Here is a 54,060-nt window from a genome sequence, read left to right on the forward strand (position 1 = left end):
TGGCCACCAGGAACCCATTACCAAAGAATGCGCCGGCACCGTAGTGGTCACGGTTAATCAGGCGCTGCATTTCATCAATGCCGCCCAGGCGGGCGGTGAAGTCAATCTGCCAGGTTTCTGCCGGCGTGGTGATTGCCGTCTCTTTGGCTGCGCCGTCATACTCCATCACAAAGGAACGGGTGATCGCGTTCCCCTGCTGGCCTGCGCGGTTGGCCACTTTGCGCTGCATCGGCGCATGAACAATCATCGCCACCGTGTTGGTGGCCTTATTCACCAGGCCGATCCAGTTAAAATCGAAGTCGCCCACCTCAGTGCCCAGGGTGACCGAATACACCACGGCGTTATTGTTCACGACGCCGGTTTTGTTGACGGCCTGGCGGTGCACAATCTGGCCCGCTGCCGGCATCCCTTCTTTGCGGTCGATTGGCTTGCTGGCATCAAGGCCCGGCACGTTAGCTAAAACAAATTCATCCAACACCACGCGGGAGCCGTTCACGGCTTCTTTTGCTTTCCATTGCTCAAAGGCAAAGGTGATCGCGGTTTGTGACATGTTGACTACCCCTTAAGTGATGCGCTCGCCACAGTGGCGGAATGTTGGTTATTGGTGCTGGCCACCGCGCTGGCGGCGCTGTAACACACATACTCACATCCCGCCCAGCCAGCTCGTAATTGCAGGACGGAATTGTTAATGACTTCAAATCGATAGCGGCGACAGGTGCGGCCATATTGCCGGATGATCTGCATCAGCAGGTCGGGATTACTGGCAACCTGGCCATCCGTCACACGAACGCTTATCACGTCCCAATCAATGCCCGGTTGGCGCTCTAGGATTTCCACATAGCCCACGCCCAGACGTTCAAAAATGGCGATAAAGCCGGCCACCGATCCCGCATCGCGGGCATTGATAAAGGCGTACTGCACCCGCTTGCGGAATAGCTCCAGCGGCTCCCCGTTAAAACGGGTAATATCGCGCTGGTACGCCAGCACCTGGAGCAGCGGCACCGCACAGGTGACCGCATCAAGCTGTTTCAACGGCCAGGTCAGCCAGCCATACACCCACAACCAGAAATTGCGGCAGGCGCGCAGCAGCTTGGCCGGCTCCCCACGATTCATCCAGGACGGCAACCGCATCCCCGCCAGGCGTTCTTTAAAATCAGGCATCGGCTACCCCCAGTTTTAAGGTTTTCAATCGCGGCACATTCAGCTCGCTAACAATATCGCCCAGGGAAAACGCGATAGATTCCAGCTCAGGGAAAGCCCGGTGTAACTCCCTGGCCAGGTTGGAAAACGAGAAACGCGCATACGGCCAGGTTTTCTTTACGTCGTACTCCGCGTTTTGCCGGAACGCGCAACGGATCAGGGTTTCGCTGCTCTGCTTAAGCGTGGCCAGCGCGTCCGCCGTAAAGTTGGCCGTGTTTTCCAGATAGAGCGTGACGGTCAAATCGTGTTGGGTTTCCGGCATGGCAAAACACTGCATATCATCGCCGTGGCCGTGGTTCCCTTTATTGGTGATGTAATCATTGACCGCGCTAATAAACGGCTGCGAGGCTATGCCTGAATCCAACAACAGATAGGCGTTTGCCGTTCCCGGCCCGCGCGGCGCATCATGCTGAAAGAAAATGCGGTCAATACTCAGCCCGGCCACGCTGGCGATCATGCTGCGGTAAACCGCATCCGTGTGATAATTTCCCGCCAGGTTGTATTGGTTGCGCGCCCTGTCCCGTAAATCGTCGTCAGATTCCTGGTCAGCACCGGGCACCGATAACCACCCTTCCTGGTTTTCCACCCGCACAATACCTGGCACCGCCTGCGGTAAAATCCGGTAATACCCTGGGGCCAGGTTATGTGCACCACCTGGCGCGGTCGCCTTCACCGGTACCAGTCCGCCCGCAATGCCGGCGGCTAACGTCGTTTCCTTCACCACGGCCACGCTGTACACATGGCCGTTAAGCCGTTCTGTTTGCACCACCGTGCCAGCGGGGATCGTGACCATCACGCCGGCGTTTTCCTTGTCGAACCGAAAAACCCCCTCCGCCGCCGTCGCCGGCTTGCGCTTCACGTTGACGCCCCAGGCGAACATTTCCAGCCAGGTGCCGCCGGCAGTGGCCAAATACATGTTGGCCATCACCACCGACACCAATACATCCTTTAACCACATCACCGGGGCGGTAATAATCGCCTGGATAAGTCGCCAGAACGGTGACATTTTGGAGGTGTTGGTTATTAACCCTTCGGCGGTCACCAATGCGTTAAATTTTGAATTAACTTCGTCCTGGGTAATGGGCATTCCGCTTTCTGTTAAGGCTTTTTCATAATCAACTTGCGGTTTCGTCGTCATAATTAACGCTGGCCTCCACCTTGCCGAAATCATACGTTTCTGCCGTCACCCACAATCGCTTTAACGTTTCCTCGCTAATAACGACGGTGCCTGGAACAATTCGCTCATCATCTTCTAACAACAATACGATTTGCATAATCACATCGGCGCGTAGTGTCGGGCTTCTTTCCGCCACTAATTGCGTGACTAAGCCACTTTCTAAAATAGCGTGGACGCAATCTTGGCCAATGCTTACCCGGTTATTACATAACACCGGCTCCCGGCCTGTATTAAGCGAGAAATCGCCATTTTCTATTAGCAGGTCAATATAAAGGGGTTGATTCATTAACTTAATTCCTGCCATTCCATTAGCTGTTCAGGCGTCATGCCCTGCTTAACATTAATATGGACGTTCTCAATATTTTTACGGTTATCCGTAACGGTTCGACTGTTGTTATTAATTTCTTTATTAATCCCACCGGGGCCAATCCCTTTTAGCTTGCCGCCGCTCAGTAACATACTCGGCGCGGGCGGAGGCGGTGCGCTTTTCTCGGCTTGCACCTGGGCCAGCACCTGCACCTGTTGCGGCGGTGGCTGCGGCACCTTGACCGCCGGCACAGCGGGCGCGGGTGTTGCTGCCGTTCCCTGCATTGCCCTGGGCACCACGATAGGATCGCTCACATCCTGGAGCAGGGTTTTCCGTGCGCTTCCTGCCGGCATCAGCGCCGGCGCAGGTTGTGGCACAGCCACCGGGGCCACTGCCGCAGCCTGGGCCGCTGCCGGTAATGCGTTGCTACCCTCCAGCGTGGCCAGGCCGGTGGGCAACGCGCCCGCATCAATCGCCGGCACCGTCACCGGCGGCATGTTTACCATTCCCTGGGGTTCGGTCACCGTCGGCACCACATCCACATGCATGGGGTCAATACTGACGCCCGGCAGCATGTTGATTTTGTCGATGATCCAGTTGTAGGTATCGGCAAACGCAGACCGGAACACGCCCCACAGCTTGGTAAACACACCCGCTACCACACTGCCAATCTTCATAAACGACGCGATAGGCGATGACGGATCAAACGCGGCCACCACGTCCAGCCAGCCTTGTTTTACGATGCCGAATGCGTCAAACAAATGGCCCACGGTAGTAATCACCAGTTCAATCGGCGACAGCAGTAAACCTATTGCGCCGGCAACAATCTGGCCGCACGCCTGGCCGGCACTGGTGACGCCTTGCAACTCTGCCGCCGTGCTCTGGACAGGGGTTAGCAGACGGACGAACCAGTTAAACACCGCTTGAATCGCGCCCCATACTCCAGCCGCTGCCCGTTTCACCAGGTCAAACGCACCGGCAAAGGGGGACAACGCGCCGGCGGCCTCTTTAAAACCCGCAATAAAACCGGACACAAACGCCTTAATCGGCCCCCAAAATGCCCACACTGCCGCTACCACGGCACCGATAGCAGCCACCAACAGCGCGATCGGCCAGCTCATCAGCAGGAACGACACCGCACCGGTACGGGCGGCAATCGAGGCGGCCAACAGGCCAGCGCGCAGCATCACCAGACCACGGTTAAACACCGCCGTAGCCGCACCACCGGCCAGCATGGCCAGGCGGTTCAGGCCCAACAGCTTGGCCACCGGCCCCAATATGCTGCGTAACCCCATCATCAAGAACATGTGAACGCCGATCGCCAGGTTCGCTATTGCCCCCGCTGCCGCCAGGCTTAAGAACGCCAGCACCGCCAGGCCAATGGCCCGCGCCAGGTTGGGGAATAACTTTAACCAGCGCACCAGGGTTTGCCCCGCGTCCGCCATTTTGTTAATCAGCGGATAGAGCACCGGCAACAGCGTTAACCCCATCGCCGCCCGGATGGAATACCAGATAGCGGTAAGGCGTTCCCAAGGGTTAGTCATGCGCTCCGCCATTTCCGTGGCGCGCTTCATCCCGTCACTGCTTCCCAGCTCGTTAATGTGGCGTTTCAGCAAATCAACGTTGCCGTAAAGCTGCTTAATCAGTACCGACGAATCACCAAAGGCATCGTCCAGGGCCGCTTGCGCTTTGAGATTGCCCTCAATGCTTGCGCCGTAACGCGTTTGTAATTTTTCCAGCATTTCCGGCAAACTGACCATGCCGCCCGTGGCATTAACAAAGCTCATCCCCAGCTTTTTGGCCCCGTCCTGGGCCGTCTGATAAAACGACTCGTAAACGCTGCTGGCTTCCGATCCCAATGTGCGTTCCAGTTGCCCCATTACGGCAAACTGCTCATCAATACCCACACCGTAGTTAGCCCCCACGCCCCTGGCCCCTTCCATCAGGTCAGACATGGCTTGCATGTTGGTGCCAAAGGCCTTGACCATGTAGGCCGTTTTACTGGCGACCTGCTCGGCAAACTCAACACGCCCGATTTTCTCGGCATAGGTGCTGAATTTGTTGTACATGCTGCCCATGTACTCCGCTGCCTCGGTGCCGCTGGCCTTGGTGGCCGCCGCCAGGGTATTGGTGGCCACCACAAACGCCGGCAACTCCTGGTTGGTCAGCAATCCCACCTGGCTGCGGATCGCTTCGGTGGAGTTGATAAAGTCCACCGACGATTTGCCGTATTTCGCGCTGAAAGCCAGCGCATCCCCGGCCACCTTCTGCAAGGTGGTTTCATCAATGCCCTTGGTAGCCGCCGCGTTCAGGGCGTCGGTTATCTCAATCGCCGGGCCTAATGCGCCCTTAATTGACAAGCCAACCCCCACCAACCCTGCCCCGCCCACGGCAATCTTGCCAAAGGCCGCTTGCGATTTTTCCGCAAAGCCGGTAACCGATGCCTGGGCCTGTTTCAGGGGCCGCGTCAGTTTGTCGATCAGGCTCAGGGTAAAATCTAGCTGTTTCATTATTCGCCTTTAAATGCCAAAGAAATGCCGTTTGCGGTGGCCACTCGCGTATATTCCCAATGCCGGTTATCCAGCCAAATGGCGCGGGCTAAATTCTCGGTGCTATCATTTTCAGCAGGCAGGTAATAACGCCGCAGCGTTAATGCCTGTTCAATAAAGTTGTTATCGATAGCCCGCAGCCGGTTGGTTAGTTTTTTACTTCAATTTCCAGTTTCGGCGCATATTTCGCATTTACTGCTTCCGCGATTTGCAATGCTGCGCCTGGCAGTTTAAGCAGTTCGTCCAGTGCGGCTTTACTTTCCGCAACCACAACGCGGCGCAAATAGGTGACGTGCGGCGCAACTTTATTATCCATCGCCATATCATTAATCAGGCTGTTATAGGCTGTAGTGTTTGGCTCAAAGGCCAAGTCTTTGCCCTGGATAGTCAAGATAACTTTGGTTTCTTCTTTGCTCATTTTTTTAATTCCTTACGCTGGTTAATTTCATCAACTAATTGGTTATGCCGTGCGGCGCACAGCGGATAAATATCTAAATACGTTAATAACGGCTCGCTAAGGTCTTTTCCGGTTACCCCGTTTACCCTGGGTAATTGCTCCGGGCATTTAACGAGTAAACTTTCCTGAAATGGCACGTTCGGCTTTATCGGTGGCGTCGTTATACAGCCGGATAAATTCGTCAGACACGCACACGTTAGTAAATACCGGCTTAACCACTTCGGTGCGGATCTCTTTCGGTTGAGCATCACGCAACGCCTCTATTTTGTTTTCCAACTGCCTGGCGGAATGACTGGCTACCGCTTCCGACTCCTGGCGGAAGACTTCCCCGGCCCGCTGGGCGGCCTGGTCAATGGCCAGCGCCAGACTATCCCGGTGCCACTCGCTTGCCTGCCAACCGCCGGCAAAGCTGGCCACCAGGGCCAGCAGGCCCAACCATGCCCCCCTGGCCATCAGCGTACCCCGTTATGTTCCAGGCTAAAGTGGTTACCGTCCGGGCGACTTTTAAAGCGTCCCCCCCAGGAACCGCCCAGGCTTTCCCAATACTCACCCAGCGGCAAATACGCCTCGGTGTTGGTTTGGTACACGCCGTTAATGAACAGGTTAAAATCCACCGCAAGGCGCTGCGTGTGCAGGCTGTTGGCGATACCTGCGCCGGTTTTGGCGTTGCGGGCGGCCTGCTCTGGCGTGCGGTAAGCTTCGCCGAACGTCAGCCGGTAACCGTGATCGCCGGCCCAAGTGATCAGTTGGCCAATCCAGGCGGTAAATAACTGCTGTTTTTCACTTAACGTCATCTTTCATCTTCCCCGCTAATAAGCTGCTGCCCTTGCGCTTAAGCCACAACTCAACAACCTGGTGGCCAATAATGCCCAGGGCGGCCCCCAGTCCCACCACGCCAATGGTGGGCAAACCTGGCACCCAAATCAGTGCCGCCCCCGCCACCATCGCCGTGCCCGTTCCCAGGATCACCCGACCGATAAACAAGCGCGGAGTGATCGGCTCATCACTGCTTAACACCTTGCCAACAGCAATCAGCGCGCCCAATAACAACAGGCTCCAGAACGTTTTTTCATGCTCTTGCATCTGGCACCCTTACCCGATCAGGTTCTGCGTTAATTCAGATTCCAGGTAAGGAATGCCGCCCAGGCGTACAAAGTCGGCGTCTGTCACCACAAACTTAATCTTGTGCGTCATGATGCTGCCGCCCTTTGGGTCAACATCCAGAATGTCACTCAGAATCAACTTGCAGCCGAATGCCTCGACTTTCAGCTCTTCCCCGCCGGCCTTGGCGTACCACATCAGATCAATCGGCGGGATACCGCGCCAACTGCCGGCGGCCCGCGCCTTGGCGGTAACCTGGGCCAGGGATTTGGTGCTTAACTCCATTTCCCCCTCAGCCGCCACGTCACCCGCTACCCAACCATCGGGCACCCCCTGGGTTTGTGCTGCGGCGGTGTTGTCGGTAATGCTCAGGCTCACTTTTTCCGCATGGACTAAATCACCGTCCATATTGAAATCAACCGACTGGCCAGAAATCCTTTTGGTCATGCTGCGCCCTCCAGCGAGTTATCCAACATCAGGCTAACCGTGATGCCTTTCGGGCATTCATAGGTACGGATCACCAGGTAAATCTCCACTTTGGTGGATGTGCGCCAGGTAATTTGCACATCCCCATCCAGCGGCGCTTTGACTTCACCGGGGAACGTCACGCCATTAATCTGCGTACTGCGTGCCATTTCCCGCAGCGTCCTGGCAAAATACTGCTGATGCGCTGCAATACTGGTTGGGGTGCTGTTCAATGACCGATCGGCAATCTTAGGGATTGCCAACAGCCGCACACGTCGGGCCGCCTTATCCACCACGCGCAGGCTTTCCACCGCTTGGAAGTCGCCGCCCTCTACATCCAGGGTGCGCCCGTCAGACCAGTAAAGGCCGTCATAATCGGGATACCACATCGGCACACTAAAACGGTTTGCCTCCAACGCCTGGAGCGTCGCCAACTCCAGCACTTCCCCGGAACCGTCCACCGGCGTGGCCGTGCTGCCCATCTCGACTAATGCCCCGGTGGCCACACGGGCCGGGCTATCGGCAATCGTCACGGCGCGATTACACAGGCGGCCCGCCAACACACCCGGCTCATTGCCCCACAAACGCGGCACCAATTGAATAGCCGGCTCAGCCACGCCTTTTTGCAGGTCGTTGATGCGGCCCACATACTCGGGCCAGCCCTCGCCCTTTTGCAGCGCTTCTACAGATAGAATGAACCACTGCCAGCGGCCAAACTTGGCGATAATCTCCGCCCGCAGGCTCTGCGCCTGTTTCACCACATCGAGCGTAGCCGGCACCAGGTTAACAATGCCCTCAAAGCTCGCCACACGCTGCGCGGACAACACCGCCGCCGGCCAGTTCTTGGCGGCATCGGCTTCCGCCAGCACATGCACATAAGCAAACCAGTTTTGCCCCGCGTTCAACATGGCGGCTTTGAGGTTGCTTTTAAGTACCGAATCCCCCGCCCCCAACAGCACATCCAGATCGGTTTGCGTATTCACCGGCAACGTTTTGCCAATGTTGGTTTTGCCGGCACCGACAAACAGCAATACGCGCTCAATGTCTTTGGTTTCGCCCTGGTGCCGGTTGACCTGGTTAACCTGAATAATTGGCCAACTCATAGTTTCCCCTTCATATCCTGCGCTTTCACATTCCAACCAAACCCAATGGCCTGGAGTTGACGCGCCAACGCGTTGTTAAAATCCGCGTCACTCATGCCCAGGAACGGGCGGGACGGTAAATCCACCGTCCAGGCCGTTTTGGCCGCCTTGCCACTCAACTTGCGGATCAGCAAGCCGGCCTGCGCGAATGACATATTTCCTACAATTTCCTTGAGCGGTGGCTTACGCCAGCGCTTGCCGCGCTTCACCTGGTAACCCAACGCGCGCAGCTTTTTAGCCTGCCGCAGCGTGGCTTGCCGCTCAGTGGTGTTTTTCTTGCCGGCCACCTGCTCCCGCTTAACGGAAACTTTCATGCCTGCCGATTGCGCAAACCCCACCACGCCTGCCGGTACGTCTTTGTTGCCGTTGAGGTATCCGCCGCCCTGGAGGTAAAGCCTCACTGCCTCCTGCTCTGGCATTTCACGGATGTGCAGCAGATTGGGCATATTGCGCAGCATCTTGCCCCGTCGCCGGGTTTTACGCCCTTCCCAGGGGGTGCCATCCGGCTGTTGCTGATTACGCACATTGCGTTTAGCTGCGGCGATCACCCCGTACTTGGCCATGCGCCATAGCAGGCGCTGGCGCTTGGCCTTGGGTAACTCCAACTTGGCCAGCTCTTTGCGCATTTCCCGCAACTGTGTGCGGCTCAGTTCGCCATTGATGATCACGGCGTTTTACCGATTGGCGCGCCGGTGCTACCCACGCCATAAACATGCCCTTCCAGTGCCCACCAGATTTCGGGGTCTGCCAACTGCCAGCGCTTCCCATCAAAGGGGATTAGCCCCTGTTCGTCCTGGATCAGCGTCAGCGGCTCCGCCATCTTGATAACCACCTCAACCAACGCGGTTTTATCGTCCGTGACCACAATCGCCAGCTCCGGCATAGACTGTTCAAACCCCTGCTCAATCAACCCCTCGTCGGCATTCTCAATCAACCAGGCCAGCAACAGCGCACACAGGTAACGCGGGTCAAATTGGCGATAAGGGAAACGCCCCCAGGACAACACCGCTTCATACTGCATCACCGCCATTTGGTACTGGTTCAGTCCCATATCACGCTGCGCATTGATAAAGCTCACCTCTTCCATGTCGCTGTTAAATTCCAGGTTGGCCACGCGCGGCGGCAAATTGGCCTGGATAAACGCGGTTAGCGTCTCTAACTTGCTCATACCAGCCGCGCCGATGAACGCCGCGCCCCCTTCATATTGCGCAGCACCGTGGCGGCTTCCGCCAGCAGCCGGCTGCGTGTTTCCGGGTTTTCCTGGCCGGCACTGGGTGCCCGGCTAAACTGCGTCGAATACTCCCCCAATAAATCCGCCTTTGCCCTGGCGAATACCGCTTTTTCGTACTGCGCGATCAGCGCGGTTTTGTCGCCAATCTTCACCCCTGGCACGGCGCTGGCCTGGGTATAACCTTTCGCCTGTAGCTGGCCTGCCAGCTTGGCCAGGTCGAGATTAATTTCCGCTACGCTGGCCACCAGGGCCGCGCCCAGGGTGTCCGCATCAATATCGGGTGGAATGCTGCGCCGTTCCTGGAAGTCCGCCAGATTCAAATCCGGCCAAAATCCGTTATTGGTTAACGTCGCATCCTGGTAATCCGTGGCTTTGCCGTTAAACATCGTTGTTACTCCGAAAAAAAGCGGGCAGACCGGTTTCCATAGCACATCGCACCGTAGTGCCTTGCCTCCACCGCGCCCGCTTTGGCTTGCGGTAGTCTTTTATTCTTTTTCCAGCGCCCGCAGCCTGGCCGCAATTTTCAGCCGCTGCGTTTTGACGCCAGCCCCTTTGGGGTTAAATGCCTGCGCCTGGGCTAACAATTCATCTGCCTGGTTCAGCGTCGCCACGTCATTCACGGCGCTGGCCAGCGGCTGGCCGTTGTCATCAAGCAACAGCATCAATCCGGCAAACTTGAACCACTTGGCGCTGATTTCCTCATGCAGCCGCCAGTTGTCCCGCACGTTGGCAAAGGTGCGGGAAAAATACGGCTCCAGGCTGTTGCCCCTGCTGGCCTCTTCCTCTGACCAGGCCAGCACCGTATCCGCCACAAACGCGGCAAAGCTGCGCTTTAGCCTGTCCGGTGTCTGCTGGCGCTGGGCGATCGCCAAATCAGCCCAATCGAGTGCCTTGTCAAAATCCCCCACGTCAAACAGCCAGATAACACACCAGGCAAAAATGGGATTGGCGTAAACCTCCCCCTCCGCCAGGTACGTTTCCACCGTTGGCAACCAACGCGGCAACAACTCATCGCGTTTCATGGCGATGCGGTCAGCGGTTCGCGGCAACTCCCGTAGCCGGCGAATATCCCGCTCCATTGCCTGTACCTGGAGGTGCAAGCTGTCCCAGCCAGCCAACGCCTGGCGGTCTTCGAGTTTGCGCTCGGCCTGAATACGGGCCGTGTGGCGTTGTGCGGGGGAAAGTGACATAGCGCCTTACTCCCCTTTCGGTGCTTCCACCTTGCCGATAGTCACGGCGGACTCATCAAAGGCGGCGTACATTTCCGGGTATTCCACGGCGTAACCTTCATTGCGCAGATACTTGTTCTCGTACTGCTTGCGGTCTTCCGAAAACTCCGCTGCACGTTGACGGGTTTTGCGCTGGGTGTAGATGTGAAGGTTGCTTAATGGTGTCACCACCATTCGCTTGCCTGGCATAAATGGCGGGACAATCGCCGGACGACCAGCAATGGACGTGCCCAGCATCTGCGCCGCGATTTTTTCCGTTGGGCGATCGGCAGCCTGGTATAAGCGGTGTTGTTCTGCCGCCACCAGGTCAGCGCCCACCAACACGGTCAAACGTGGGTCATTGCGGAACTGCGCCGGAATTTTGCTGTTAATCAGGTCAGATGCCATCGCATCCAGTGACACATAGTCACCGCCTGCCCCCAGGGTCACCCCATCGGTGATGATCTGGTTGTCGTCAAAGTCGCGCACAAACTCCTGCCAGCCAATATTGACGTCCTCGCCGTTCGGGTTTTTCTCTGGATCAGAGGTTTTCGCAATAGACTTACCGTTAAAACCGATGCGCAGCATATCCAGGGCAAAGGATTGGTTTGTGAAAGTCTGCATACGCTGGAAAAACTCGTTCTCATCGCCAGAGTTCGCCCAGACAGACAACATGGCCCAGGTCAGTGCCGCGCCGGAATCAGTTTCCGAGAGTTTGTATTCCAGGCCATCTACACCGGTTTTGCGGATAAAACGCCCGCCTTCTTTACGCCCGGTAAAGATGCCCGGATTACCCACGTTCACCACCTGGCCAGATAACTGGTCAACATCTTCTACGGTGATCATGGACAGGAAATCCACAGACTCCAGCAGTGCAGTGCGTAACGCCGTCTCTTTTGGATCGGTCAATGAAAAATAACGCTCGGTGGTATCCTGCCCATATTCAGCAGCCAACCCCGTGCTATATGCGCGGAGTAGTTCACGCGCACGTTGATTTAAAAACATAGTTACCCCTCACCCACAGAGTGATTTAATTTTTATTACCCTGACGAATTACAGGAATTTAAACGGCTGGCGACCTTTACCCGGATTGCGACTCGGCAATTGGGTTACTTTTTTATCCAGCTTGCTGAAGTTTTTCACGATGCCGCTGATATTATCGCGCAGGGTTTTAAATTCCTGGGTGTCCACCACTTCTTTTACGGTTTCCACATCTTCCTGCACATCTTCAACGGCAGTGGCCGTTTCTTCTGCTTTACCTTCCAACGCGGCAAGGCGCGATTCAAAGGCCGCAAGGGCTTCCGCCAGTGCCTGTAATTTATCGCCATCCGCTGGGGTTTCCGCCTGCTGTTGCTCTTCCTCAATGGAAAACATGCTGCGCCAACCTTTCTTTTTATTACCTGACATTATTTTTCCCTCGTTAATTTCTTTGACTTCATCAAAAGCCAGCGGCTTTAATGCGCCATAACGTTTATTTTTACTGCGCCGATTAAAGCGCATCCGTTCGGTGTAAACGCTAGCCGGTTCATCAGTAACGCCCAGCCCTTCCAGGTAACTTTTACCTGTACCGCGAAAATCGCCATCGGGCGTAAATTCAGCGGAGCAAAAGAGTAACTGCCCGTCCACATTGGCCTGCATCAATGAGAGGTTTGGGCAAAGCTTGGCATACAGCCGCATCACCCCATCATCCCCCTCCTGACACATCAACTCTAAAACCCGCCCCCGGTTACCGTAAGTACGGGAATGCTCCGGCCATAACAGCGCCGTGTATAAATGAGGGTCGTAAAGTTCGGCGGCGTCCGTGATCCATTCTCTTTTAATATCACGCCCGTCTACTGTCTTACCTTCTGCGCAAACACAAATCCAATTCGTCATTAACTGCGAATCTGACATAAAGCCTATTTTCTCTTTCGTGTTTGTTTCGACAGGTGCAGTATCGCCAATTAATTCACACCCCGCACGGCCTTAATATCTTATATATTCGGATAAGCACCATTAACCGAATAAAGCCGTTTTATATCCGACGTGAACCAAAAATAAACCCTGCATAATTGGCACATGGCTAAATATTCAGACGAACTTATTGGCGTTGCGCGTTCACTCTATTTAAGACATTGGACGCCCAAAGAGATCGCCACCGAACTTAATCTGCCCAACAGGCGGATTGTTTACTATTGGGCGGATAAATGGAGCTGGGCGGATATGCTCAGCCACGAAAGTATTGAGGAGACAATTAATCGCCGCATTCAGGTATTAACCCACCGCGACGGCAAAACAGACCTGGAACAAAAAGAACTCGATAACCTGATCGCGCACCATTGCAAACTGCGTATTCAGCAAGCCAAACATGCGGAGAAACTTGCGGCTGTATCTTCCCAGGTAAATGGGGAATATTCCGCTGCCGGCGACGGTGACCAGGACGGGGGCAAGAAAAAGCGCAAATACCGTAAAAATGATATTTCCGCGCTGACACAGGAAGATTTTGACGCTTTCGCCAATGAGCACCTTTTCGGCTACCAAAAACACCTGCGCCTAAACCTGGCCCAGCAAATCCGCAACATCCTGAAAAGTCGGCAGATTGGTGCAACCTGGTATTTCGCGTTTGAGGCACTGGAAAACGCCGTAATGACCGGCGATCCGCAAATCTTCCTGTCAGCATCACGCCCACAGGCTGAGGTGTTCCGTTCGTACATCGTCAACATCGCGGAGCAGTATTTTGGCGTAACACTGACCGGCAACCCTATCCGTTTGAGTAACGGCGCGGAGCTGCGCTTTCTTTCCACCAACTCCAACACGGCGCAATCCTACAGCGGCCACCTGTACGTTGATGAATATTTCTGGATACAGAATTTTGCGCGGCTTAATGAGGTGGCCAGCGCAATGGCCACACATGACCGGTGGCGCACAACGTATTTTTCCACGCCCAGCAGCAAGACACACCAGGCTTACCCGTTCTGGACGGGGGAAGAATGGAAACGCGGCGATGCCAAGCGCAAAAAGGTGGAGTTTCCGTCATTCAAAGAACTGCGCGACGGCGGGCGGCTTTGTCCCGATGAGCAATGGCGATACATCATCACGATGGAAGATGCGATCGCCGGCGGGTTCAACCTGGCCAGCATCGACAAACTGCGCAACAAGTACAACCGCGACACATTCAGCATGCTCTATATGTGCGTGTTTGTGGACAGTGGAGACAGTGTTTTCCGCTTCAACGAGCTGGAACGCTGCGGCGTTGAGGTGTCGCTCTGGCAAGACCATGACCCCACCGCCTCACGCCCATTCGGTAATCGTGAAGTGTGGGCCGGCTTCGACCCGGCGCGCAGCGGCGACACCTCCACCTTTGTGATTATCGCGCCGCCGCTCTATGACGGTGAACGCTTCCGCGTCCTGGCCACGTTCTACTGGCAGGGGATGAACTGGAAACACCAGGCCAACCAGATTAAGGCACTGTTTGAACGCTACAACATGACGCACATCGGGATCGACATTACCGGCATTGGCAGCGGCGTGTATGAAATGGTGCAGGGTTTTGCCATGCGCCAGGCCGTGGCCATCCACTACGGCCTGGAGAGCAAAACGCGCCTGGTGCTGAAAATGGTGGATGTGGTGGAAAGCCAGCGCATCGAATGGGACAACGAACAAAAAGAAATCCCGGCCAGCTTCCTGGCCATCCGGCGCACCAGTACCGCCAAAGGTAACAGCATGACCTTTGTTGCGGATCGCACCCAGGAAACAGGCCACGCAGACGTATTTTTTGCCATCGCCCACGCCGTGGATAACGAGCCGCTCAATTTTGAGAACCAACGCAAATCAACATGGAAAACGAGAAAGGCCGCATGAAAAAGAATAAACAACGCCAGCGCCGTGCAGCGGCAAACCACCAACGTGCCACCGCCACAGGCCCGGCGCGCAAAATGAGCATTGCCACCCTGGGCAAGCCGGAACCGGTACTCACCACCGGAACCGACTACCGGGAAATCTGGTATGACAACGACTTTGACCACTACACGCTGCCGATTGACCGCCTGGCCCTGGCGCAGTTGGTCAACCTCAACGGCCAGCACGGTGGCGTACTGTACGCCCGGCACAATATGGTGGCGGCGGATTACCAGGGCGGCGGTTTAACGCACCAGGAACTGAAAGGCGGGATTTTTGATTACTTTACCTTTGGTGATCTGGCCATTGCGAAAGTGCGCAACGGTTGGGGCGACGTCTGCGCCCTGGCCCCACTGCCCTCACTCTATACCCGCCGCCGCAAGGATAATTCCCTGGTTGTTCTACAGAACGGTGAACCCCTGGTGTTTGCACCGGAGGATGTGATTTTTTTGAAGCAGTACGACCCACAACAACAGGTTTATGGCCTGCCGGACTACATCGGCGGTATTCACTCCGCGTTGCTCAACAGTGAAGCCACCATCTTTCGTCGCCGCTACTACCACAACGGGGCACACACGGGCGGCATCATCTACACCAATGACCCCAATTTGAGCACTGAGGTGGAAGATGAAATTGTACAAAGCCTGGAACAAAGCAAGGGGATCGGCAATTTCAGCACGCTGTTTGTGAATATCCCGAAAGGTGACCCGGACGGGATTAAATTCATCCCGATCGGCGACATCAGCGCAAAGGATGAGTTTGCCAACGTGAAAAACATCAGCGCCCAGGACGTTCTGGCGGCGCATCGTTTCCCGGCTGGTCTGGCCGGCATTATTCCAGGCAACACGGCGGGCCTGGGCGACCCGGAGAAAGCCCGCGAAACCTACCGAAAAGACGAGGTGATCCCCGTTCAACGCATGATTGCTGATGCCGTCAACAGCGATGCCGATGTGCCAGCGCACCTACACCTTAAATTCAACGACGCAACCTCACAATCGGGTGCGTTATGAGCAGAAAAACGTTAAAATTCCAGAAGTTTGCCACTTTTGGAGCCAGAAACATGCGCGTGATGAAAGTTTTATGCACGGAATGCGGCGCTAACGCGATTATCAGAAAAACGGCCCGTAAACACCGGCAGATTTCAGATCTCTATTGCGCCTGTAGTGATGTGGAGTGTGGCCATACTTTTGTAATGAATGTGACCTTTTCGCATACGCTTAGCCCAAGCGCTAAAACCGGGGATAAGCTGCTAAAAACCGTTGTTGAAAGCATGAACCCCCAACAACGGCAAATGATGCTCGATTTATTGCAGGGTGCCGCCTCCGCCGCCTGAATTAACGCCTCCGTCCTGGGGGCGTTTTTGTAACTGCCGGTCAACGTCTGCGGCTAAAGTGGTAGTCATCTCAGAAATCCATGATAAAGCCAACTCCCGATCGTCACTGCTACAACGTCCGTTAGCGACTAAGCGCGCAACTAGCTCAATACGCTGTATAGCCAGTGATTCAAAGAAAAAATCCGTCACGGCTCCTCCTTTCTTATTCTATGTTTAGCAATTTGATACTGTATATCCGTACAGTATACATAATCTTTAGCAAAATGAATAATTTTGTAACTATCCATTCCAGCCTGGCCACAGCTCACACGCCGGATTGCTGCCCATTTCCTCCAGGCGTCCATTGCGCACTTTTAACACCCGATCGCCGTATATCCGCAAGGCGCTGCCCCTGGCCAATATATCCATTTCAAACTGATCGCCGGCAAAACCACGCCGCTGTAACTCCCTCGATAATCGTCGCCAATCCTCTGGCGTACAGTTATTGACAGAACTCCTAGGCGACGCGTTCGCGTCGCTAACCCCAGCCGCCTTATCGGCGGCCAACTTCGGCACAATCTTCCACTGCGTCAAACGCGTTAAAATAGGTGTATCCATGCCCACTGACGGGGAAAACACCCCCTTAACCCTGATCACCTCCTCCCCAAATGGGTTTACGTCTTCGCTGACCTCGTACCAGGTACGGGCAACCAACTCATCCCGGCGGACGAATGGCCCGCCCTGGGCGTTGATATATCCTGCCCAATCGCCCACATCAGCAGCATCATGCACCGCTGCAAATTCCACGCTTAACCCCATCGCCGTATCATGATCGGCCATGCGGCGCAGTTCGCGATATACGGTCACTGGCGCACCGCCAACAAATTGAAACTGACGGATGCGCCAGCGTGCTGACCACGCAGCAGCGGCAGCAGCCGCTTCTTTCATCGGCTTGCCGCTTTCGTCGTCTAGCTCATCGTCCAGGGCGTACCCGTCAATATTTTTGGAAATATATTTAGCCACATAGCCAGTGGCGGAGCCTTTTTCTGGGTCGATGGCTTCCGCGTGGAATCTGGCCTTACGGGCTTTTGCTGTGCCCAGCTCGGCGCTATCTTCATCAAAGGCGTAATCCCGCAGGATTTCCCGCACCTGGTCGGCCTGGTCTGGACGCATGAAAAACAGCATGTGCCAATGGGGGGTGCCATCGTGGTGCGGCTCAGCCACGCGGTTGCCAAAAATGCGCAGGTCTTCGCGGTGCAGCTTGGCACGCACTTTTTCCCACACGCGGCGTAAATATCGCTGGGTGTCTGCCGGGCTGCTGCCGTTCCACTTACGGTTGCGGTGGCCGTGGATCGTGGTGGCGTGAAATTTGGAAGGGGCCGTTAACGTGTAAAACTCCGCCATATAGCCCAGGCCATTGCAAATATTTTCAAAGCCACGGATACGCACCATCATTTCAGTTCGGCGAATAGCCGGGTTGGCCACGCTGCCCCAATACTTGTCAATCAGGCTGATGCGGTTACCGTCTTCATCTTCCAGTTCCATCGACTTAAGAAACTCACGCGTGCGGCGCTTTTGTTCCTTCCACTCGAGAATGGCCATTCTGCTGGCGTAGGTGCTGGCGCGCTTGCTGACGTTGTTCAGCGCAATCTGTAGGTGTTCGCGCCATTCGCCAGCATGGCGGCGCAGGCGGCCCAGCCACCACTTATCGGACATCATGCGAGACACGGCAGAAACCGCCTTATCTTCACTGAAAAAGCGGTTAATCAATTTTTCCCAATCGGGTGCATTCTGGCGAAATGCCTGGGTGATCGTGCCGGCGCGAACAAACAGCGCGTGCGCTACCTTCAGATCGCCACAATCCGCCATTTCCTGGCTAATTGTGCCCAGCTCAAGGCAGATAAAGCTGGCAATATCCTGCGCCAATAATTCAACATCTGAGCGTGCCATATCCGGCAAGCTATTGAACCGCCACATCAGTTGGGCGGTGTCGGCGGTCATTTCAGGGATGTGATAGCGGGCCGAAACCAGGTTAACGCGCGGCAAAATGCGCTCGATAAAGGTTTTAGCCAAAAATGCATTAGCGCGCTGAATGCCCTGTTCTTTCTCAAGCTGATTGGCACGGCGCGTCACATCCAGGCGAACAATCGCCGGCTGCTTTTGCAGCAATACCTGGGCACGCGCTAACGCCGCGTTTTCCCTATCCCTTTGGTGAATTTCGTCATAAGTCGGAAATGGGCTGGCGATCGCCGGGCGTGGGGCGTTCCATGAGAACGCCCATTCGGTAGCAGATGCGACCGGATTCAGCATGAGAACAGCTCCCGCTCAAAGCTCAGCATCACATACCCCGAAAGCCATTCCCCCAGGTTAGTAATGTGAGTAATGCGCACCCAGATGTGATTACCAAGGAACCCTTCCAAGTGGTCAAACTCTGGATGTTGCCCAAACTCATGTAAGCAAAGGAGATCGCCGACAGAGTAACCTCTATCATTGAGACGAAACTCGGCCTTTTTCTGACCATTTACCACTGCCGCGAAATACTCAGGACGAATTTTTAAATCATGTTTTCTCATCGCATCACCTAATCGTAATTTTGATTTTCAGGGCGCTGCGCCGCTGCTTTGTCCGCCGCACGCCCCATCCACACCCAGACGGCACAAAAGCCGCCAATCAGCAGCACCCAAGACATGCTAACCCCTCGTTTTTCCATTTTTCGGCGTCCTGGCGTAGCAGCTCCACGATCTCAACGGCGGATAATTCCTGGTTGGCCATCACGGTGGCCATACGGTCTAAATGACCGGAAAACTTCACGGCGGCATCCTTCTGGGCTTCACGGCGCGCCTGGTCGAACACATCTTTAAGGGAAACGCGGTCGGCGCGGTTGCTAATGTCTTGGCCGATAGTTGGCATGGTGTTTTCTCCGATTTAGGCAAAAAGAATCCCCCGGCTACCAGGTGGAAGCCGTGGGGGTTTTGGTCAATTTGGGGTTAGTGAATGCGGTTAGATTGCGGTTTTGCAGCGACGGTAATGTTAGGTGTCGGCAGGCCGTGCAACTCAAACGTTGCCTGCCACCACTGGAGGATTAACGCGGTAATGCTGCCCTGCCCCAACATGCCAGCCACAAAGAAAATCGCGCGGATGGAAGCCAACGTTTCAGTCTGCTCTTTGCTGCTTTCAGCTTCGCGGTAAGCGCGGCACCAAAATGCAGTATTGGCCGCAAACCACTGGTGTGGGTTGGTCAAATGCATTGAGTCATTAAAAACAAATGGCTCCAATGCAATCTGGCCATTGGCCTCATGACACTTTCCCAGGAAAAAGCGGGCATAATTTGGCGCTACGCCCCAGGTGACAAAATCAGCCAATAACCCATGCTTCTCAACTGTGATGGTTTTCATCTTTACCGTTCCTCGGCCTGGCTTTGCAGGCTTGTTTGTTGCTCTATAATTCTGAGAATGTGCGGCGCTGCCACCATCTCCACTTGCTTATCAATAGGGTGACGCGGCTTTGTATTTCGGCGCGTTCCCTTTCGTTGAAAATCCGACTCACGCAAAGAACCAAACCCGCCAAACACGTTTCGGGCCTTCTGAATGCCGGCACGAATTTGCATGATTGCCTGCGGGGTTAAACGGTCGAACAGCTCACGCCAAAGGCAATCACACAAGCTCGCTTTCAACTCTTCCTTTCCTTCCAGCGCCGCAGCGTGGATCACGACGCCGCGCCACTCTGGTGATAATCCATTCCAGAAATCGGCGGCCTCTGAATGCTCGGGGCAGACCTGGGCACGGATTCTGGCTAACCAGTAGTTGTTATCCGCCATCGTTACCCCCTAATCCCCATCAAACGGAACCACCAGGGGCGGCGCTTGGCCTGTTTACCTGGTGCAACGGAACCCCCTGAAAACACCACTCTGCTGGCGCTTGGTTGCCAGCGCTGGCCGTTCGGTAGCTCAATCCAACCGTGACCAAAGTCAGCCAACTGCGGGGCCGGTGATTGTCGTTTCAGGTATTGCGCAAAAGCTTTCATGTAGTTACCTCAGCTCATGCCGAACGCAGGCGCGCAGGTGTTGAACACGTCAACAGCAGCGGCCAGCACTGGCGTAGATTGGAAACGCGCTTCTACCGATACAACGATCAGCGACAAATCACGGATTGCCTGGTTGGCGCGGTCGAGAATGGCGTTTTTACGGGATTGCGTCATAGGCGCAGTGGATGCGGTTTCACCGGCGATAGCGCCGATCGCCGCAGTGGCGTTTAACGTGTGAGTCGGCAAGCTGCTGGGCTTTACCTCGTTTGTTGGCACTGCCGGCAAGCAATTAAGTTGTGCTAGCAGACCATCAAGGATTGCTGCGTCGTCAGTGATCGCGGTGAGCGTAACCAGTTGTGAAAGCGTTAGCTCGTGTGGCTGCTCTGGGTTCAACTTATTGCGCAGCACCTGCGGCGAGACATTCAGCACCGGAGCCAGTTCTGCCAGATTGTGCATCTGGGCAAAACGGCGGCAAGCGCTATCAAGGTGCTTATGTATGGAGCTTTCAAAATCAAACATGTTCACATCCCCAAAAAGTTCGCAATATGGAACTAATGAACGCCAACAACGTTTATTAAGAAGTTTGAATGTCCAAGATTTTCGCGGGCTTGCTGAGCCTTATACTTTGCATACTTAATGCGAATGCGTCCGCCAGCTTTCTTTTTACCTGGAGCGATTTTCTTGGGGAGAATCTCCAGCTTGCTTTGTTCTTTCCACTTGTAGACGGTGTGGATCGACATCCCTTCAAGCCTGGCGAACTCTTCCGGGTATACCCAATCGCGAGGAATGTTGATTGAAATGGTTGCACTCATGAGGCAAAATCTCCGGTTTATCTCGTGTTTGTTAGTATCTATTCGTATCTGTTTGCATTTCTTCGCAGGAAATCGCATCCACTCGTATTTGAGAGCATTTACTTTATATGCACTCAAATGCGAAATGTCAACAGATTTATTCTCAGGTGAGAGCATATGAAAATGGCAACTGATGGCGCAGCCGCTATAGATAGACTGATGGAAGCTTACGGATTTAGGTTTAAAAATGACCTTTGCCGTCACTTCGAAATCTCTTCCAGCACCCTTGCAACCTGGCTTAAACGAGATACGTTTCCGGCAGAACTGATTATCCAATGCGCCCTGGAAACCAACGTATCACTACAGTGGTTGACAACGGGAGAAGGTCGCATTTACGAGCATTCAAAAAGTGATATTGCGACATTGAATAGTTACCTTCTCAAAGATGGTTCTTTGAAAAACTCTGGTAGCCTGATGTTTGATAAGGTTTTTCTACCTAACAATCTGAAAGAGCCGTATGTAATCCGCACAGAAAATGAGGCGTTTTTTGTAGATAAAGGTTTTACGGATCTGGTTGATGGCCGCTGGCTAGTTGAGGTTGAGGGGAAGCACCACATTAGAGAACTGGCGTTTATACCGGTCAAGAGAGTTAAGGTTATCGGCGGTGGGGTACCTTTTGACTGCGGCATTGATGAAATAAAGATCATTGCGCGGGTGGTCGGTGTCTTTAGGAAGGAGTGATTAGTGACGATAAGGAAGTTAGCTAGCGGTAAATGGTTGTGTGAGTGTTACCCCAATGGCCGAACTGGCAAAAGGGTAAGAAAGCAATTTGCCACCAAAGGCGAGGCAGTCGCATTTGAAAACTTCACGATGGAAGAAGTGGACAACAAACCTTGGCTTGGGGAAAAAGTGGACCGTCGCCACCTTTCTGAACTAATAAGCCTTTGGCACTCGCTCTATGGTCAAACTTTAGCTGATCCGCGCCGCATGTCTGCCAAGCTTAAAATTATATGTGATGGGCTTGGCGATCCTGTTGCAGGCGAATTTAGCGCTGCTGATTTCACGTCATATCGAGAAAGGCGGTTAAATGGCCTGGTGAAGCTATCAGACGGCACTTTGCTGCCAAAGGTAAAACCCAGGACGGTTAATCTAGAACAAAGCAATCTTTCAGCAGTATTTGGAACCTTGAAAAAAATGGGGCACTGGAATGCTCCAAACCCATTAGCTGGCCTCCCTGCGTTTAAAATTGCTGAAAGCGAACTTTCTTTCTTAGCACCAATCGAGATCAAGCGCCTTTTGGATTCCTGCGAGGAATCATTGAACCCTGACCTGATCACAGTGGCGAGAATTTGCCTGGCAACTGGGGCACGCTGGAGTGAAGCCGAAGGATTAAGCGGCCACCAGGTAACCAAATATCGGATCACTTATACGAAAACCAAAGGCAAGAAGAATAGAACCGTTCCTATTTCCCAGTCGCTGTATGATGAAATACCAATAAAACGTGGTCGTTTATTCAGCCCATGTCGTAAAGCATTCGAAAGAGCACTGAAAAGAGCAGGTATTGAATTGCCAGAGGGCCAATGCACCCATGTATTACGCCATACCTTTGCCAGTCATTTTATGATGAACGGCGGAAACATCTTGGTATTGAGAAATATTCTCGGCCATGCCGATATAAAGATGACGATGGTATATGCACACTTCGCTCCAGATCATCTTGAAGATGCCGCAACTAAAAACCCATTGGCCAGCCTTAACTGGCATCCCAAAGGTGGCGGCAAAATGGCGGCAGAGAATACAAACAGATACTAACCGATACTAACAGAAACTAACTAACCAACTGAATATCATAGTAAATCATTGTTATCACACCCCCTTAAATGCTATGTAGTAATTTCGGACGGGGGTTCAAATCCCCCCAGCTCCACCAAATAGGTCACCGGTGACCCCAGATAGATCTGGTGACAATAACGGAAAAGCCCGCAATTCACGTTGCGGGCTTTTTTGTGTCTGTAGCAATCCGAGAATACACAGCTAAATCCGTGAGTTATTGGTATACGTTTAGGTATACCAATTATTGAAGCCCCTCCGCATGGCATGGGCTACACGGCCCTCACACATACCAAAGTACAAAAAGCCAAAGCCTTAGAGAAAGACCTCACTCTGCATGATGGTGACGGACTATTTCTGTTAGTCAAAACCACCGGCAAGAAATTGTGGTGTTTCCGCTACCTTCGCCCCAGCACCAGTTCACAGACAATGAATGGTTAGCCTCGGCGCCTACCCTTTCCTGTCACTTGCCGACGCCTGGCAAATACGTGCCGAAAAGCTCGCTATACTCACGAGAGGCATTGACCCACAGGCTAAGGCGGAACAGAAGCAGGTCGCCCAAGAAAGCATTTTCCTAAACGTTGCAAAACAATGGTTCGCATTGAAACAGGCCAGCGTCAGTGCTAAGCATGCTGAAGATATCTGGCGTTCTCTTGAAAAAGACATACTGCCATATATCGAGAATGTCACGGTTCAGGATATCAAAGCGCGTTTGCTGATCCAAGTGCTGGAGCCTATCAAAGCTCGTGGCGCATTAGAGACCGTTCGCCGATTAGTACAACGCATCAACGAAATCATGATTTATGCCGTCAACACAGGATTAATTGATGCTAATCCCGCCTTTGGCATCGGCAATGCATTTGAACGGCCTAAGAAGCAGCATATGCCGACTATACGACCAGAAGAACTGCCTAAGCTGACGCGCACAATCTCGATGAGCAATCTATCGATACCCACCCGCTGCTTGCTCGAATGGCAGTTGCTGACGCTGATTCGTCCTGCTGAAGCCTCCGCAACCGCATGGGCCGAGATCGATATTGAAAACCGTGAGTGGTGTATCCCAGCAGAACGCATGAAGGCAAAGCGTGAACATATTGTTCCGCTCTCAGATCAGGCACTGGAGATACTCGAAATCATGCATACTATCAGTCCGTGAACACGTTTTCCCTAGCCGTAATGACCCGCGTAAGCCTATGAACAGCCAGACAGCGAATGCTACGTTAAAACGTATAAGTTATGGCGGTAAGCTTGTTGCTCATGGACTACGTTCTATAGCAAGTACAGCTATGAATGAGGCTAATTTTAATCCAGACGTAATTGAAGCAGCACTAGCACACTGCGATAAAAATGAAGTTCTTAGAGCATATAATAGATCGATCTATCTGGAGCAAAGATACGAATTGATGCATTGGTGAGGGTAAAAGTATACTCTAAAAATTAGAATGAATTGTTAAAATAATGAATGCATTTAAAATAATAACCAAGAGTAATTATATCAAATTAATCTCAAAGGAATTAAATCATTATGGAAACTAACAATGACATTTACCTTAAAGCTTTACAAGATCTTAAAGAAGATGAACTTTCAGAACAAATCATAAAACCTTTATTTGAATCGATGGGATGCTATCGCGTAGATTTTCATGGGGGGGCTTATGAAGAAGGGAAGGATATCATAGCTTATGTTAAAGCTCCCATGGAGGATCATATAATTGTTATTCAAACAAAAAAAATCGGGGATGGGAAGGCAACTACGGATAAGAACATAATTGGCGCTCTTATCTTTCAACTACAACAATGCTATTTAAAAGACATTCCATTGCATAATGGTAAAACAAAAAAGCCGGATTCTATTTATTTAGCCACACCTTTCAAGATAAATTCCAGATTGTTAAATGAAATACATGGTCATCTAACTGGAATGAAAAACGAAGTTAAATTACTCGATGGCCCATTATTAGTTGAAAAGATAAGAGAGTGTAACCCTATGCTCTTAAATAAGATAATGGGGGTTGATAAGAAAGTGTTAGTTCAAGATATTTATCAATTGAAAAATCTTGAACTTATGAATGCATTGAACACAGAGTACTCTATAGGAGAAATTCATTGCTATAATGATCTAGCCTTTTTCATGGGTGATATTGATAGTCATTACTTACTTAAGGGAAATTTTCACATCAATCACATGGGTTTTTCCACAAATAAGGATGGTTGGGAAACATTAAAGAAAAAATACATATATAAGTTAGAAAAAATCCTAGAATTCTCACCATTAACTGAAAAAATAGCCACTATAGAAGAAAGTTTTTATTCACAACTAAAACTAAATCAATCAGAAGAAAACAGAAAAAAACATGATGATATAGCATCAACAAAAAATGAAATTTCGTTACTTTGCAATACTCTCTCAGCTATAAAATCAGAATTGAATACATTTATATTGCAAAGAGAACAATCTAAAATTAAAAACATCAACCTAGATATTGCAATTGATACATGGTGGCCAATAATTTCACGCGCAAATAAAATATCTGACTATATAAAAATAAAAGATAATTACTATCATACTTTATCTGCAGTGAAGGGAAAACAGGATATACCAACAGCATATACTGATGATTTCAATGACTATCTTGCCACATTGAATTCTTTAAACAGTGAGTACGGAAAATTAGTTGGCCTTGAAAATGAATATATCCCCCCTCCAAGTTTTAATTATAAATTCCAAGCAAATGAAATAGAAGATTGGATAAAATCACATTGTGATTTTTATTTATCATCCATCCAAAAGCTAAATTCGGAGCCAGTAAAAAACAATGACTATCTTCGAGGTTTTTTAATTAATACGCAGAAGACATTAAGTGTTCTTGAAATATTAAAAGAATTATCATCTGAGACCACTAACCTTATTAACTATACCAAAACCGAAACACACTTTAGGGATGGGATTTCTATATCTCCATTCTCTTTATTTGACACTAATTATGACATTGCTGTGTACGGCGGTGCTGGTGCAGGTAAAACAACCACTCTTCAAATGTATACTAAAAAAATTATCGATGAAGGTTTAGTTAACATTATATATCTACCCCTAAATAGATTAATAAACAGACAAGATGTTAGTATTAAAGTTGACAATGTCATTGCAAACCAAAAACAGATTCTTGCTCTAATTTTGATTTCAAAAGAAATAAATGACACTGATGATAATATTTATAAACTGGATGTATCACTATCTTCAAGTAATGGTTTGAAATTAGTCATTGATGGATTGGATGAAGCGTATAACAAAGTACCTTACATTATTGAATCCATAAATTCCTTTAAACTAAAATACCCTCATATTCAATTAATAATATCAAGTAGAGACTGCGTTAGCTTTATTTCGAAAATAAACTTCCTTGGTGTTACACTTCTACCATTTAAAACAGATCAATTACATGCGTTTATTAACTCTTGGTTTGCAAAAAACAGCATTCATGCTAATGAATTAATCTTGGATATTGAAAAAAATAACTTATCAGAAATAGTTAAAACACCATTACTCGCAACTTTACTTTGTATTTTAAAGAAACGAGGCATAGATACCCCATCGACAGAAATGGAAATATTCACTAGAAGATTGAAATTATTATGCGGAGAGTACGATAACTATAAAACCATAAAAAGAACAACCTCAGATAGTATGATACTAGAAAAATCCGCCATGAAAATAGCCTATCAACTTCACATTAGAAATAAAAGAACCGATACAAAAGAAGCTATTGTCAACTATTTAAAAAATGATATTTCCTTTCCTTACAGCGAAGACACCGTAAATACTTTAGTTTCAGAACTGATAAACCCATGCAATATATTACATTATGATTCATTGACTGAAACCTATTCTTTCGGTCACTTAAGGTTTCAGGAGCATCTAGCCGCTTTAGAATTAAAAGATAATAGAGGCCGGGACATTCTCCCGCTTTTAAATAAAGATTGGTGGACTGGGACATTATGCCTATATGCTCAGGCATGTGAGTTCAGTAATTTACTTGAGGATTTTTTCAAGCAATACGGTCAAATTTCATCAGCTATTAAAACTTTGCGAGAAATGGCTAAACACCGTCCTCTAAAAGAAAGGGAAAATTTGACTAGACTAATAAATCAATATGAAAAAACAGAGGATCTTGACGGAAGCGTACATGATGTATGGGATGATGGCGATGACTGGCGCTATGTTAAGGATACCTCATATCGTTGGTAGGTCCTGTACTGCGCGCGCAATACTCCCTCACCTACGCGCTCTGACTTTATCATGCACATTTCATGCATGACATAGAAACCCTGTAAGCCCTTGTGGTGCGAGGTTTCGGCTGTTTTGAGAGGCTGGGGATTAATGCAAAATCATGCACCCTATGCATGCACGCTCGATTTAAGGCAGGCTAGCCAGAAAAAAGGCTGTTTTCGGGCTTGGGGGGCGGTAAACGCCCCGCAGCAAAATCAACAATGCAACGGGGCCTGTTCAATCAGTGAAGTGTTTGATTTCGGCTATATCGGCGGTAACGATTTAATGTCCTTTTCTCCGGTGGCGGTAAATCATTAACGATTACCGTTTCCGCTTGAATGGGCTGACATAAAATCTTACCGACGCTCTCTACCGTTTTAGAGGTGCAGGAGCACACAATATAGCGGTGACTACTCAGGCCTGCATTGCAGGCCTTTTCTCTGCCTGAAATCTTTCCCTGCCGCTCACCCGCAGTACAATAAATCACCGGCTCAGGCCGGTATTTTGCATTTATAGGGCTGACTGTTCACGGTAAGTGACCAGTTAGGGCAAACTCCTCACCAACTGATCACTGGTTAATTTATTGTTTTTAAACAACTAAATAAAAAAGTGAACACTGTGAACAGTTTTTCTATAAATCTTTTTTTCTGGCGTTGAGGTTGTTGCTCGGCTAGAGACTTTTCCAGTCGGGCAGTTTATTGGCCCGCTTGCGCCAAGAGTGTATTAGCGCCATGAATAAACCAAACAGCAAACCGGCAAAGAGGGCGTTTAACACCGCGAGCGGAACGCTGAAACCGTCATTTTTCCAGCTACCAAACCACATAAGAATGCCCCATAGCGGGCCAAACCAAACGGCGAAGAACAGCGTATTCAGCCAGAAGGGGGCAAACGGTGGCGGTGGCATTTTACCCCCCATTTTCCAAAACAGGCGCAAGATCGGTGGTGCATAATTGCTCCGCCACATCTTTTTATCTTCCATCAGGGCTATTGCCTTTTTCTTCTTATCTTCAAATGCCATCATCCGAATCCTTTCATTGAGAATCAATAAAGACCGTCTAATAATATGCCTTATCCAGAGGCAGCCATAGCGTGAAATGAGCGAAAATTCAGCCCTCTGTAACAAGGTCGATGTTACCGGCAGAAGCACTTCAAGAATCGATTCAGGCCAGTATTTGCATTTTGGGGCTGACTGTTCACCGTAAGTGACCAGTCAGGGCAAACTCATCACCAACCAATCACCGATTAACTTATTGTTTTTTAAACAATTAAAACAAAAAGTAAACAGTGTGACCAGTTTTTCTATAAATCTTTTTTTCTGAGCGAGATGACGGATTGGCTCTATCATGAGGCATGATCCAAAAATAGGCTCATTTATGGGATAACCGCCAAAATGGAAACGACCAAGAAAATAATTTTGGAAGGATTAGAACGGCATGATTTAAGCGAACTACCCGGCCGCCCTTATGATTGTTCCTTCGAATTACTGGCCGCCAAGCCAGCAAGAAAGCGTTTAATCATGGTTGGGTTCAATGGTTCATCTGCGGATGACGGTTTTACAAATGCTGAAGCAGTGATAAACGGCTTTAATTCACCTTATTTCTCTAATGTTCAGGCCGGTACTGAAGGTGAATGGGGTATCAAACATTTGGCAAACCGCCTGCAATCAGTCCCTGAGCAGTTAGGCTTTAGCTGGGAAGATACCGTCTACACCAACGCATTACTCATGTGCTCTAAAGATGCCCTGTCGATCAAAAAAAGTGCTCAAGAGAGTGCAATTGGCAGTTTGGATCGATTGATTGAAAAATCGATGGGTTTCTTTGAAAACATTACCGTCCCCCTATGCAAACCTGAGCTAATTATTGCTTACAGTAACGGAATGAACTCTCACTCAGCAGCTCGCTTGCTATTAAAAGCATTCGGCGATGTTGATGAGCCCGAGTACATAAGTAGAAACCGTTACTACTCCACTTTCTGCTTTACAGCGCGGTTTAAGCAATTCGATGTGCCTGTGGTTGGTATCCGCCACATGTCGCGCTTCAAACCTGATGTGCAGTTCATCAAACAAGCATGGGAAAAAAGGCGCTAATTGGTGATGCCTGATTCTAGAATCGCCCTCTAAATCGGTGTCACTTTCCTGCATTGGTATGCGTTTAGATATATCAATTATGGAAGCCCCTCCGCATGGCGCGGACTACACGCCCTCCCCCATTCCGAAGTACAAAAAAAGAACTCACCTTGCATGACGGTGGCGGCCTGTTGCTGTTAGTCAAAGCCAGCAACCGGCAAGAAACTGTGGCGCTTTCACTACCAACTTCCCAACAGTAAAAACGCGCCATGATCTGCCTCAGCGCTTACCCAGGCCTTGCCTCCGGTTGATGCCAGGCCTCCTGCTTCGTCTTACGGAGAATCCTGATGATTTGTTTGTTGGAAAACGCCTCTTTATGAATGGCGAATACCTCACGATGCTGATGAAGACATTGAACCGTTAATTGTTATGTTATATCGTAACTTTTTATTTTTAGTGATCTTAAGGAGAGTGATATTTTGAGGAGCTATATTGGCAAGCTTTCATTGGTGCTGGGCGCGTTTTTGGTTTGTGGTTACGCGTCAGCCCATGGCCATCATTCGCATGGCAAACCTATGACGGAAATCGAACAAAAGGCCGCTGCTGGCGTTTTCGATGATAAGAACGTGAAGGATAGAACCCTGTCAGATTGGGATGGTGTATGGCAGTCGGTTTATCCTTATTTGCAGAATGGGGACCTTGACCCGGTGTTCAAGAAGAAGGCGGAAAAAGATCCGGGTAAAAACTTCGAGCAGATTAAAGAGTATTACCGCAAGGGATACGCTAGCGATATAGATACTATCGGGATTGAAAACGGCGTTATGGCGTTCCATAAAGGCAACGAAGAGAATTCCTGCAAGTACGACTATGTGGGATATAAAATCTTGACCTACACCTCAGGCAAAAAAGGGGTTCGCTACCTGTTTGAATGTAAGGATGCTGGCAGCCAAGCGCCGAAATATGTTCAATTCAGCGATCACACTATCGCTCCACGCAAATCGGCTCATTTCCATATATTTATGGGAAGCACATCCCAAGAAGCGTTGCTGGCGGAAATGGATAACTGGCCGACTTACTATCCATTCCAACTGACAACGGAACAGGTTGTCGACGATATGCTGCATCACTGAAAGTGATAATAGGCCTGGCGGCAATACCGAAAAACCCGCAACCTGGGTTGCGGGTTTTGGCTTCTGCGGCGCTAGCCTTCCAAACAGCTAGCCGCTAGTGATCCAAATACAGGTAGTGCAGCCAACTGGTCATGCGTAGCAGAACCTTGCGCATGATGGAAAGATGCTCGAAGTGCTCGGTATACACCGCAGTCTGCGCCGTCACGCCATCGGGCAGTTTGTCGAGTTCTGGGCTGGGAGCCAGGTCGATCATTACGTAAACCCCTTCCTGCTGGGCACCCACATTTAATCCCTGCAATGCACCACTGGCCTGATAGCTGCCGTCCGGTACCACCGGCAACACCCGCGTCACCGAGCCGCCATAGACTTTGCCCGGCAAGCCGTTGAATACCACCTCGGCCTTATCGCCCTCGGTTAAACGCAGGATCGAGTTCTGGCGGAATACCGCCACCACCTGCCGTTTTTGCTGTGGAATAAAAATCATCACCGGCTTGAAAGGCAGCCGCACCGCCGTCGTGCCCGGTCTAGCCAACACTTGTGTCACATAACCGTCGCTTGGCGCACGTACCGTGGCTTGTTCCAGATTATACGTTGCCTCTGCAATCTGTGATTTCAGGCTGGCGATGTGGGCATCTTCACCATTGTAGTGGCCCGAAAGCTGCTCCTGCGCCTGTTGGTGCTGGGCTTTGGCGGCCTGCAATGCGGCAGATTGTGCCTGATATTGTTGCTGCGCATGGCTAATATCTTGCTCAGAAAAAGGATTGACCGTCATGGTCGCGCCTTTGGCATAGCGCTGATAATCCTTACGAGCACGCTCATACTCGGCATTTACACGCTGAACATTCGCTGCGGACTCATTCAATGTAGCCTGCCGTGCTCGCACATCTGCTTGTGCGCCAGCAAGTTCCGCTTGCAACTTGTTCAGTCGGGCGCGGTAGCGGGTATCATCAAGGCGAAATAGAATTTCCCCTTTGCGCAGTAACACGTTGGTTTTATCGGTGACTTCAACAATCATCCCCGAGACCTGCGGGACAATTGGCACGGATATCGCGATCTTCTGCGCCCGATAGGTATAAGGATGGTTGTAATTCATCCCCAGGATTAAGGCACCCACAATGAAGATACCGCCGAGCACTGCCGTCGGCACCGTCCATTTATTGACCGGGATACGGAACAGTTTGAATACGCCGTAGCTCAGCGCAACGTAGCTGAGAATAATTAAGAGATCCATACTGTTTGCTTAACCTTTATTGGACGACGAGCTTTGAGCTGCAACCTGCGTCTGCATACGCTGCAATTCACTTTCGAGCTGATTAATTCGTGCCTGCAACACATCAGGTTGCTCAGCTTTTTCGCTCATTCCCCAGCCCCGTTCCGGCCGGTATAATGTCGCCCAAATCCATAACAGTGGCCAAATGGCATGCAAAGTAAATAAGCTAACCCAGCCTGCAACATGAATGGCATCCTGATGAGGGTGCTGCCGCTTCTTAGCCAGCAAATAAGGAATATCGTGAATAATGATCACACCGTAAAATAGAATTAAAAATACGGCGATCAATACGCCTAAAGCGAAGTAATTTAGAAACATGCAACACCCTGGTTAATTATGCTAATTTATTGAGTGACGCCTATGACGTCTTATAGTCTTTAATATCATTGGCAATGGTATCGATGGCATTTTTGACATCGGTTACTTTCAGCTGCGATTTTTCATTATTCAGATTCTCTCCGGACGCCTTTCTCACCACTTTGATTACCGGCTGGTTGGTTGAAGCGTCGATAAACTCACCTTCCATATAAACGGCGCTTTCCATGGTGCGGTGGCCGGTCACGCTTTGCGTTGCAGCAACCAGCAGCGTAATCGGCAGTACCTCATACACTTGTAGCCCCTTTTTCTGCGTGTCGATCGCCGTGATAGCCCCACGGAAAATCAGCGTATTTTCACGCGGCACATCCTCCAGGGTAAAATGCGACCCCATTGCCTGCTTGAACTGTCTGTTGGTGTAACTGAGGATATTATCAAGCGCCTGCTGGCTCACCATCTCGCTAGGTTTTGGCCGTGGGAAATAGATCATTGGCTGATAAACTAAATATTTATATTTAGAGAAATCAACGTGACTGTCTTTCCAATATAAAACATCTTTACCAGAGGCTGACTTGCTCTTGGTAATATCACTGTAACTAGGCAGGAACGTCGAGTATTTCTCTTTTTCAGTGACCGATGATGAGCAGGCGGCCAATGTTAACGTCACGGGTAAAATTATCGCGCAGGTTTTTTTCATTATAATCTTCCATGTCAATTTTAATGCATAGCAAATAATTGACCGAAAGAATACCCGCCGGTCTGCGATAAGTCATATGACAATACCGGCAAAAATGTATATCATTTTTGATATGCAAACTTAAAATGGCTCACCGCGTGAAAGCAAAAGACTTCAGAATCGACGAGCTCAGGATCGTTCGCACCATCGCCGAAACCGCCAGCGTCAGTAAAGCGGCACAGCTGTTAGATATGCCACAATCCAATGTGTCACGCACACTGACGGCACTTGAGCGACGGCTTGGTCTGGAAATCTTTTTGCGCAGCCCGCGAACGCTGTCTTTAACCGAGTTCGGTGAACAATTTCTACGTCGTGCCGCCTTTTTACTTGATGAACATAACGACTTGCTCGACATGTCCGGCACCTATAAACGCAGCCTGAACGGCATGGTGACGCTCGGTGCGCCCATTGGCATTCATTCATTCTTGACGCGTTATCTGTTGCCGCCTCTGCTTCGTGAATCTCCTGAACTGATCGTTGATTTAGTGACTCGTAATCCGGACGAGCGGGAGAAGAAATATGGCACGGTTTTCGACAGCGACTGTGACCTACTAATCAGCCTCTTCCAGCCGCAAAACGAGAGTTTGATCGCCAGGCCGTTGACCCGTTTCCGCGTCGGGCTGTTTGCATCACCGGATTACATTGCTCATTCACCGCTTATCGAACCGATGGAACTGACGCAGCATCGCTGTATCACCTTGCGAGTGTTAGGCGGCAGCCGTAACACCTGGAGCAGCTATGATTCGCAAGGCCAGTTAGTACAAGTGGCGGTCAATGGTGCCAGCATCTGTGACAATATTTTACCGGCCGTCGAGTTAGCCAAACAAGGATTGGGCATTATCTATGCCCCCTACTACTCAGTGGCCTCGGCATTGGAGTCCGGCTCATTGCTGCCTTGTATTGAACGTGAACGGTGCATTGATATGCAGGCTTATCTCATTTACCGCCAGCGTGGTGTGCTACCTCACCGGGTGCAAGTATTAATGGACAGCATCATGGAGACCATCAAGCTACACGAGCATCGCTTGGTCTAGTGCGGTAAGTGGTTTACTCATACAGGAATCGTAATGGCACAAAATATTTATGACAATCAGGCGTTTTTCGACGGTTATGCCCAGCTCAGCCGCTCGGTGCATGGGCTGGACGGCGCACCGGAATGGCCGACCATCCGTAGCATATTGCCGGATTTACACGGAAAGAAAGTGGTCGATCTGGGCTGTGGCTATGGTTGGTTTTGCCGTAGTGCACGTGAACAGAATGCTGCCAGCGTTTTGGGATTAGATCTGTCGGAGAAAATGCTCAGCAAGGCACGGGCGATGACTCAGGATGCCGGTATTGAATACCGCCAACAGGATCTGGAGCAGCTTCAACTTCCCCCTGTTTCCTATGATTTTGCGTATAGTTCACTGACGCTGCACTATATAGAGGATCTGGCGCGATTGTTTGCTACGGTCTATCAGGCGTTGGTACCCGGCGGACAATTTATCTTTACCGCCGAACATCCCATTTATACCGCACCGCAGCATCAGGGTTGGTTGGTTGATCAGAACGAACAGAAATCCTGGCCGGTCAATGGTTATCAGAAAGAAGGCCAACGGATCTCCAACTGGTTGGCGAAAGGCGTGATCAAACAGCACCGTATGCTCGGCAGCTACATTAATCTGTTGGTACAACAAGGTTTTGTCGTTACCTACCTCAATGAATGGGGTCCTTCAGCGCAGCAAATCGCAGAAAACCCGGCGCTCGACGAAGAGAAAGAACGCCCGATGATTTTTATTCTCGCGGCCCATAAACCCATGTCATGATCCCGCACAGCTGTAAATCTTTATGCATCCAATATTGGGGAGGTCACCTCCCCCCAGAGCTTATTTAGCCCCCAAGCCGGTGCCTTGCGCCGCAAATTGCGTCAATACGTCACCTTCCATTCGATATCTGACCCACTCTCCCTGCGGCTCTGCACCTATACTCAGGTAAAAATCGATAGCCGGTTGATTCCAGTCCAGCACACTCCACTCCAGACGACCACAGCGACGCTCGCAGGCCAATTGGGCAATATGCCGCAGTAACTTTTTGCCCGCGCCGGCACCGCGAAATTTCGGTGCAACGTACAGATCCTCTAAATAAATACCGTTTTTACCCAACCAGGTGGAATAACTCATAAAGAACACCGCATAACCGGCGGGCTCACCATCAACGGTACAGATCAGAGCCTCAGAACAGGCGTCCGGACCGAACAGGCTTTGTTCAATATCTGCCGCACTGGCAAGCACTTGATCTCGTGCTTTTTCGTACACGGCCAGCTCAACAATCATATCCAGAATCAATTTGGCATCGTTTTTTGTCGCCGGGTGAATCTCAATGGTCATGGGTCATCCTGAAAGTTGTTGTTTGTATTACTTGCCAGCATATAGCGTTACAAATACTGTATGAACTGCATTTTCATCAGCAGGTAATGAACATTATGCATCTGGATTTGAGACGCCTGGATCTCAACCTTCTGTTGGTTTTCGAAGCTGTGTATCGTCTACGTTCCGTCACGCGCGCTGCTGCGGAGCTGGCTATCAGTGCATCGGCTTTGAGCCATGCCCTAATTCGCCTGCGCAAAACGATGGCAGACGAACTGTTTTATCGCGTCGGCAACGACATGCATCCGACGGTGTATGCAGAAAGCCTGGCTCCGACCATTAGTGAAAGCCTGGCACTACTGTCTAAAGGTCTTCATCCCAGACCACGCTTTATCGCCGCCGACAGCCAGGAAAGCTTCACCTTCGCCATCACCGACTACACCGCCTTCGCCGTTTTTCCTGCGCTAATGGCACAGATGCAGCGGTTAGCGCCAAAGTTATCATTCCAGCTGTGCTACTCGGAACGTAAGGTCGCGCTCAATGATTTACTGGCCGGGAAAATAGACTTTGCACTGGGCTTTACCGAGGCAGGTGACGAAAATTATCAGGAGATCGACGAAGTCGACTGGCTGGAAGATAAATATGTGGCGATCTGTTCCCCGGCCTTGAGCAAAAAACACGGCAAACTGACACTGGAGAACTACCTTCAGGCACGCCATTTGGTGGTCACGCCCTGGAACGAACAGCACGGTGTGATCGACTATCAGTTGGAGAAGCTGGGGCTGCATCGCGATGTCGCTATCCGCACGCCCTCACTGTTGGGTGCGCCTTTTATTATCGCCGATAGCGAACTGATGATGAGCATCCCACATTACGCCGCGCAGAAATTACGCCAGTCAGTGGAATTGGATATTCATCCTCTGCCGTTCCCGGTCCCCAATTACAAAATCAAGATTTACCTGCACCAGAGAAATGGCCGACCAGATGCTTGTCAGTGGCTTATGCAACAGTTGCAGGCACTTGCCGTGTAATAGACGTCTTATTCACCGATAGGCAAATATCCCTGCCACAACGGTCGTGCCGGTTCCCCCAGCGCATTTGCCTTCAGATGGATATGATATCCCTGCAATGAATGTAGCAGCAGGCAGTCGTCGACTTCGGCCAAGTCATCCTTATGCTGCTGGAAACTGCCGGTCAGCAGCACCTGCTTGGCTTTCTCTTTGGCCTCATCGGCACTGTGTGCCACAAACAAACCAAACTGATGCAGTTCAGCCAGCTCGTCACTGCGGTAGCCCCCCACATTGACAAAGAACAGCTTTTCCGGACCGTGAAAGGGTGCTGCACACAACATTACGTCGTAACCATCCGCCCATTCAATGCGCGCATAGCCATCAATATGCACCTTACTCTTATCCCCAAACCATTTCTCACGCAGCAAAGGGTAAGCCTCTTCAGGCTGTTCTGCTGCAACAAACTGTACATCGTGCAGTTCGATATTGGCGCCCGGCGCCGTACCACCCACATAGAACATCAATAGTCCCGGCATTATGGTGTTATCTCTCTGTTTTAATAATCGTTATATACAATAATATATAACGATTATTCTGCCAACCACCACAACGCCTAATGCACGTTCACGCCTGCAAGGCCTTTACGCGCGGATATCCTGGTATTCAGGTGTCGTATCAAACTCATGTTTGGCAAATGGACACAACGGAATAATTTTACGGTTTTCAGCCCGCATTTTCGCCACCACCAGCGCCACCAGCTTTTTACCGACGCCCTGACCTTTCAATACCTCATCCACCCACGTGTGATCGATAATGGTTAATTTGTCTCCGCTCGGTACAAAGGATATCTCGGCGATCATTTTTCCCTGCCGATCGTTTATATAAAAACGTTTCTCGTCTGCCAGAATTTCAAGATCCATAAATTTATCCCATTTTAAAAATACATAAATTTATACCCTATAGCTTTCAAGCTGCAGTTAGGCGCCCAGCTCGCTCATCCCCAGGCGCTTACTTTAGTAAGTAACTGGGGTGAGCTAGTGCAGGTAACAACGCTGCAGCTTGAAAGATGACGGGTCTAGAACAACGCTGATATTAGTCTATTATTTAATCAGTAACACAACATAATTGTGACAGTGGCTGAGGAGTTCAAAATGGGTGAAAGCTCAAAAGACGGCGTTATTCTGCTCTCTCGAATCTTGTTGATGATCCTGTTTATCATTTTTGGCTGGATGAAGCTGACCAGCTTTGGCGCAACCGTGACGGCAATGGAGGGTTATGGTACGCCAATGCCGTATTTGGCGGCGATTATCGCCGTGGTGGTTGAGTTCTTTTTTGGCATCGCGCTTATTCTCGGGTTATTTACCCGCCCTATCGCGGTTATTTTTGCCGTCTATGTTCTCGGCACCGCTTTTATCGGTCACCCATTCTGGAAAATGACCGGCATGGAAATGATGGGCAACGAAATAAACTTCTTTAAAAATATCAGCATTATCGGCGGGCTGCTGCTGCTGGCGGTCACCGGTGCCGGGCGTTATTCGCTGGACTACAAATTCTTCAATAAATAACCTCCTCCAGCCGGCGGCAGCGCTGCCGGCTGTTATTTCCTAACGACTGCGCTTGGCGTGGCGCTCGAAGTTATCAATCTTGGCCTGTGCCGATTTGCGCAGCGTGACATAACAAGCACCTTCGCCGCCATCACGCGGCAACGCCCGACAAAAAGCCTGCACCTGTTCAAACTGCGCCAACCATTTGGCGAGATAGCTGCGAATGATATTGGCATGGCTCTCTTCTTCCCGCCCACGCCCGTGGACAATCAGCAGCGAGCGCAGGTTTTGCTTTTCTGCCTGCAAAATAAAGCGGAACAGCGCTTGTCGCGAAGCCTCCACTGATTGTTTCAGCAAGTTCAGACTGGCCTGCGACGGATAGCGGCCATGGCTCAGCTTGTCCAGTACCCCCTGCTGGATCCCCTCGCCTTTGTATTCCAGCGGAACTTCACAAGGGATCAGTTCGAGAAAGCCGGTGCTGAGGAAGTTTTCCTGCCGCAGTGCCTGCGCCTCACGCCGCGCACTTTTATCCATCGTCTCCAGCGGTTTAAGGTACAGGGTCTCGGGAGCGCTGGATAACGGGATGACATCCGCCATCGCCTGTTCAAAAAAGTCTTTGTCCTGGTTGCTCATCTTTCTGCCACTCTTAGACTGGGCCTTTAATGCCGGGGATGAACCTGATTGTAAGACGGCTTGCCCCGGTTGCAAGCCGGGAATTTTCCGCAATTGTCGTCAACGGGTGAGGTTCTGTGCAGTTTTCGTTATACTGCCAAACCATTATTGAGTGCCGCAAAGGATCGATCCCATGAAAATGCGCGAGCTGGAAGCCCAGTTTCAAAATGCCATGAGCGAGCTGCAGGCCAGCTTCGAAAGGCAGCACCGTGAATGGCAGCACAGCTATCAGGCACTGCAGCAATTGCTGGAAGAAGCTAAACAGCGCGAAGTCGCATTGCGTATGCAAAATGAGCAACTGGTGCGCAAGCTGAGCACCGCCAGTTCAGTGCCGGAACAGCACGCGTTAGTGAAGCAAATCAAAATGCTGGGCGCCCATCTGGACGCGTTGGCCAAGGATGCTGCCACCTTCAACCACCACCTGCGCAATCAACAGCGGGCAGCCGATAACTTCAGCGGCGAACAGCGTTGACACCGGGCGCTGTCACGCAGCGCCTCCTGCCAAATACTGGCGTTCTGAGAGTGTAATAAATCATAAATGACCTGGATCATCATCGCTGCCCTGATCGTTGTATTTATTATTGGTTACCGCATTTTGACTTCCGATACGCGCAAAGCCATCGACTCTCTGGCCCATTTGCTGAAAGTAAAACCGATGTTGATTGAATCGATGATTCAGGAGATGGGCAGCCGCAACAGCCAGACTTTTATCCGCGTGCTGAATAACGGTTACACCGAAGAGATGCACCAGGCGGCCTATTTGCTGTTTATCTATCTGACCTTTATCAAACAGGCAGATGACCACCAGATAGCGCTGTGGCGGGAAACGCTGGTACGCGCCGGGCTGTCGCCGGAACTGCATGCCGAACACACTGAAGCTGCCCTGTTTTACTTTGCCGATCTGGATATAGATGCCTTTGAACTGGCGCAGTTTCGCCGCGCTTACAATGAGCGTTTTAATCAGGAAGCTATCGCAAATTGGTGAAGGTGTCCCCCGCAGGCGGGGGAGGCATTACTGAAACATGCTGTAGATATAGCGTGAAAGCGCATCACGCGAGCTGAAGCCGTGTGGAATGCCGTAACGCGCACTCGGGGCATCACTGCTTAAATCCAGGGGAAACTCAAGGTACTGATCGCTGGTGCGCACCGGTGAGGTCGGCGTGGCAAAATGCACGCTTTTCTCTTTCAGTGCAGGGTGGATCACCAACGCGGTTCTGCCCATCCGCGCTTCACGATTCACATACACGTAGTGCTCACCCTTGCGGTAACCATAAGACTGGTCGGTGACATAATCACGCTCAAAGCCAGTATTCTCCAACACTCTAGCCACTTCATCCGGCCGTAAATACATCGATTTCTCCTCTCGTTCTGGACCGCTGAGCGACCTTACCGCAATCATGAGATGAAACAATAAATTTTTCGGTATGAATGTGGGTTTAGGAATAATCCTTAATCATATATTTTGCCGGTTTTGCAGCAGTAAACGCAGCGTCAGCAAAGCGCCCATAAGCACCATCAACGCAGCCGCCAGATAGATCGAAGGCACTCCCATGTGGCTCATTAACAAACCAGCCAACGGCCCCGTGATCCCTAACGCCAGATCGAGAAATGCCGAGTATGTGCCCAGTGCTGTGCCCTGATTTTGCTGTGGCACTTGCTTCACCGCCTCCACGCCCAGCGCCGGGAACACCAACGAGAAACCGGCACCTGCCAACAACGCTCCGGCCTGCACCATTAGCGGGTCCGTAGCCAGCCAAATCAACAACAACCCGATAATCTCAATCAGGAAAGACACTAGCGTGACTTTTAAGCCACCGTGGCGATTAATCGTCTGGCTAAATATCAGGCGGATACCGACAAAGGCAACACTGAACAGCGTCAGTGAGAACGCGGCCCCGCTCCAGCCTTTATCAGCATAGTAGAGGGTGATAAACGTGGCGATGACCCCAAAACCCACGGTACCCATTGCAAGTCCCAGACCGTAAGTCCAAATACGTCCCAACACTGCGCTAAAGGCAATACGCTTACCGGCGGCGATCGTCACGTTGGGCTTCGCACTCGCCAGCCACAGCGAAACCGCCACCGCCAACACGATCAACGCCGCCACCCCGGCCAACCCCCAGTGCTGATTGAGGTAAACACCGAGCGGTGCCCCGGCAGCCATAGCACCGTAAGTCGCCACCCCATTCCATGAGATAACCCGGGCGGTATGCAACGGCCCCACCAGGCCAATCCCCCATAGGGTAGACCCCGTACTGGCAAAGCTTTCGCCGACGCCGAGAAACACCCTGCCAATGCACAGCAGAATTAAACTCAGCAACGGCAAACCGCTGAACCAAAAAGCCATGGCATAAAACAGACCGCTCACACCGCAACAAGCCAGCCCGAATAAAACCACTTTTTTCGGTCCGAGCTGATCGGCATAGCGACCGGCATGCGGTCGGCTAAACAAGGTAGCGAAATACTGGGCACTGATGATCAAACCAGCCAACACCGAGTTGTAGCCCAGATCGTTATGGACAAACCCTGGCAGCACCGCCAACGGCAAGCCAATGGTCAGGTAACAAACGAAGGTGAACATCACGACCGATAAAATACGTTTATTCAATTGGAGATTGTTTTCTTTGGAACTGATTGCGGTCATCGAAGGTGGCTCGCATCGAACGGGGTAGGCAACAGTACTCAGCATACCCCGATGAGATCCGATGATAAATGTGAGAGTTATAACGAATTATTATTTAACTACGCGTTTGTTGCCTGCGCCATTCGCTCGGATTTACACCATAAATACGTAAAAACTCGCGGTTAAAGTTCGACTTGGTGGTAAAGCCCGCCGCCTGCATGATCTCGGTTACCGAACGGTCATCGGCAAGCAACCACTGCGCCGCTTGGCAGATACGCAGTTGATTAACATATTGCGACACATTCATACCCGCATGCCGATTGATGGCTTGCGACACTCGGCGTGCCGGTAAGCCAACTTTTCGCGCCAACCGCGCCAGATTCAGCTCTGGTTCCAGATAAAGATCATCCTGTCGCAGCCGTTGCTGCACCAGTGCAAACCACTCGGCCAGCCGCTCTTCATCCTCGGTGATATCCTCCGTCGGTTCTGGCAGCGCATCCACCGGGCTTTCCGATGGTCGGCTGCTGGCCAGCACCAAACAGAGGCTTAACGCCACCAGCAAATTAACGATGGTGGCAATCCAACCGGCATGTCGCCCATCAAACAGTGAAAAATCGAGTGTAATCACCAGATCGGCTATTGCTACCGCGATCAGCAACATGCCCAATCCGCGCCACAACCGATAACTGAGCCAGCTCTCCGCCAGCGCCACTTGCTGCAAGCTGTTCTCACCACGCCGCAGTGCATACAGCAGCGCCACGCCATAACCCAGGTCGGTGCCAATGATCAACATATCCAACCAAAAAGGCGCGACCAAACTGGCCAACAACGTCAGGCACAATGGCATCAGGTGCCACAATTCACGCCGCCTTAACCTGCCCTGTGTACTGACTAAAAATGCCAAATACGTTAGCGTCGGGATCGCCACCGCGCTCAAAGGCTGCAACCCATTTAATTGGGTCAAACCATAGCCGTAACGGATGCCCACCAGCAGACTTTGCCAGGCACACAACAGCAGCAATAACTGAAAGACCCAGCGTCGCGCGCGTGGTCGCCCCAGACGGTACAGCAGCCCCAGGCACAACAAACCAAACAGAAAAGTGAGGGGAATAAGCGGCATCGTCAGCATCTTGTTGTCTTCACACAGAACCGACAGTGTACTGTTAAAACAATCATTTAACGACCCGGATCGCGTTCGAGGTCGCCGGGTAACACCGATAATGTCACTCTCTCGCCGTTGACACATTGAGGAGTGAAAATGAAAAGAGCGTTGTTGTTATGGTTACTCTTATGTGGCGCAGCGAGCGCCGCCCCTTATCAGGTTGCCACCCGGGATGACATTTTTCAGACCGGATCACGTGCGTTGACCAGCCGAATTTACTACCCCACCACAGCGATGGATGGATCACATATTATCGGAGCAAATCACGTTTTTATCGGTATCAACAGCCAGCCGGATGCCCCTATAGCTAGTGGTCACTTTCCGCTGATCGTGATCAGCCACGGTAGCGGTGGCAATAACAGCAGTCAGGCTTGGCTGGCGGCTGCTCTGGCCCAACAAGGCGTGATAGTGGTGGCAGCTAATCATCCCGGTAGCACCACAGGTGATTCAGTCCCCGCGCGCTCCGCCGAACTGTGGTTACAGACCGAAGATATTTCCGCCTTGATTAGCGCCATCACGGCAAATCCCCTCTGGGCTCAGGCCATTAATCGTAAAGCAATTGGGGTTATCGGCCATTCAAAGGGGGGTTACAGCGCGATTGCCGTCATAGGTGGCCGAGTCAGACTTACCGATTTCATCCGCGGTTGCCAGCAAGCCCCACGATCGCCCAATTGCCAGTTTTATACCCAGGCCAAGGTTGATCTGGCGACGCTCTCCACCCAGCAATTTAATGCTGACTATACCGATCCGCGTATCCGCTTTGCCGTCGCCCTCGATCCCGGCATGGTGCCTTATCTGCTGCCTGCCAGCCTGCGTCGGCTCAGCGCCCCTTTATTGGTCGTCGAACCTCAACGTTTCGAACCAGACAGCCAGATACCTGGCCTTGGCGGTGCTGCACTGGCCACAGATGCGGGGCAGCAACCGATTCACGCACTACGGTTGTCCAGAGGAAATCATTTCGATTTTATTCCGCTGTGTCAGCCCAATGGACGTCAAATACTGGCAGCAGAAGAGAAAGATGCAGAGGTGTTATGCGCCTCTTCAAAGGCGCAACGCGAATGGGTACATCAGCAAACGGTGGCTAGCATTCTGACCTTTATTCACCCCTGGTTACCTGCTCACGTAGAAAATCGATAAACGCCCGTACCTTTTCCGGCACATGACGAGTATTGGGGTACAGGGCATAAATACTCTGTTCAGGGAAGCTGTGATCTGGCAATAAACAACACAGCTTTCCTGATGCTATTGCCGGCTGTACCAGCCACGCCGGTAGCAGTGCCACGCCAGCCCCATGCAAGGAAAACGCCAGTAGCGCAGAAGCGCTGTCGCCCATTAACGTGGCAGCGTCTTCAACCTTGAACAGCACTACTTGCCGTTCAGGCGTCACAACCTGCCAACTCAACGGCGAACTGAGTCGACTGTGGGCGATCCACTGTGCCTGTGCCAATTGTGTCAATGAATCAATAGGATGGCGCGTCAGATAATCCGGTGAAGCGACCGGCAGGATAGCAAAACTGTCCAGTAAAGCCGCCCGGTGGCTAGAATCAGCCAACTGCCCTAGACGGATAGCCACGTCAAAGCGCTCTGAAATTAAATCGGCATGATAAGAGGAGGAAACATGCTGAATGCGCAGACGTGGATGCAAGCGGGAAAATGCAGCCAAAGCCGGCACCACGACCTGAGCCCCGTATTCCGGCGTGGTGGTGATACGCAATACCCCGCTCAACCCGTGGTGATCGCGACGCACGTCATCCAACACATTATCCGCGTCTTGCAGCAACCGCAGGCAGCGTTGATAAAAGCGTTCACCCGCATCAGTAAGAGCTAGCCGCCGAGTGCTACGCACCAGCAATGACACCCCTAGCTCACTTTCCAACTGTTTGACATTGAAACTGACTACCGCCTTGGTTTGTCCCAGCGCGACCGCGGCAGCAGTGAAACTGCCGGCGTCCACCACCGCCACAAAGATAGCCAAACGCTGTAGGTTAAGCATGTTACTGCCCTTTATTGTCAAAATTATTTTGACAGTGTAATCGCTCGCAGCTGATTTATCCGCACTTTCCCGCCAGCTACACTGCTTGCCTTCAACCGGAGGCACCATGCCCTATCGCATCAAAGTCGCAATCGTCTATCTGCTCGGATTTTTTGTCGATCTGATCAACATGTTTATCGCCAATGTCGCTTACCCGTCGATCGGGCATGCATTTCATGCTTCAGTCGGTGAATTGGCCTGGGTCAGCAATGGCTATATTCTCGGCCTGACGCTGGTGATCCCACTCAGCGCCTGGCTGGCACAACGCATTGGTGGGAAACGGGTATTTTTGTTATCCCTGACAGTGTTCATGCTGGCGACCGCCGCAGCCGGTTATGCTGGTTCAATCGGTGAGCTGATTGGTTGGCGAGTGTTGCAGGGGATGGGGGGCGGTTTGCTGATCCCTATAGGCCAAACGCTAACCTATCAACTGTACCGCAGCCACGAACGTGCCGGGCTTTCTGCCGCCATTATGCTGGTCGGTCTGCTGGCACCGGCGTTATCACCGGCGCTGGGTGGGTTGATTGTCGACAGTCTTGACTGGCGTTGGGTGTTCTTCGCTAACTTGCCATTGGCAGCGCTGGCGCTCTTGCTGGCTACACTGTGGTTGCGTCCGCAAGCGTCAGACGCCCAACCCAGGCCACTCGACATTAACGGACTGCTCTGCGCCTGCACCGCTCTGACGCTGATCTTGCTTGGTCTCACCCGGCTGGGTGAAACCGATGGCCTGCTACAAGGCCTCTTATTACTGGTCGCAGGGACATTGGCGCTGACCTATTACCTGCGACGCAGTCTGCGTATCACACAGCCCCTGTTGAACCTGCGACTGATACAAGAGCCGTTGCTGCGCACATCTATGATCATTTATCAATGCATACCTGGTGTGTTTATCGGCGTCAGCCTGGTTGCCATGTTGTATTTGCAAAATCAGCTCGGGATGCATGCCGCGCAGGTCGGCAGCCTGATGGTGCCTTGGTCTTTGGCCTCATTCCTGGCCATCACGCTGACCGGAAAAAAATTCAACCGCGTTGGCCCACGCCCCCTGTTTATCGTCGGGTGTCTGCTACAAGGGCTGGGTATTCTGGCGCTATCGCAGATTGTCCACGCCACTGAGCATGGGTTGCAGGTGGCGGCTTTCGCCCTGATGGGCTTTGGCGGCAGCCTGTGCAGCAGCACAGCACAGAGCAGCGCCTTCCTGCATATTGCCGACGAACAATTGGCAGATGCCAGTGCGCTATGGAACATCAATCGGCAGCTCAGTTTTTGCCTGGGTGTCGCCCTGCTCAGCCTGCTGCTGAATCTGCTGCTTGAACATTTTTCACCCGCCGTCGCTTACCAAAGCTGTTTTTACCTGGCCGCCGCCAGCACGCTGATCCCACTGCTGCTGTGTCTGCGCATCGCTAACCGCGCCATCGTGCGCCGTCTCAATACTCAACAGGAAGCTCTATGAACCGCTATTTTACCGAAGTGATCGACGCTCATGTCGCCATTGAAAACTGGCTGGAGAAAGGTGCAGGGGAAGAACAGGCCTTATTGGCACGTTTTGACCCGGCATTCAGCATGATCGCGCTGAACGGCAGTCGGCTGGATTTCGCCGCACTGAGCGCCTTTTTCCACGCGCATCGTGCCGCTAAACCGGGGCTGGAAATCACTATAGAAGAGATGACGTTGGTGGCCGAGTGGCCGACCGGCGCGGTGGTCAGCTACCGTGAAAAACAAATGTTGCCTGGGCAGGCGGCAACACTACGCAACTCCACCGTGGTGTTCGAGCAGACCCAAACCGGGCTGGGTTGGCGACACCTGCATGAAACCACGTTGGCGCAGTAATCAGAGAAAACCGTCGGCCAGGAACAATTCCCAGGCGACAATCAGCCCACACAGGGTAACGGCGCTGAAAATCACTTCGAATAAATAACGATTGATCATCATGAGCTAGCCCTCAAAAGAAAACACCCGGCAAAACCGGGTGTTTAAATATTATCTGGATACTGCGCTACCCGCAGACTTTACTTATTTAGCGGCTGGAGCTGCTTTTTTGGTCGCTTTGTGGTGCTTTTTAGCGGCCTGAGCTTTCTGCACTGGCGCTTTTTTGTGGTGTTTTTTAGCAGCCTGAGCTTTCTGCACTGGCGCTTTTTTGCTTACTTTGTGGTGAGTTTTAGCAGCCTGGGCTTTCTGGGCTGGGGCTTTAGTGGCCGCTTTGTGGTGCTTTTTTGCGGCCTGAGCTTTCTGCACGGCTGCTTTTTTGTGGTGCTTTTTAGCAGCCTGAGCTTTCTGTGCTGGTGCTTTTTTGGTTGCTTTATGATGCGTCTTCTTATGATGAGTGGCTTTAGCTGGAGCCTTCTCAGCAGCTGCTGGTGCAGCTTTAGTCATGGTTGCTGCTGGAGCTGGAGCCGCAGCTGCTGGAGCTACTGCATCAGCAGCGAAAGCAACAGAAGACAGACCCATGGTAGCAGCAACGATCAGGGCTAATACTTTTTTCATCTTTAATTCCTCAGAGTGTTTTTTCAGTAAGCCCCGTTGGGCCGTTGAAGCAGATACTAGAGGAATCGATGAGCCGCTTCCGTGAGTGATTGGTTTCGCCGAGTAACCAAATGTACAGCGCTTGTGAACCGCGTACACAAGTCTATGCTGGAAGCTGAAGACCCCCTTTTGCTACAGGCTGGCAGCACCATGAAAACTTCATCGATGAAAGTCACACCGGCAAATTTTGCCGGTCTGGGCGCTGGTGCCCTGTTGCTGCTGGTTATGCTCTATCTGTTCACCCGCCACTGGGCAGAGTTCGTCCAATACTGCATCAATGCCCAAATCTATATGCACCGCTATCTGGTGCTGTATTTGTTGCAACAGCGCAATCATCAGTACAGCGGTGGAGTAATGCTGGCGTTATGCAGCTTTATCTATGGTTTCCTGCATTCTGTCGGCCCTGGCCACGGTAAGTTTGTTATCACCACCTATCTTGCCACTCACCGCAGACAATTGAACGCCAGTCGACTTATCACTCTGCTCGGCAGCCTGATGCAAGGCGTTGTGGCAATCCTTTTCGTCCTGATACTGGCGGTGGCGCTGAACTTGTCGATGGGTGATTTGAGCCTGAGCCGTTACTGGCTGGAAAAAGGCAGTGCTCTGTTTATCGCCGCTTTCGGCCTGGTGGTGATCCTGCGTGCCATGGGGTTACGCCGGCGCAAGCTATCGACATTCAAAACACTGAGGCCGTTAACAGCAACCACGCAGCACAATCCTGAAGACGATTGTGGCTGTGGCCACCGGCATCTGCCTGACGCAACAGAACTGACGGGAGGCTGGCGCAATGCCCTGTGGCTTATCGTTTCTATCGGTATCCGCCCTTGTAGCGGTGCAATTCTCATATTGGTGTTTGCCAACGCCGTTGGCATGTTCACCTGGGGCGTGATATCCACCCTCAGTATGGCGCTGGGAACGGCGCTGTCGATCATGATTCTCGCCACGCTGGTACACCATGCACGTGAAAAATTTATCGCCGCCAACGACCATTTGACAGGTAAACGCCTGGCGCAAGTGTCACGGCTGGCCGTTATTTTAGGCGGTATATTGTTGATTCTGTTCGCACTGGTGCTGTTCAATTCGGTCATCCCGGTTAGCGCCAACGGAGACTTTATTGCCGCCGGTTGCTGATGGCATCTATTACGTCGCTATCGGCCGCGAAAACAGAATTAAATGGCAGTTTTTTCCGTGATCACCCACACAGTTTGAAAAATGGTCTACACTTAATAGACATGTGTCGAAACGGAGAATCGAATGTTTAAGAGATCAGAAAAAGTAGAACGCGACATCGATCAAGACGTTACCCTTCTGGCCGATACGCTGGATGAAGTGTTACGGGAATCCGGTGACAAGACCAAAGAGGAACTGAAAGAGCTGCACAGTAAGGCAAAAGGTGTATTACGTGATGCCCGTGCGCGCTTCAATGGTTCCAGTAATCTGACACAGCACGCTCGCGATGCCGTCGAACAAGCCGATAGCTACGTGCGCGACAAACCTTGGCAGGGCGTAGGAATCGGGGCCGCAGTTGGCATCGTCCTTGGCGTTCTGTTGGCCCGGCGTTAACACCCCTTGCAGTCATAAAGATAAAACAGATGTGCGTCTGGCCCGCGGGAAACCGCGGGCCGTTTAATTTCCGCTATTGAATACCGCGGCCAATCTGGCCACTGCCTGCTCTGCTTCTAGCTGCTGAGTAAAATTGGCAAATCCCATAAGTAGACCAGCGTTTGCCGGGCCGGTGATATGCCAATCCGATAATGCCTGTACCGACAATCCACGCCGCCAAGCCTCCTCTGCCAAGGGCCGATCCTGCCCATTCGCTGTTAAACGCGCCAGCAACTGAATGCCACCAGCCTGAGATGCTACCGTCAGGTGCTCAGCCAATTGTTGCTCAAGCGCCTGCGCCAGCCACCCACGTCGCTGGCGGTAGATTGGCCGCATCCGTTTCAGATGGCGATAAAAATGTCCCTGATTGATGAAGTCCGCCACACTGGCCTGCATCAACGGTGGGCAACCACAGCCCCGCAGCCGACTGTTGTGACTAAAAGCGTCCATCAGCCCAACAGGCACTATCAAATACGCCATGCGTAGTGCCGGAAACAGCGTTTTGCTGAAGGTACCGGCATACAATATCCGCCCCTGACGATCGAGGCTTTTCAATGGCGGTAGCGGGCGTCCGTGATAGCGCACTTCACTGTCGTAGTCGTCTTCAATGACCCACGCCTTCTTCTGCTGTGCCCATGCCAGCAATTCCATACGTCTCGCCAGACTGAGTGATACCCCTAGCGGGCTTTGGTGAGTCGGCGTCAGCACTGCCATGCTTGCCTGAGGTGCCCTGGCTATGCCGACAGCAACGTTCATGCCCTGCTCATCAACCGGAACCGCCACTGGCCTCATGCCAGCAGCTTGAAACAGCGGTAGCGTCACCGGATAGCCCGGATCTTCCAGCCAGACCTGATCGTCCGGCTTAAGCAGGGTACCGATCACCAGATCCAGCAGCGCCTGATACCCGGCACAGATGAAGACCTGCTCTGGACGGCAACTGATGCCACGTGAAAGTTGCAAATAATTGACTATCGCCGCACGGAGTTCAGGCAAACCCTGCATTGACGGATGCGCCAGCGAAGCCAGCGGACTGGTGCGTAATTGGCGACCGACAATCCGCTGCCATAGCGCACGCGGAAAGACATCCAGCGCCGGTAACCCCAACTGAAACGGCTGGGTAGCTCCATTGGGATGTAACGGATTCGCCGTCACTGCCGGTAAAGGTTCAGTCGTCAATGTTGCACGCACAGGTAGGTTCTGCACCTGTGGCGAAACATAGGTACCCGCCTGCCCCCGGCTTTGCAGAAATCCCTCAGCGATCAGCTGACCATACGCGCTTTCCACCGTGGCGCGCGCCACACTCAAATCGCTCGCCAGCCCACGAACCGAGGGCAACCGACTGCCTGCTTGCAAGGTTCCCTGCGTAATGGCGTCTTTAATTCTCAGATAGATTTGCCGGTACAAAGGATCAGCAAGCTGGCTGTCCAGCTGCAAGGAGGAAAGAAATTGACGCATCATGGCCTGATAAAATAATCATTTTATGGCCCTATAGCATAGTCCATATTGCCGTTAAAGTAGCGCCATGATTCTGCTACTCGCTAACCGAGGTTGACCATGATTAAGCAACGCTTGAACTATTCCGAACTCTCTCCCGCACCTTACAAAGGCATGGTGAACGCCCTGATGGCGCTGGAAAAAGGTGCACTGGACAAGACAACCATTGAACTGATGTTTATGCGCGTGTCGCAGATCAACGGCTGTGCCTACTGCCTGGATATGCATGGCAAAGCCCTGCGTGAAAATGGTGTTAGTAACGCCAAACTCGATACATTGGCAGGGTGGCGTGTCAGTCATGAATTCAGCGCACGCGAATGCGCGGCGCTGGAATGGGCAGAATCCGTCACGCTGATCGCCGCGACCGGCGCACCAGACAGTGCATTTGAAGCGCTAAAAGCGCATTTCAGCGATGCCGAAATTGCCGATTTGACCTTCGCCATCAGCATCATGAATGCCTTTAACCGCCTGGCCGTCAGCATGCGTCAGTGATAAAAGTGCACCTCCCCTCTCGCTTCGGGAGGGGTTTATCGTCGATAACCGCCTGCAAAAATTTTTTCCTCACCGTATTTCCAGCCCCGCTGCGGCTTGCGCGCAAACCTCAAAAAAACACCATATATAGCGTGGTTGATAAATTAAATATCTACATATAGTATTTAACCCATCAACCGCAGGGAACATGTAGCGGTCGATAACGCCGTCAGAAACGCCGTTCAATGCTCCGTTATCTGACCTGTCCGCCTTTCCTTCAACACAAAAGGTAAATGCGAATCATGAGCATTATTATTTACAGCAAACCAGACTGTGTCCAGTGCAATGCCACCTATCGCGCATTTGATAAACAAGGGATTGGTTATCAGGTGATCGACCTCACTCAAGATCAACAGGCGCTGAGCCATGTGAAATCCCTTGGCTACCAGCAGGTTCCGGTGATTATTGCCGGTGACGATCATTGGTCCGGTTTCCGGCCCGATAAAATTGGCGCGCTGGCTCACGCCCTTGCGTCCTGAGGCCAGCCATGAACCCGCTGGTCTACTTCTCCAGCAGTTCGGAGAACACCCACAGGTTCGTTGAAAAATTGGGACTACCGGCGATGCGAATACCGATCGCCGGTGCCCGCAGCAAACTGCTGATGGAAACACCTTATATTCTGATTGTGCCCAGCTATGGCGGCGGTAGCGCCGTGGGAGCCGTACCAATCCAGGTGATCCGCTTTCTCAACGATCCACAGAATCGCGCTTTCCTGCGCGGCGTCATTGCCGCAGGGAATACCAACTTCGGTGCAGCGTACGGCATTGCCGGCGACATCATCGCCAAGAAATGTCAGGTGCCTTTTCTCTATCGTTTTGAGCTGCTCGGCACCACACAAGACGTTGCAAACGTTCGACAGGGAGTAACCGCATTTTGGCAACGACAGAACTGACCAGACCCGCCACTAGCGCGCTGGATTACCATTCGCTCAACGCGATGCTCAATCTTTATGATGCTGAAGGCCATATCCAGTTTGATAAGGATCGGTTGGCGGCGCGGCATTACTTCCTACAACACGTCAATCAGAACACCGTGTTCTTCCATAACCTGGAAGAGAAACTGCGTTATTTGGTGGAAGAAGGCTATTACGAGCAAAGCGTACTGGCGCAATACGACTTCGCCTTTATCAAGCAGCTGTTCCAGCAGGCGTATGCGAAAAAATTCCGCTTCGAGACGTTTCTCGGTGCCTTCAAGTACTACACCAGCTACACGCTGAAAACCTTTGACGGCAAACGCTACCTGGAACGCTATGAAGACCGCGTGTGCATGGTCGCCATGACGCTGGCCGCTGGCGATACCGCACTGGCGCAAGATCTGGTAGAGGAAATGATTTCCGGTCGCTTCCAGCCGGCGACGCCAACCTTCCTCAACTGCGGAAAACAGCAGCGCGGCGAACTGGTTTCCTGCTTCCTGCTCCGCATTGAAGACAACATGGAGTCGATCGGCCGGGCGGTAAATTCTGCGCTGCAACTGTCGAAGCGCGGCGGCGGCGTAGCATTTTTGCTGACCAACATCCGTGAGGTCGGTGCGCCGATCAAGCGTATTGAGAACCAGTCATCCGGCGTGATTCCGATCATGAAAATGTTGGAAGACGCTTTCTCTTACGCCAACCAATTGGGCGCACGTCAAGGGGCCGGTGCCGTATACCTCAATGCGCATCACCCGGATATCCTGCGTTTCCTCGACACCAAGCGCGAAAACGCCGACGAGAAAATTCGCATCAAAACGCTGTCGCTCGGCGTGGTGATACCAGATATCACTTTCGAGCTGGCGAAGAATAACGAAGAGATGTACCTGTTCTCGCCGTATGACGTTGAACAGGTGTATGGCGTCCCCTTCTCTGAAATCAGCGTCAGTGAGAAATACCGCGAAATGGTGGATGACAAGCGCATCCGCAAATCGCGTATCAATGCACGTGAGTTCTTCCAGGTACTGGCGGAGATCCAATTTGAGTCCGGTTACCCGTACATGATGTTTGAAGATACCGTCAATCGTGAGAACCCGATCGCCGGACGCATCAATATGAGTAACCTGTGTTCGGAAATCTTGCAGGTTAATCGCGCCAGCACCTACCACGATGACCTGAGCTATGACCAGGTAGGCAAGGATATCTCCTGCAACCTCGGCTCGCTGAATATCGCCAAAACCATGGATGCGCCGGACTTCGGCAAAGCCGTCGACACCGCAATCCGCGCGCTGACGGCCGTGGCGGACATGAGTGACATTCGTTCTGTGCCGTCGATCGCCGAAGGCAACCGCAGTTCGCACGCTATCGGCCTGGGTCAAATGAACCTGCATGGCTATCTGGCACGCGAACGCATCTTCTATGGCTCTGAAGAAGGTATCGACTTCACCAATATCTACTTCTACACCGTGGCTTACCACGCCATTCGGGCCTCTAACCAACTGGCGATCGAGCGCGGTAGCGCATTCGGCGGCTTTGAGGATTCCACCTACGCCTCCGGCGAGTATTTCAGCAAATACACTGAACGGGATTGGTTGCCGCAAACCGAGCGGATTCGTGCGTTGTTCACCGACGCCAATATCGCCATCCCGGGCCGCGAAGAGTGGTTGGCTCTGCGCCAGTCGGTGATGATGCATGGGCTGTATAACCAAAACCTGCAGGCAGTGCCACCAACAGGTTCTATCTCTTACATCAATAACTCGACCTCCAGCATCCATCCGATCGTGTCACGCATCGAGATCCGCAAAGAGGGCAAAATTGGCCGTGTGTATTATCCCGCGCCCTATATGACCAACGACAACCTGGAGTACTACCAGGATGCCTATGATATCGGGCCGGAAAAGATCATCGACACCTACGCCGCCGCCAGCCAGCACGTCGATCAGGGGCTGTCACTGACGCTGTTCTTCCGCGATACCGCCAGCACGCGCGACATCAACCGCGCACAGATTTACGCCTGGCGTAAAGGCATCAAAACCATCTATTACATCCGTCTGCGCCAGATGGCGCTGGAAGGCACTGAGGTGCAGGGCTGCGTGTCCTGTGCGCTGTGAGGCAACTTATGAAAACCATTAAACCGGCACAGTTGGTGCGCGCAATCAACTGGAACATCATTGAAGACGACAAGGATCTGGAGGTGTGGAACCGTCTGACCTCCAACTTCTGGCTGCCAGAAAAAGTGCCGTTGTCGAACGACATTCCGTCGTGGGCAACATTGACGCCAAAGGAACAGCAACTGACCATCCGAGTGTTCACCGGCCTGACGCTGCTCGATACCATTCAAAATACCGTCGGGGCACCGGCACTGATCGCCGATGCCATTACGCCACACGAAGAAGCGGTGTACTCCAACATCAGCTTTATGGAAGCAGTGCACGCACGTTCTTACAGCTCTATTTTCTCGACGTTGTGCCAAACACCAGACGTTGACGATGCCTACCGCTGGAGCGAAGAAAATCGCGCGCTGCAAAAAAAGGCCAGCATCATTCTGGCCCACTACCGCAGTGACGATCCGCTGATGAAAAAAGTCGCCAGCGTGTTCCTCGAATCATTCCTATTCTATTCGGGCTTCTATCTGCCGATGTATTGGTCGAGCCGCGCCAAACTGACCAATACTGCCGATTTGATCCGCTTGATCATCCGCGACGAAGCAGTGCACGGCTATTACATTGGCTATAAATTCCAGAAAGGGTTAGAGAAGGTCGATGCCGCCCGCCGGCAACAGGTGAAAAACTTCGCCTTCGATCTCATGCAGGATCTGTATGACAACGAAGTGCGTTACACCGAAGAGCTGTACGATGGCGTGGGCTGGAGCGAAGATGTGAAAACCTTCCTGCACTATAACGCCAACAAGGCGCTGATGAACCTGGGTTACGAAGCGCTGTTCCCGCCAGCGATGGCGGAGGTCAATCCGGCGATTCTGTCGGCGTTGTCACCGAATGCCGACGAGAACCACGACTTCTTTTCCGGCTCCGGCTCGTCTTACGTGATTGGCAAAGCGGTCAATACCGAAGACGACGACTGGGATTTCTGAGGGTAATAGCAAGGGCGAATAACTTCGCCCTATAACGATAACAGATGAACGGGTGCAGCATACAGCACCCCTGCG

63 protein-coding genes and 2 pseudogenes (1 of these 65 only partly in view) are annotated in these 54,060 nt (G+C 51.7%); 25 read left to right on the forward strand and 40 right to left on the reverse strand.

Features of this window, described 5'->3' with window-relative positions; all coding sequences use genetic code 11:
• From SGBXF1_RS23890 to SGBXF1_RS18745, 18 genes and pseudogenes are all read right to left on the reverse strand, one after another.
• A pseudogene (locus SGBXF1_RS23890) lies at positions 1–550 on the reverse strand (phage tail-collar fiber domain-containing protein) (its annotated part extends 392 nt beyond the left edge of the window); the annotation flags it as partial.
• A gap of 5 nt (positions 551–555) precedes the next feature.
• Complete coding sequence (locus tag SGBXF1_RS18670) at positions 556–1,161, reverse strand: phage tail protein (protein WP_186427336.1); 606 nt, start codon at positions 1,159–1,161, stop codon at positions 556–558.
• Entirely contained in the window at positions 1,154–2,338 is a 1,185-nt protein-coding gene (locus tag SGBXF1_RS18675; protein ID WP_186427337.1) for a baseplate J/gp47 family protein, read from the reverse strand. The genes SGBXF1_RS18670 and SGBXF1_RS18675 overlap by 8 nt, the downstream gene beginning before the upstream one ends.
• Positions 2,316–2,663 carry a DUF2590 family protein gene (locus SGBXF1_RS18680; protein WP_186427338.1) on the reverse strand — a complete coding sequence of 116 codons (348 nt, stop codon included), beginning with the start codon at positions 2,661–2,663 and terminating at the stop codon, positions 2,316–2,318. The genes SGBXF1_RS18675 and SGBXF1_RS18680 overlap by 23 nt, the downstream gene beginning before the upstream one ends.
• Complete coding sequence (locus SGBXF1_RS18685; RefSeq protein WP_186427339.1) at positions 2,663–5,194, reverse strand: phage tail tape measure protein; 2,532 nt, start codon at positions 5,192–5,194, stop codon at positions 2,663–2,665. The genes SGBXF1_RS18680 and SGBXF1_RS18685 overlap by 1 nt, the downstream gene beginning before the upstream one ends.
• Positions 5,194–5,373, reverse strand: a complete 180-nt coding sequence (locus tag SGBXF1_RS24050) for a DUF6890 family protein (protein ID WP_420329907.1) — start codon at positions 5,371–5,373, stop codon at positions 5,194–5,196. Before SGBXF1_RS24050 ends, SGBXF1_RS18685 begins: the two co-directional genes overlap by 1 nt.
• Before the next feature lie 8 nt (positions 5,374–5,381).
• Positions 5,382–5,651 (reverse strand): putative phage tail assembly chaperone, encoded by a 270-nt coding sequence (locus SGBXF1_RS18690; protein WP_060437402.1) that lies wholly within the window; start codon positions 5,649–5,651, stop codon positions 5,382–5,384.
• A 147-nt stretch (positions 5,652–5,798) separates the two neighbouring features.
• Complete coding sequence (locus SGBXF1_RS18695; protein WP_186427340.1) at positions 5,799–6,143, reverse strand: hypothetical protein; 345 nt, start codon at positions 6,141–6,143, stop codon at positions 5,799–5,801.
• The gene (locus SGBXF1_RS18700; protein ID WP_116689924.1) at positions 6,143–6,484 is read right to left on the reverse strand and encodes a M15 family metallopeptidase; all 342 of its coding nucleotides are present in this window, start codon (positions 6,482–6,484) and stop codon (positions 6,143–6,145) included. The genes SGBXF1_RS18695 and SGBXF1_RS18700 overlap by 1 nt, the downstream gene beginning before the upstream one ends.
• Positions 6,471–6,773, reverse strand: a complete 303-nt coding sequence (locus SGBXF1_RS18705; protein WP_116689923.1) for a phage holin family protein — start codon at positions 6,771–6,773, stop codon at positions 6,471–6,473. The genes SGBXF1_RS18700 and SGBXF1_RS18705 overlap by 14 nt, the downstream gene beginning before the upstream one ends.
• Positions 6,774–6,782: 9 nt before the next feature.
• Entirely contained in the window at positions 6,783–7,238 is a 456-nt protein-coding gene (locus SGBXF1_RS18710; protein ID WP_049232568.1) for a DUF2597 family protein, read from the reverse strand.
• Entirely contained in the window at positions 7,235–8,359 is a 1,125-nt protein-coding gene (locus tag SGBXF1_RS18715) for a DUF2586 domain-containing protein (RefSeq protein WP_186427341.1), read from the reverse strand. Before SGBXF1_RS18715 ends, SGBXF1_RS18710 begins: the two co-directional genes overlap by 4 nt.
• Positions 8,356–9,066, reverse strand: a complete 711-nt coding sequence (locus SGBXF1_RS18720) for a hypothetical protein (RefSeq protein ID WP_186427342.1) — start codon at positions 9,064–9,066, stop codon at positions 8,356–8,358. Before SGBXF1_RS18720 ends, SGBXF1_RS18715 begins: the two co-directional genes overlap by 4 nt.
• Positions 9,063–9,566 (reverse strand): phage tail protein, encoded by a 504-nt coding sequence (locus tag SGBXF1_RS18725; RefSeq protein ID WP_186427343.1) that lies wholly within the window; start codon positions 9,564–9,566, stop codon positions 9,063–9,065. Before SGBXF1_RS18725 ends, SGBXF1_RS18720 begins: the two co-directional genes overlap by 4 nt.
• Entirely contained in the window at positions 9,563–10,015 is a 453-nt protein-coding gene (locus SGBXF1_RS18730; protein ID WP_186427344.1) for a head completion/stabilization protein, read from the reverse strand. The genes SGBXF1_RS18725 and SGBXF1_RS18730 overlap by 4 nt, the downstream gene beginning before the upstream one ends.
• Positions 10,016–10,114: 99 nt before the next feature.
• Positions 10,115–10,819: a phage terminase small subunit gene (gpM, locus tag SGBXF1_RS18735; RefSeq protein WP_186427345.1), complete on the reverse strand. Its 705-nt coding sequence runs from the start codon at positions 10,817–10,819 to the stop codon at positions 10,115–10,117.
• Positions 10,820–10,825: 6 nt separating this feature from the next.
• Entirely contained in the window at positions 10,826–11,842 is a 1,017-nt protein-coding gene (locus SGBXF1_RS18740) for a phage major capsid protein, P2 family (protein ID WP_186427346.1), read from the reverse strand.
• 48 nt (positions 11,843–11,890) lie between these two features.
• The gene (locus SGBXF1_RS18745) at positions 11,891–12,730 is read right to left on the reverse strand and encodes a GPO family capsid scaffolding protein (protein WP_186427347.1); all 840 of its coding nucleotides are present in this window, start codon (positions 12,728–12,730) and stop codon (positions 11,891–11,893) included.
• A 165-nt stretch (positions 12,731–12,895) separates the two neighbouring features.
• Here SGBXF1_RS18745 and SGBXF1_RS18750 point away from each other — a divergent pair, with 165 nt between their 5' ends.
• From SGBXF1_RS18750 to SGBXF1_RS18760, 3 genes are read left to right on the forward strand one after another with little or no spacing between them, the layout of a single operon-like run.
• Positions 12,896–14,677, forward strand: a complete 1,782-nt coding sequence (locus SGBXF1_RS18750; protein ID WP_186427348.1) for a terminase large subunit domain-containing protein — start codon at positions 12,896–12,898, stop codon at positions 14,675–14,677.
• On the forward strand, positions 14,674–15,723 hold the full coding sequence (locus SGBXF1_RS18755; protein ID WP_186427349.1) for a phage portal protein: 1,050 nt from the start codon (positions 14,674–14,676) through the stop codon (positions 15,721–15,723). Before SGBXF1_RS18750 ends, SGBXF1_RS18755 begins: the two co-directional genes overlap by 4 nt.
• The gene (locus tag SGBXF1_RS18760; RefSeq protein ID WP_049232552.1) at positions 15,720–16,046 is read left to right on the forward strand and encodes an Ogr/Delta-like zinc finger protein; all 327 of its coding nucleotides are present in this window, start codon (positions 15,720–15,722) and stop codon (positions 16,044–16,046) included. The genes SGBXF1_RS18755 and SGBXF1_RS18760 overlap by 4 nt, the downstream gene beginning before the upstream one ends.
• A gap of 279 nt (positions 16,047–16,325) precedes the next feature.
• Here SGBXF1_RS18760 and SGBXF1_RS18765 read toward each other — a convergent pair whose 3' ends face one another.
• From SGBXF1_RS18765 to SGBXF1_RS18800, 8 genes are all read right to left on the reverse strand, one after another.
• Positions 16,326–18,335 (reverse strand): replication endonuclease, encoded by a 2,010-nt coding sequence (locus SGBXF1_RS18765; RefSeq protein WP_186427350.1) that lies wholly within the window; start codon positions 18,333–18,335, stop codon positions 16,326–16,328.
• Positions 18,329–18,598, reverse strand: a complete 270-nt coding sequence (locus tag SGBXF1_RS18770; protein WP_060432284.1) for a DUF3850 domain-containing protein — start codon at positions 18,596–18,598, stop codon at positions 18,329–18,331. Before SGBXF1_RS18770 ends, SGBXF1_RS18765 begins: the two co-directional genes overlap by 7 nt.
• A gap of 97 nt (positions 18,599–18,695) precedes the next feature.
• The gene (locus SGBXF1_RS18775; RefSeq protein WP_186427351.1) at positions 18,696–18,935 is read right to left on the reverse strand and encodes a DUF2732 family protein; all 240 of its coding nucleotides are present in this window, start codon (positions 18,933–18,935) and stop codon (positions 18,696–18,698) included.
• A gap of 77 nt (positions 18,936–19,012) precedes the next feature.
• Positions 19,013–19,420: a hypothetical protein gene (locus SGBXF1_RS18780; RefSeq protein WP_186427352.1), complete on the reverse strand. Its 408-nt coding sequence runs from the start codon at positions 19,418–19,420 to the stop codon at positions 19,013–19,015.
• Between the two features lie 2 nt (positions 19,421–19,422).
• The gene (locus tag SGBXF1_RS18785; RefSeq protein ID WP_186427353.1) at positions 19,423–19,842 is read right to left on the reverse strand and encodes a hypothetical protein; all 420 of its coding nucleotides are present in this window, start codon (positions 19,840–19,842) and stop codon (positions 19,423–19,425) included.
• Between the two features lie 2 nt (positions 19,843–19,844).
• Entirely contained in the window at positions 19,845–20,048 is a 204-nt protein-coding gene (locus SGBXF1_RS18790; RefSeq protein ID WP_186427354.1) for a phage filamentation protein Fil family protein, read from the reverse strand.
• A 9-nt stretch (positions 20,049–20,057) separates the two neighbouring features.
• The gene (locus tag SGBXF1_RS18795) at positions 20,058–20,567 is read right to left on the reverse strand and encodes a phage regulatory CII family protein (protein WP_186427355.1); all 510 of its coding nucleotides are present in this window, start codon (positions 20,565–20,567) and stop codon (positions 20,058–20,060) included.
• 32 nt (positions 20,568–20,599) lie between these two features.
• Complete coding sequence (locus SGBXF1_RS18800; RefSeq protein ID WP_186427356.1) at positions 20,600–20,860, reverse strand: hypothetical protein; 261 nt, start codon at positions 20,858–20,860, stop codon at positions 20,600–20,602.
• Between the two features lie 156 nt (positions 20,861–21,016).
• Between SGBXF1_RS18800 and SGBXF1_RS18805 the strand changes: the two genes are divergently transcribed.
• From SGBXF1_RS18805 to SGBXF1_RS18820, 4 genes and pseudogenes are all read left to right on the forward strand, one after another.
• Positions 21,017–21,580, forward strand: coding sequence for a phage repressor protein CI (locus SGBXF1_RS18805; RefSeq protein WP_186427357.1), 564 nt, complete (start codon positions 21,017–21,019; stop codon positions 21,578–21,580).
• 3 nt (positions 21,581–21,583) lie between these two features.
• Complete coding sequence (locus SGBXF1_RS18810; protein WP_186427358.1) at positions 21,584–22,651, forward strand: site-specific integrase; 1,068 nt, start codon at positions 21,584–21,586, stop codon at positions 22,649–22,651.
• Positions 22,652–22,931: 280 nt separating this feature from the next.
• Positions 22,932–24,084: pseudogene (locus SGBXF1_RS18815) on the forward strand (integrase domain-containing protein).
• 110 nt (positions 24,085–24,194) lie between these two features.
• Entirely contained in the window at positions 24,195–26,915 is a 2,721-nt protein-coding gene (locus SGBXF1_RS18820; RefSeq protein ID WP_186427359.1) for a hypothetical protein, read from the forward strand.
• 691 nt (positions 26,916–27,606) lie between these two features.
• On the opposite strand, the gene SGBXF1_RS18825 is transcribed toward SGBXF1_RS18820, so the two are convergent.
• Complete coding sequence (locus tag SGBXF1_RS18825) at positions 27,607–27,954, reverse strand: DUF6404 family protein (protein ID WP_037422151.1); 348 nt, start codon at positions 27,952–27,954, stop codon at positions 27,607–27,609.
• A 372-nt stretch (positions 27,955–28,326) separates the two neighbouring features.
• Between SGBXF1_RS18825 and SGBXF1_RS18830 the strand changes: the two genes are divergently transcribed.
• Together SGBXF1_RS18830 and zinT are read left to right on the forward strand one after the other, a co-directional pair.
• Positions 28,327–29,022 carry a hypothetical protein gene (locus SGBXF1_RS18830; RefSeq protein WP_037422154.1) on the forward strand — a complete coding sequence of 232 codons (696 nt, stop codon included), beginning with the start codon at positions 28,327–28,329 and terminating at the stop codon, positions 29,020–29,022.
• A gap of 458 nt (positions 29,023–29,480) precedes the next feature.
• The gene (gene zinT, locus SGBXF1_RS18835) at positions 29,481–30,131 is read left to right on the forward strand and encodes a metal-binding protein ZinT (protein WP_186427360.1); all 651 of its coding nucleotides are present in this window, start codon (positions 29,481–29,483) and stop codon (positions 30,129–30,131) included.
• Positions 30,132–30,225: 94 nt separating this feature from the next.
• Here zinT and SGBXF1_RS18840 read toward each other — a convergent pair whose 3' ends face one another.
• Genes SGBXF1_RS18840 through SGBXF1_RS18850 form a run of 3 tightly spaced genes read right to left on the reverse strand, consistent with a single transcriptional unit; the run spans position 30,226 to position 32,413 of the window.
• Complete coding sequence (locus tag SGBXF1_RS18840; protein ID WP_061808355.1) at positions 30,226–31,362, reverse strand: HlyD family secretion protein; 1,137 nt, start codon at positions 31,360–31,362, stop codon at positions 30,226–30,228.
• Between the two features lie 9 nt (positions 31,363–31,371).
• The gene (locus SGBXF1_RS18845; protein ID WP_061808356.1) at positions 31,372–31,719 is read right to left on the reverse strand and encodes a DUF3302 domain-containing protein; all 348 of its coding nucleotides are present in this window, start codon (positions 31,717–31,719) and stop codon (positions 31,372–31,374) included.
• 40 nt (positions 31,720–31,759) lie between these two features.
• On the reverse strand, positions 31,760–32,413 hold the full coding sequence (locus tag SGBXF1_RS18850; RefSeq protein WP_186428538.1) for a DUF3313 domain-containing protein: 654 nt from the start codon (positions 32,411–32,413) through the stop codon (positions 31,760–31,762).
• Positions 32,414–32,538: 125 nt separating this feature from the next.
• On the opposite strand from SGBXF1_RS18850, the gene SGBXF1_RS18855 reads away from it, so the two are divergent.
• Both SGBXF1_RS18855 and SGBXF1_RS18860 read left to right on the forward strand, forming a co-directional pair.
• Positions 32,539–33,486, forward strand: coding sequence for a LysR family transcriptional regulator (locus SGBXF1_RS18855; RefSeq protein WP_186427361.1), 948 nt, complete (start codon positions 32,539–32,541; stop codon positions 33,484–33,486).
• Between the two features lie 33 nt (positions 33,487–33,519).
• Positions 33,520–34,257 carry a class I SAM-dependent methyltransferase gene (locus tag SGBXF1_RS18860; protein WP_186427362.1) on the forward strand — a complete coding sequence of 246 codons (738 nt, stop codon included), beginning with the start codon at positions 33,520–33,522 and terminating at the stop codon, positions 34,255–34,257.
• Between the two features lie 60 nt (positions 34,258–34,317).
• Here SGBXF1_RS18860 and SGBXF1_RS18865 read toward each other — a convergent pair whose 3' ends face one another.
• Positions 34,318–34,818, reverse strand: coding sequence for a GNAT family N-acetyltransferase (locus tag SGBXF1_RS18865; RefSeq protein ID WP_061808360.1), 501 nt, complete (start codon positions 34,816–34,818; stop codon positions 34,318–34,320).
• Between the two features lie 86 nt (positions 34,819–34,904).
• Between SGBXF1_RS18865 and SGBXF1_RS18870 the strand changes: the two genes are divergently transcribed.
• A complete protein-coding gene (locus SGBXF1_RS18870) occupies positions 34,905–35,828 on the forward strand; it encodes a LysR family transcriptional regulator (protein WP_130381800.1) in 924 nt (307 codons plus the stop codon).
• 8 nt (positions 35,829–35,836) lie between these two features.
• On the opposite strand, the gene SGBXF1_RS18875 is transcribed toward SGBXF1_RS18870, so the two are convergent.
• Together SGBXF1_RS18875 and SGBXF1_RS18880 are read right to left on the reverse strand one after the other, a co-directional pair.
• Positions 35,837–36,343, reverse strand: a complete 507-nt coding sequence (locus SGBXF1_RS18875) for a DUF1543 domain-containing protein (protein WP_037422177.1) — start codon at positions 36,341–36,343, stop codon at positions 35,837–35,839.
• Positions 36,344–36,448: 105 nt separating this feature from the next.
• On the reverse strand, positions 36,449–36,727 hold the full coding sequence (locus SGBXF1_RS18880; protein WP_012146411.1) for a GNAT family N-acetyltransferase: 279 nt from the start codon (positions 36,725–36,727) through the stop codon (positions 36,449–36,451).
• A 231-nt stretch (positions 36,728–36,958) separates the two neighbouring features.
• On the opposite strand from SGBXF1_RS18880, the gene SGBXF1_RS18885 reads away from it, so the two are divergent.
• Positions 36,959–37,372, forward strand: coding sequence for a DoxX family protein (locus SGBXF1_RS18885; protein WP_037422180.1), 414 nt, complete (start codon positions 36,959–36,961; stop codon positions 37,370–37,372).
• Between the two features lie 39 nt (positions 37,373–37,411).
• On the opposite strand, the gene smrA is transcribed toward SGBXF1_RS18885, so the two are convergent.
• Positions 37,412–37,984: a DNA endonuclease SmrA gene (smrA, locus tag SGBXF1_RS18890; RefSeq protein ID WP_186427363.1), complete on the reverse strand. Its 573-nt coding sequence runs from the start codon at positions 37,982–37,984 to the stop codon at positions 37,412–37,414.
• Between the two features lie 172 nt (positions 37,985–38,156).
• Here smrA and SGBXF1_RS18895 point away from each other — a divergent pair, with 172 nt between their 5' ends.
• Positions 38,157–38,495 carry an MbeD/MobD family mobilization/exclusion family protein gene (locus SGBXF1_RS18895; protein ID WP_037422186.1) on the forward strand — a complete coding sequence of 113 codons (339 nt, stop codon included), beginning with the start codon at positions 38,157–38,159 and terminating at the stop codon, positions 38,493–38,495.
• Between the two features lie 66 nt (positions 38,496–38,561).
• Complete coding sequence (locus tag SGBXF1_RS18900) at positions 38,562–39,008, forward strand: DUF1198 family protein (RefSeq protein ID WP_037422188.1); 447 nt, start codon at positions 38,562–38,564, stop codon at positions 39,006–39,008.
• Positions 39,009–39,035: 27 nt separating this feature from the next.
• Here the strand turns inward: SGBXF1_RS18900 and SGBXF1_RS18905 are convergent, their stop codons facing one another.
• From SGBXF1_RS18905 to SGBXF1_RS18915, 3 genes are all read right to left on the reverse strand, one after another.
• Positions 39,036–39,374, reverse strand: coding sequence for a DUF2002 family protein (locus tag SGBXF1_RS18905; RefSeq protein WP_037422190.1), 339 nt, complete (start codon positions 39,372–39,374; stop codon positions 39,036–39,038).
• Between the two features lie 102 nt (positions 39,375–39,476).
• Entirely contained in the window at positions 39,477–40,667 is a 1,191-nt protein-coding gene (locus SGBXF1_RS18910; RefSeq protein WP_186427364.1) for an MFS transporter, read from the reverse strand.
• 94 nt (positions 40,668–40,761) lie between these two features.
• Positions 40,762–41,775, reverse strand: coding sequence for a helix-turn-helix domain-containing protein (locus tag SGBXF1_RS18915; RefSeq protein ID WP_186427365.1), 1,014 nt, complete (start codon positions 41,773–41,775; stop codon positions 40,762–40,764).
• A gap of 129 nt (positions 41,776–41,904) precedes the next feature.
• Here SGBXF1_RS18915 and SGBXF1_RS18920 point away from each other — a divergent pair, with 129 nt between their 5' ends.
• On the forward strand, positions 41,905–42,945 hold the full coding sequence (locus tag SGBXF1_RS18920) for an alpha/beta hydrolase family protein (RefSeq protein WP_186427366.1): 1,041 nt from the start codon (positions 41,905–41,907) through the stop codon (positions 42,943–42,945).
• Here the strand turns inward: SGBXF1_RS18920 and SGBXF1_RS18925 are convergent.
• Positions 42,905–43,801, reverse strand: coding sequence for a LysR family transcriptional regulator (locus SGBXF1_RS18925; protein WP_061808390.1), 897 nt, complete (start codon positions 43,799–43,801; stop codon positions 42,905–42,907). The genes SGBXF1_RS18920 and SGBXF1_RS18925 overlap by 41 nt on opposite strands.
• A gap of 106 nt (positions 43,802–43,907) precedes the next feature.
• Here SGBXF1_RS18925 and SGBXF1_RS18930 point away from each other — a divergent pair, with 106 nt between their 5' ends.
• Both SGBXF1_RS18930 and SGBXF1_RS18935 read left to right on the forward strand, forming a co-directional pair.
• A complete protein-coding gene (locus SGBXF1_RS18930; RefSeq protein ID WP_186427367.1) occupies positions 43,908–45,290 on the forward strand; it encodes an MFS transporter in 1,383 nt (460 codons plus the stop codon).
• On the forward strand, positions 45,287–45,667 hold the full coding sequence (locus tag SGBXF1_RS18935; RefSeq protein ID WP_017893759.1) for a hypothetical protein: 381 nt from the start codon (positions 45,287–45,289) through the stop codon (positions 45,665–45,667). The genes SGBXF1_RS18930 and SGBXF1_RS18935 overlap by 4 nt, the downstream gene beginning before the upstream one ends.
• Positions 45,668–45,850: 183 nt before the next feature.
• Here SGBXF1_RS18935 and asr read toward each other — a convergent pair whose 3' ends face one another.
• Entirely contained in the window at positions 45,851–46,321 is a 471-nt protein-coding gene (gene asr, locus SGBXF1_RS18940; RefSeq protein WP_130381816.1) for an acid resistance repetitive basic protein Asr, read from the reverse strand.
• A 189-nt stretch (positions 46,322–46,510) separates the two neighbouring features.
• Between asr and SGBXF1_RS18945 the strand changes: the two genes are divergently transcribed.
• Entirely contained in the window at positions 46,511–47,491 is a 981-nt protein-coding gene (locus tag SGBXF1_RS18945; protein WP_037422329.1) for a nickel/cobalt transporter, read from the forward strand.
• Between the two features lie 123 nt (positions 47,492–47,614).
• On the forward strand, positions 47,615–47,923 hold the full coding sequence (locus SGBXF1_RS18950) for an ElaB/YgaM/YqjD family protein (protein WP_037422211.1): 309 nt from the start codon (positions 47,615–47,617) through the stop codon (positions 47,921–47,923).
• 63 nt (positions 47,924–47,986) lie between these two features.
• Here SGBXF1_RS18950 and pdxR read toward each other — a convergent pair whose 3' ends face one another.
• Positions 47,987–49,420 carry a MocR-like pyridoxine biosynthesis transcription factor PdxR gene (gene pdxR / locus SGBXF1_RS18955; protein WP_186427368.1) on the reverse strand — a complete coding sequence of 478 codons (1,434 nt, stop codon included), beginning with the start codon at positions 49,418–49,420 and terminating at the stop codon, positions 47,987–47,989.
• 96 nt (positions 49,421–49,516) lie between these two features.
• Here pdxR and SGBXF1_RS18960 point away from each other — a divergent pair, with 96 nt between their 5' ends.
• The 5 genes from SGBXF1_RS18960 to nrdF all read left to right on the forward strand — a co-directional run bounded on the left by SGBXF1_RS18960 (position 49,517) and on the right by nrdF (position 53,985).
• On the forward strand, positions 49,517–49,948 hold the full coding sequence (locus SGBXF1_RS18960) for a carboxymuconolactone decarboxylase family protein (RefSeq protein WP_037422217.1): 432 nt from the start codon (positions 49,517–49,519) through the stop codon (positions 49,946–49,948).
• A 281-nt stretch (positions 49,949–50,229) separates the two neighbouring features.
• Entirely contained in the window at positions 50,230–50,466 is a 237-nt protein-coding gene (nrdH, locus tag SGBXF1_RS18965; RefSeq protein ID WP_037422220.1) for a glutaredoxin-like protein NrdH, read from the forward strand.
• Positions 50,467–50,474: 8 nt separating this feature from the next.
• Positions 50,475–50,879 carry a class Ib ribonucleoside-diphosphate reductase assembly flavoprotein NrdI gene (gene nrdI, locus SGBXF1_RS18970; protein WP_017893761.1) on the forward strand — a complete coding sequence of 135 codons (405 nt, stop codon included), beginning with the start codon at positions 50,475–50,477 and terminating at the stop codon, positions 50,877–50,879.
• A complete protein-coding gene (nrdE, locus tag SGBXF1_RS18975; RefSeq protein ID WP_186427369.1) occupies positions 50,861–53,005 on the forward strand; it encodes a class 1b ribonucleoside-diphosphate reductase subunit alpha in 2,145 nt (714 codons plus the stop codon). The genes nrdI and nrdE overlap by 19 nt, the downstream gene beginning before the upstream one ends.
• Positions 53,006–53,013: 8 nt before the next feature.
• Complete coding sequence (gene nrdF / locus SGBXF1_RS18980) at positions 53,014–53,985, forward strand: class 1b ribonucleoside-diphosphate reductase subunit beta (protein WP_037422227.1); 972 nt, start codon at positions 53,014–53,016, stop codon at positions 53,983–53,985.
• The last annotated feature ends 75 nt before the right edge of the window (positions 53,986–54,060 follow it).

The organism is Serratia grimesii, from assembly GCF_900186025.1.
Lineage (GTDB): Bacteria > Pseudomonadota > Gammaproteobacteria > Enterobacterales > Enterobacteriaceae > Serratia > Serratia grimesii.

What these genes read in the sequence shown, in the direction of transcription:
- SGBXF1_RS18670 (WP_186427336.1), bottom strand. Translation starts at nt 1,161, where the DNA reads ATGCCTGATTTTAAAGAACGCCTGGCGGGGATGCGGTTGCCGTCCTGG.
- SGBXF1_RS18675 (WP_186427337.1), bottom strand. Translation starts at nt 2,338, where the DNA reads ATGACGACGAAACCGCAAGTTGATTATGAAAAAGCCTTAACAGAAAGC.
- SGBXF1_RS18680 (WP_186427338.1), bottom strand. Translation starts at nt 2,663, where the DNA reads ATGAATCAACCCCTTTATATTGACCTGCTAATAGAAAATGGCGATTTC.
- SGBXF1_RS18685 (WP_186427339.1), bottom strand. Translation starts at nt 5,194, where the DNA reads ATGAAACAGCTAGATTTTACCCTGAGCCTGATCGACAAACTGACGCGG.
- SGBXF1_RS18690 (WP_060437402.1), bottom strand. Translation starts at nt 5,651, where the DNA reads ATGAGCAAAGAAGAAACCAAAGTTATCTTGACTATCCAGGGCAAAGAC.
- SGBXF1_RS18695 (WP_186427340.1), bottom strand. Translation starts at nt 6,143, where the DNA reads ATGGCCAGGGGGGCATGGTTGGGCCTGCTGGCCCTGGTGGCCAGCTTT.
- SGBXF1_RS18700 (WP_116689924.1), bottom strand. Translation starts at nt 6,484, where the DNA reads ATGACGTTAAGTGAAAAACAGCAGTTATTTACCGCCTGGATTGGCCAA.
- SGBXF1_RS18705 (WP_116689923.1), bottom strand. Translation starts at nt 6,773, where the DNA reads ATGCAAGAGCATGAAAAAACGTTCTGGAGCCTGTTGTTATTGGGCGCG.
- SGBXF1_RS18710 (WP_049232568.1), bottom strand. Translation starts at nt 7,238, where the DNA reads ATGACCAAAAGGATTTCTGGCCAGTCGGTTGATTTCAATATGGACGGT.
- SGBXF1_RS18715 (WP_186427341.1), bottom strand. Translation starts at nt 8,359, where the DNA reads ATGAGTTGGCCAATTATTCAGGTTAACCAGGTCAACCGGCACCAGGGC.
- SGBXF1_RS18725 (WP_186427343.1), bottom strand. Translation starts at nt 9,566, where the DNA reads ATGAGCAAGTTAGAGACGCTAACCGCGTTTATCCAGGCCAATTTGCCG.
- SGBXF1_RS18730 (WP_186427344.1), bottom strand. Translation starts at nt 10,015, where the DNA reads ATGTTTAACGGCAAAGCCACGGATTACCAGGATGCGACGTTAACCAAT.
- gpM (WP_186427345.1), bottom strand. Translation starts at nt 10,819, where the DNA reads ATGTCACTTTCCCCCGCACAACGCCACACGGCCCGTATTCAGGCCGAG.
- SGBXF1_RS18740 (WP_186427346.1), bottom strand. Translation starts at nt 11,842, where the DNA reads ATGTTTTTAAATCAACGTGCGCGTGAACTACTCCGCGCATATAGCACG.
- SGBXF1_RS18745 (WP_186427347.1), bottom strand. Translation starts at nt 12,730, where the DNA reads ATGTCAGATTCGCAGTTAATGACGAATTGGATTTGTGTTTGCGCAGAA.
- SGBXF1_RS18750 (WP_186427348.1), top strand. Translation starts at nt 12,896, where the DNA reads ATGGCTAAATATTCAGACGAACTTATTGGCGTTGCGCGTTCACTCTAT.
- SGBXF1_RS18755 (WP_186427349.1), top strand. Translation starts at nt 14,674, where the DNA reads ATGAAAAAGAATAAACAACGCCAGCGCCGTGCAGCGGCAAACCACCAA.
- SGBXF1_RS18760 (WP_049232552.1), top strand. Translation starts at nt 15,720, where the DNA reads ATGAGCAGAAAAACGTTAAAATTCCAGAAGTTTGCCACTTTTGGAGCC.
- SGBXF1_RS18765 (WP_186427350.1), bottom strand. Translation starts at nt 18,335, where the DNA reads ATGCTGAATCCGGTCGCATCTGCTACCGAATGGGCGTTCTCATGGAAC.
- SGBXF1_RS18770 (WP_060432284.1), bottom strand. Translation starts at nt 18,598, where the DNA reads ATGAGAAAACATGATTTAAAAATTCGTCCTGAGTATTTCGCGGCAGTG.
- SGBXF1_RS18775 (WP_186427351.1), bottom strand. Translation starts at nt 18,935, where the DNA reads ATGCCAACTATCGGCCAAGACATTAGCAACCGCGCCGACCGCGTTTCC.
- SGBXF1_RS18780 (WP_186427352.1), bottom strand. Translation starts at nt 19,420, where the DNA reads ATGAAAACCATCACAGTTGAGAAGCATGGGTTATTGGCTGATTTTGTC.
- SGBXF1_RS18785 (WP_186427353.1), bottom strand. Translation starts at nt 19,842, where the DNA reads ATGGCGGATAACAACTACTGGTTAGCCAGAATCCGTGCCCAGGTCTGC.
- SGBXF1_RS18790 (WP_186427354.1), bottom strand. Translation starts at nt 20,048, where the DNA reads ATGAAAGCTTTTGCGCAATACCTGAAACGACAATCACCGGCCCCGCAG.
- SGBXF1_RS18795 (WP_186427355.1), bottom strand. Translation starts at nt 20,567, where the DNA reads ATGTTTGATTTTGAAAGCTCCATACATAAGCACCTTGATAGCGCTTGC.
- SGBXF1_RS18800 (WP_186427356.1), bottom strand. Translation starts at nt 20,860, where the DNA reads ATGAGTGCAACCATTTCAATCAACATTCCTCGCGATTGGGTATACCCG.
- SGBXF1_RS18805 (WP_186427357.1), top strand. Translation starts at nt 21,017, where the DNA reads ATGAAAATGGCAACTGATGGCGCAGCCGCTATAGATAGACTGATGGAA.
- SGBXF1_RS18820 (WP_186427359.1), top strand. Translation starts at nt 24,195, where the DNA reads ATGGAAACTAACAATGACATTTACCTTAAAGCTTTACAAGATCTTAAA.
- SGBXF1_RS18825 (WP_037422151.1), bottom strand. Translation starts at nt 27,954, where the DNA reads ATGGCATTTGAAGATAAGAAGAAAAAGGCAATAGCCCTGATGGAAGAT.
- SGBXF1_RS18830 (WP_037422154.1), top strand. Translation starts at nt 28,327, where the DNA reads ATGGAAACGACCAAGAAAATAATTTTGGAAGGATTAGAACGGCATGAT.
- SGBXF1_RS18840 (WP_061808355.1), bottom strand. Translation starts at nt 31,362, where the DNA reads ATGGATCTCTTAATTATTCTCAGCTACGTTGCGCTGAGCTACGGCGTA.
- SGBXF1_RS18845 (WP_061808356.1), bottom strand. Translation starts at nt 31,719, where the DNA reads ATGTTTCTAAATTACTTCGCTTTAGGCGTATTGATCGCCGTATTTTTA.
- SGBXF1_RS18850 (WP_186428538.1), bottom strand. Translation starts at nt 32,413, where the DNA reads ATGAAAAAAACCTGCGCGATAATTTTACCCGTGACGTTAACATTGGCC.
- SGBXF1_RS18855 (WP_186427361.1), top strand. Translation starts at nt 32,539, where the DNA reads ATGGCTCACCGCGTGAAAGCAAAAGACTTCAGAATCGACGAGCTCAGG.
- SGBXF1_RS18860 (WP_186427362.1), top strand. Translation starts at nt 33,520, where the DNA reads ATGGCACAAAATATTTATGACAATCAGGCGTTTTTCGACGGTTATGCC.
- SGBXF1_RS18865 (WP_061808360.1), bottom strand. Translation starts at nt 34,818, where the DNA reads ATGACCATTGAGATTCACCCGGCGACAAAAAACGATGCCAAATTGATT.
- SGBXF1_RS18870 (WP_130381800.1), top strand. Translation starts at nt 34,905, where the DNA reads ATGAACATTATGCATCTGGATTTGAGACGCCTGGATCTCAACCTTCTG.
- SGBXF1_RS18875 (WP_037422177.1), bottom strand. Translation starts at nt 36,343, where the DNA reads ATGCCGGGACTATTGATGTTCTATGTGGGTGGTACGGCGCCGGGCGCC.
- SGBXF1_RS18880 (WP_012146411.1), bottom strand. Translation starts at nt 36,727, where the DNA reads ATGGATCTTGAAATTCTGGCAGACGAGAAACGTTTTTATATAAACGAT.
- SGBXF1_RS18885 (WP_037422180.1), top strand. Translation starts at nt 36,959, where the DNA reads ATGGGTGAAAGCTCAAAAGACGGCGTTATTCTGCTCTCTCGAATCTTG.
- smrA (WP_186427363.1), bottom strand. Translation starts at nt 37,984, where the DNA reads ATGAGCAACCAGGACAAAGACTTTTTTGAACAGGCGATGGCGGATGTC.
- SGBXF1_RS18895 (WP_037422186.1), top strand. Translation starts at nt 38,157, where the DNA reads ATGAAAATGCGCGAGCTGGAAGCCCAGTTTCAAAATGCCATGAGCGAG.
- SGBXF1_RS18900 (WP_037422188.1), top strand. Translation starts at nt 38,562, where the DNA reads ATGACCTGGATCATCATCGCTGCCCTGATCGTTGTATTTATTATTGGT.
- SGBXF1_RS18905 (WP_037422190.1), bottom strand. Translation starts at nt 39,374, where the DNA reads ATGTATTTACGGCCGGATGAAGTGGCTAGAGTGTTGGAGAATACTGGC.
- SGBXF1_RS18910 (WP_186427364.1), bottom strand. Translation starts at nt 40,667, where the DNA reads ATGACCGCAATCAGTTCCAAAGAAAACAATCTCCAATTGAATAAACGT.
- SGBXF1_RS18915 (WP_186427365.1), bottom strand. Translation starts at nt 41,775, where the DNA reads ATGCTGACGATGCCGCTTATTCCCCTCACTTTTCTGTTTGGTTTGTTG.
- SGBXF1_RS18920 (WP_186427366.1), top strand. Translation starts at nt 41,905, where the DNA reads ATGAAAAGAGCGTTGTTGTTATGGTTACTCTTATGTGGCGCAGCGAGC.
- SGBXF1_RS18925 (WP_061808390.1), bottom strand. Translation starts at nt 43,801, where the DNA reads ATGCTTAACCTACAGCGTTTGGCTATCTTTGTGGCGGTGGTGGACGCC.
- SGBXF1_RS18930 (WP_186427367.1), top strand. Translation starts at nt 43,908, where the DNA reads ATGCCCTATCGCATCAAAGTCGCAATCGTCTATCTGCTCGGATTTTTT.
- SGBXF1_RS18935 (WP_017893759.1), top strand. Translation starts at nt 45,287, where the DNA reads ATGAACCGCTATTTTACCGAAGTGATCGACGCTCATGTCGCCATTGAA.
- asr (WP_130381816.1), bottom strand. Translation starts at nt 46,321, where the DNA reads ATGAAAAAAGTATTAGCCCTGATCGTTGCTGCTACCATGGGTCTGTCT.
- SGBXF1_RS18945 (WP_037422329.1), top strand. Translation starts at nt 46,511, where the DNA reads ATGAAAACTTCATCGATGAAAGTCACACCGGCAAATTTTGCCGGTCTG.
- SGBXF1_RS18950 (WP_037422211.1), top strand. Translation starts at nt 47,615, where the DNA reads ATGTTTAAGAGATCAGAAAAAGTAGAACGCGACATCGATCAAGACGTT.
- pdxR (WP_186427368.1), bottom strand. Translation starts at nt 49,420, where the DNA reads ATGATGCGTCAATTTCTTTCCTCCTTGCAGCTGGACAGCCAGCTTGCT.
- SGBXF1_RS18960 (WP_037422217.1), top strand. Translation starts at nt 49,517, where the DNA reads ATGATTAAGCAACGCTTGAACTATTCCGAACTCTCTCCCGCACCTTAC.
- nrdH (WP_037422220.1), top strand. Translation starts at nt 50,230, where the DNA reads ATGAGCATTATTATTTACAGCAAACCAGACTGTGTCCAGTGCAATGCC.
- nrdI (WP_017893761.1), top strand. Translation starts at nt 50,475, where the DNA reads ATGAACCCGCTGGTCTACTTCTCCAGCAGTTCGGAGAACACCCACAGG.
- nrdF (WP_037422227.1), top strand. Translation starts at nt 53,014, where the DNA reads ATGAAAACCATTAAACCGGCACAGTTGGTGCGCGCAATCAACTGGAAC.